This is a genomic window from Acinetobacter sp. ANC_7588 (assembly GCF_056783995.1).
Genome location: NZ_JBWYIU010000009.1, coordinates 115,343 through 156,629, shown reverse-complemented (window position 1 = coordinate 156,629; position 41,287 = coordinate 115,343). Strand labels below are relative to the sequence as shown.

Here is a 41,287-nt window from a genome sequence, read left to right as displayed (position 1 = left end):
ATTCAGGCTGGGTGTATACCGCCTTTATTATTGATGTGTTCTCACGAGCCATTGTTGGATGGAAAGTATCTACACGAATGAATACAGATATAGTGCTCGATGCATTGGAGCAAGCATTACATGATCGAGGCATGCCAAAGCACGTGATTCATCATTCCGATAGAGGTGTGCAATATCTTTCCATTCGCTATACCAATCGTTTAGAAGCAGCAAATTTACGAGCATCAGTTGGTACGACTGGTGATTCATACGATAATGCTTTGGCTGAAACGGTGAATGGCTTATACAAAACAGAAGTGATTGAATATCTAAAAGCAGATTGGCAAGGTTTAGTAGATGTACAACTTGCGACATTAAACTGGGTGGATTGGTTCAATAAAAAGCGTGTACATAGTGCTCTAGGTTATGTATCGCCATTTGAGTTTGAAGCAATGTACTATGATAAGGTTAATCCGTTAGGTCAGGTGGCCTAACTTAAATAAAAATCTCTCCGATAAACCCAGTACGGTTCAGTGGATAATAGAAATGAAAATGAAGTAGAGTTATTACTAGATTTTTATTATTTATCAAGAAAAGAACTAGCAAAGAATAATGTCTTTAAATTTTTAATTTTAGATTTTTTAACGGAATTGGAATTACATTTAATAAAAGAATATTCTCTAAAACTGAATAAACCATTATCTATCATTATATTTCAAGATGATCCTTGGTTTAATAGTGAATTTAATTTAATAGAAAAAAGAAAAATAAAGATTAACAAACATACTTATGAGTTAATTTCTGATGCGACATTAGTTGCAGAAACTCAGGTACGTTGCTTTGAAAAATATTATGCTGAAAGTTCAGGTATTACAATAAGGTTGAACAATTTTATACCAATAGGTTTATCTATTTTACCAATGCTAGATGAAAGTCTGCTTCTGTCTTTTGCAAAAAAGTTTTTTGAATATATAGGTAACAGTGATCAGATTGTAATGGAAAAGGAAGCAGTTATTTTAAATGCAATGAAATTTGGTGATATTCAAGATTTCAATGAGTTAATTGAAGTAATTGGCGTAGCTTTTTTACAAGAGGTTTATTATTTTAATTCTATAAAATTTAATGATAATGAAAAAAAATTCTGGGAAAAATTTCTTGGCTTATGTAGTTGAGCTGAGTGATGCAGAAAAAATAGAGCCATTTGGCTCTATTTTTATGGAATGACATCAGATGTGTCGCCGAATGTCATTGGATGTGTCGTAAATGTCACTGGTTGTGTCATCTAACGTGATCTATTACCAGCTTAACGCACCACCAGTTTGATAGTCTGTTACGCGAGTTTCGAAGAAATTCTTCTCTTTACGTAAGTCCATCATTTCTGACATCCACTGGAATGGATTGTTCACACCAGCGAATTGCTCAGGTAAACCTAATTGAGCTAAACGACGGTTTGCGATGAACTTCAAGTATTCTTCCATCATTGCAGCATTCATACCCAATACACCGCGTGGCATTGTGTCACGTGCATATTCGATTTCAAGCATCGTACCTTCAAGAATCATTTGAATGATTTCTTCTTGGAACTCAGCAGTCCACAAATGTGGGTTCTCAATCTTGATTTGGTTAATCATATCGATACCAAAGTTCAAGTGCATTGACTCATCACGTAAGATGTACTGGAATTGCTCAGCAACACCATTCATCTTGTTACGACGACCCATTGACAAGATTTGAGAGAAACCACAGTAGAAGAAAATACCTTCAAGAACACAGTAGAATGCGATCAAGTTGCGAAGCAAGATTTGATCTGTTTCAGGGGTGCCTGTTTTGAATGTTGGATCACTCAATTCTTGAGTGTACTTCAAGCCCCATGCAGCTTTACGCGCAACTGATGGAACTTCGCGGTACATGTTGAAGACTTCGCCTTCATCCATACCTAAAGATTCGATGCAGTATTGATAAGCATGCGTGTGAATCGCTTCTTCAAATGATTGACGCAAGATGTACTGACGGCATTCAGGGTTAGTAATGTGTCGGTAAATCGCAAGAACCAAATTATTTGCAACCAACGAATCGGCAGTAGAGAAGAAGCCTAAAGAACGCATCACGATGGTACGCTCATCTTCAGTTAAGCCATCCTCTGACTTCCAAAGTGCGATATCGTGGTTCATGTTAACTTCTTGTGGCATCCAGTGGTTTGCACAACCATCGAGATATTTTTGCCAAGCCCATTCGTATTTGAATGGAACAAGTTGGTTCAAGTCAGCGCGACAGTTGATCATTGCTTTATCATCAACTTGAACACGTTGAGCGCCCATTTCTAACTCTTCAAGACCTGGAGCAACGTCCAAATGTTCTAAGGCGTTAGATGCTCTTGCCAACGGATCGGCTGAATTTGTTGTTCCGTTTGAACTGGTTCGAGCGGGTTGTGCAGCTGCCACACGCGTCGGTTCGTTGCGTGCATCAGATACCACTTGTGGATTAGGCGCTTTTTGCGGTTCGATGGGCGCAGACTGCTGTGCTTGTGCAGTTTGTTTCGGTTCATCATCTTCGAAATCGTCCCAACTGAGGATAGACATATCAATTCTCTCTACGTTGCTTATATCTTTTTATTCAGACATCTCAACGTGAGACATCCTACTATACGCTTATATTGTGTAAGCAAAATTAAGTTTTGCCGATGAATGTACTCAATTTGTTCGTTTGAGTAGATTGAATTTCCGCACTACTTATTTTGCTTACGCTTCTGTTGTTTGCGAATGGCTAAAAATGCATAGACCATCGGCGTGTAAAAGAAAATAAAGGCAAAGACCAATACAGCAAGTCCTAACATATAGTTATGCGTCATATGGTGCATGGTGGTTTCCTTCATTTCTAAATAGTGGACTTCCGGAATAATCTAGAAATCCACGTTAAACTCTCAAAATAATTACTTGGTTTTAAGAATTTGTTTAATCGTCGTTTTTGGATGAGCTAAAGCATAAGCTTTAGTCACGAAGCGACCATCAATGGCACTTTTATAAATCACGCGCTTAGACATAGTCTATTCCTCCTTTCTCAAAGAAAATGACTTGTACTGGCTCGAGATAGTTTTCAGTGCTACAATCTATCTCGCATTGCTATGCCAGCCTCTTTGTGACCATTTTGATATCACATCGAGATTGAAAAGCCTTCTACGAGTTTTGATCGGCCTGTAGAGGGCTTTTTTATTGCCTAAATTTTTTTAATCCCCCTAAGTCCCCCTTGTGCAAAGGGGGACTTGCATCCCGCCATTTGCTTCGAGGAATCTCCCTCCTTTATTAAAGGTGAGAAGCAAAGCTTGCAAGGGGGAGGATTTAAAACCTGTCAGATTACTGACAAGCTTCGCAATCAGGATTGTCAATTGAACATGCCATTGGCACTGGCGCTGCTTGCTCGAAGCCTTCTTCTGACGCTGCTGCTTCAGGCTTAGCTTCTTGAGCAACTGCTGCCACTGGCGCTGCAACTGTCGCAGGTTTAACTGCGTTTAATGCACCTGTGTTAATCGTAGATTTCTCAGCAGATGTCGCACCCAATGCACGAAGGTAATAAGTCGTCTTAAGACCACGTAACCATGCCATCTTATACGTGATGTCCAATTTCTTACCATTCGCACCAGAGATGTAAAGGTTAAGAGATTGTGCTTGGTCGATCCATTTTTGACGACGTGATGCAGCATCAACAATCCAGCGTGCTTCAACTTCAAATGCTGTCGCGAAAATTGCTTTTAACTCTTCAGGAATACGCGCAATTTTTTGTACTGAACCTTCGAAATGTTTCAGGTCATTGACCATTACAGAATCCCAAAGACCACGTTCTTTTAATGCACGAACGAGGTAAGGGTTGATGACAGTGAACTCACCAGACAAGTTCGATTTCACATATAAGTTTTGGAATGTTGGCTCAATAGATTGAGATACACCACAAATATTTGAAATGGTTGCAGTTGGTGCAATTGCCATCACGTTCGAGTTACGCATACCATCTTTTTGAACTTTGGCACGTAACGTGTCCCAATCCAAACGTTGTGTGCGATCGACTTCAAACATACGTTCTGGGCGAGATTTCGCAACCAGCTCAAGAGAGTCAATTGGTAAAATACCTTGATCCCACAATGAACCTTTAAATGTTTCATACGTACCACGTTCAACCGCCAAATCGCTTGAAGTTTGAATCGCGTAGTAAGAAATCACTTCCATAGACTCATCTGCAAACTCAACCGCAGCATCAGAACCGTAAGCAATCTTCATTTCGTATAGTGCATCTTGGAAGCCCATGATACCCATACCCACTGGACGGTGTTTCAAGTTTGAATTACGCGCTTGTGGAACTGCATAGTAGTTAATGTCGATGACGTTATCGAGCATACGAACTGCAGTTTTAATCGTGCGAGCAAGTTTCTCACGGTCTAATTGACCACCTTGAACGTGTTGAACAAGGTTGATTGAACCCAAGTTACATACCGCAATTTCATCTTTGCTTGTGTTCAATGTAATTTCAGTACACAAGTTAGAAGAGTGCACCACACCTACGTGTTGTTGCGGTGAACGTAAGTTACATACGTCTTTGAATGTGATCCACGGGTGACCTGTTTCAAATAACATTGATAACATTTTGCGCCATAAGTCTTTCGCACGGACTTTCTTATGAAGCATGTCTGTTTCTTTCGCAATGCTTTCGTAGTAAGCATAACGTTCTGCGAATTCAGCACCCGTTAAATCGTGAAGATCTGGTGTTTCAGACGGGGTGAAGAGTGTCCATTCAGCATCTTCAAATACACGTTGCATGAACAAATCTGGAACCCAGTTTGCAGTGTTCATATCGTGTGTACGACGGCGGTCATCACCCGTGTTTTTACGAAGCTCTAGGAATTCTTCGATATCCAAGTGCCAAGTTTCAAGATATGCACATACCGCACCTTTACGCTTACCACCTTGGTTAACTGCAACGGCTGTATCGTTCGCTACTTTAAGGAATGGAACAACACCTTGCGATTTTCCGTTAGTACCTTTGATGTATGAGTTCAAGGCACGAACTGGTGTCCAGTCATTACCTAAACCGCCTGCCCATTTAGACAACATTGCGTTATCACGCATAGCGCCATAAATATCGAACAAGTCATCATCAATCGTTGTTAAATAACAGCTTGATAACTGAGGACGTAATGTACCTGAGTTAAATAGAGTCGGCGTAGATGCCATGTAATCGAAGCTAGAAAGTAAGTTATAGAATTCGATTGCACGATCTTCACGGTTGTCTTCATTGAGCGACAAGCCCATAGAAACACGCATGAAGAATAATTGTGGTAATTCGAAACGTACGCCATCAGAGTGGATAAAGTAACGATCAAATAATGTTTGAAGACCTAAATATGTAAATTGATTAGAGCGTTCTGGTTTAATCGCAGCCGCTAATTTTACAAGATCAAAATTTAATAATTCTGGAGAAAGAAGCTCTAGCTCAACACCTTTTTTCAAGAAGGTTTCAAGCGCATCATTTTCAAGCGTGTCTTTAGATAGACCAAGAAACTCAAGACCGGTTGCGACTAAGTTGTCACGCAATAAACGTGCAGTGACATACGTATAGTTTGGTTCTTGTTCAATACGTGTACGTGTCGCCATCATCATCGTTGTAGAGATGTCTGATGCTTTAACACCGTTGTATAGGTTTTTTACAGTTTCATCGATGATCGCTTGAACATCAATGCCTTCTAAGCCTTCGCTAGCTTTTTCAATCTTCGCTTGTAAACGACTCAAATCTAATGGTTGGAGCTGACCATTTTGACCTGTGATCTGAAGAGTAGGGTGATGATGAGCACCTAACTCTTTACGCGCTTCAGCACGTTGTTCACGATAGATCACGTATGCACGCGCTACTTTTTGTTCACCTGTGCGCATTAAAGCTAATTCAACTTGATCTTGAATTTCTTCAATATGAATCGTGCCACCAGAAGGTAAACGACGCTTAAATGTATTCATCACCATCTCAGTCAGCTGAGTAATACGATCATGAATTCTGCTCGAATCTGCACTTGGTTGACCTTCAACAGCCAAAAATGCTTTACCAATTGCTACAGAGATTTTATCTGCATCAAAAGTGGCAACATCACCAGTGCGTTTAATCACTTGAAGTTGACCAGGGGTTGTATTAGCGCTCATTTCAGCGTCGCTCCATTCTCATCATTTTTATGCTTATGGACCATTTGAATCGGATACAAACTCAAAAAATGAGCTATCGCGATATTTGAGGGTAAACACAAGACTTAGTGGTTTAATGTAAATTAAGACACAAGATACGGTAAATTTCAGGGTAGATCAATATTGACATTTTGATAATTTTTTTTCTGAGTTTAACACTCAAATTTCCCTATACTTTTTCCACGTTCCGCCATTTTGTTATGTAGTCAGCGTCACAGGGTGCTAAGCATAACAGAGACTTTTTAGAGTGCTTATAGATAAGTTTGTGGATAACTCTGAAAGTGCAAATTGCTTCTCGAAAATAATTTTTTTGAAATATTTTGTTTAAAATATCATCAAATTGATTTGTGTTTGAAAGTTTAAAGTTGATTGAAAAATATTGATCGACTTGGCAAAACTATCTATTTATCAATAGTTAATAAAAAGATAACAAAAGACTACGCTCGTGTATCAGTTTCGTGAACAGGCTCTTGTTTACAATGTAAACGTGTGTATATTGCAAAACATATCGATGTAAATCTGTGAAGTTTAATCAGCAGATATCGTAACAATATAGGGGCATTCTATGAGCCAAGAAGAAAAGTTACCAAAGATTTTGATCGTTGAAGATGACGAGCGTCTTGCGCGTTTAACGCAAGAGTATTTAATTCGTAATGGATTAGAAGTTGGGGTAGAACCAGACGGTAATCGTGCAATCCGTCGTATTATCGCAGAGCAACCGGATATGGTGGTGCTGGATGTTATGCTTCCTGGTGCTGATGGTCTAACTGTTTGTCGTGAGGTTCGTCCACATTATCATCAACCGATTTTAATGTTGACTGCTCGTACTGAAGACATGGATCAAGTATTGGGTCTTGAAATGGGGGCAGACGATTATGTTGCGAAACCAGTTCAGCCACGCGTTCTATTAGCGCGTATTCGTGCTTTGCTTCGTCGTACAGACAAAACACCAGAGGATGAAGTTGCTCAACGTATCGAATTTGATGATTTAGTGATTGATAATGGTGGTCGTTCTGTAACCTTAAACGGTGAGCTTGTAGATTTCACAAGTGCAGAATATGACTTATTATGGTTGTTGGCATCTAATGCTGGTCGTATCCTTTCACGTGAAGACATTTTTGAGCGTCTACGTGGTATTGAATATGATGGTCAAGACCGCTCAATTGATGTTCGTATTTCTCGTATCCGTCCAAAAATTGGTGATGATCCTGAAAATCCTAAACGTATTAAAACCGTGCGTAGTAAAGGATATTTATTCGTTAAAGAAACCAACGGGATGTAATCACATCCCCGCGGTAATGCCCTCACTCCTCAGAAGGTCATACCTTAGTGTCTAAACACAGTATATTCCTGCGTATCTACGCAGGTCTCGTCATTTTGGTGGTGCTGGTTGCCATATTTGGTTATTTGCTTGTGCAAATCATCAACTATCAACGCGCGCAGGAATACCGTGAGTCATTGACTGATGGGATTTCGTACGTCATTAGCGAGGGTGTTTCAAGACAACAAACCATGCAACAAAGAATGGATTGGATATCAGATGCATCTGATTTGCTCGAACTTCCAATCTATTATCTAGAATCTGATAAAGTCGAACTTTCACGCACCGAAAAATATCGTTTAGAAAAGCGCAAAGCAGTGGTGCGGTATGACGCCAAAGAAAGTATTGCTTATGTCATTATTGGTTTAATAGATGACCCTGAGCATTTACTTTATGTGAAAGTGGATAATATTGGTGAGCGTCAAATGAAGGCCTTGCCAATCTTTGTATGGGAATACTTGGTTTATTATCCAGGGCAGGAAAGGGAATATCTTGCAAAAATTAAGCAACACTTTTCTTATGATTTAAGCATTCAAAATCTTTCTGATCTCAATTTAGATTCCGAGCAAATTGGTCGTTTACGTGCGGATCAAGGGGTTATCCTGTATCAGGATAGCGCTAGCATTCGTGGTACTACGATTTCTGTCATTTCTCCAATGACGAATTCGTCTGGTGACGTATTGGTGATGGGACCAGTGCCAATGTTCAATTGGATGCCATTCCAATTGGCGGCAGGGATTACTTTGCTGAGTATGTTTATTTTGTCGCTTGGTGTGTATGGTCTGATTGTCCCAATGCAACGCAAGTTGAAGCAAGTTAACTCAGCCTTAAATGTTATGCAAAAAGGGGATATGTCCGTTCGCGTTCCTGTCGAAGGATATGATGAGTTAGCACATTTGGCAGCCAGCTATAACAGTATGTCAGATCATATACAGCGTTTGATCGAAGCTCAGCGAGAGTTAATGAGAGCTGTATCACATGAGCTGCGAACGCCAGTAGCACGTATTCGCTTTGGTATGGAAATGTTGGTTGATGAAGAGGATTATGAGTATCGTCAGCAACAAGTAGAAATGATTGATAAAGACATTGAGGCTTTAAATACCCTCATTGATGAAATCATGACCTATGCTAAGCTTGAGCAAGGCATGCCTTCTATTGATTTTGAGGAAATTCGACTATACGAAGTGCTTGAGCAAGTCGCTATTGAAACTAAAGCATTAAAAACCAATAAAAATATTCAATTACATTTGCCATCACAAGCTTTGGTGGTGGATGCTGAACGCCGTTATTTACATCGTGTAGTACAAAACTTAGTCGGAAATGCGATCCGATACTGCGATGATACAGTGCTGATCACTGGTGGAATTGATGCTCAGGGAATGGCGTATATTTCAGTTGAAGATGATGGTCCGGGGATTCCAGAAGAGGATCGTAAGCGAGTCTTTGAAGCTTTTGCTCGCTTGGATGATAGTCGTACACGTGCCTCAGGCGGATATGGTTTAGGCTTGTCTATTGTAAGTCGAATCGCTTATTGGTTTGGCGGTTCGATTCAAGTGGATCAAAGTCCTAAAATGGGCGGTGCACGATTTACTATGCAATGGCCAGCTAAAAGATTTAAAAAGAAGAAGATTGTTCAAACCAGTCAAACATCAGAATAAAGCAAGAATTAAAAAAGCGCGATTAAGCGCTTTTTTTATATTTTATATTGCTTTTTATTGGTAATTATTGGCATTCGGTTCAATGATGCGTTTTCCTTGTTTAAGTGCATTTAAGGCATCGGCATTGAAATCGATCAGTAAACTGTTATTGGTTGCATCAATATGATAATTGCTAATCAGTTTTTGATCCCCGTGAATGGTCTTAACTGTATATTCATCTGCGATGTTGAGAATAGCATCAAGATTAGTGGTTGTAGAGGCGAGGTCTTGGCGGAAAATTTGATAAATATCGCGTAAATCAAAAATAGCATTCGTTGCATCAGGATGTTTTTTGATATAGCTGTCTAAATGATGGACGATCAACTGAGCAAATAAAAAATAGTTAGGTTTGTGTGTGAATTCTAGACTCATAGATCTTCTCCTTATTATTTAATTGAGCATATAACGAAAATCAGCACGATTTGTATAAAGTTAATTAAAACATTGTAAGCAATTAAAATTTAAAACTTTTAAAATAGAATAAATCAAAAATAATTGAGCCATATTGGTGCAAAAAAAGCTAACCTAACACGAATGGTAAAACTAAGAAAGTAATAGTGGGTGGATTGAGGCCGCTTGAATTTTTTGAATGATTATTCGGAAAAAATAATCAGTATTATCACCTTGATAACTTTCTGCGATTAAATAAGGTTTTATTGACTTTAATCACCATCAAATCTGGAAAAAGGGCAAAATTCATCCTAAAGACTTAGAGGGATTGGCTAGCAACAGAAATCATAAATCAGGTACAATTGGCGGGATTAATTTTGTGTTTGGTGTATTTGAAGGCCAATACATACATTCTTTGTTAATAAATAGGCCTGCCAGGAGTTATCCCCGCATGAGTGCCATTACTCCATACGATTGGGCAATAATTGCCTTCGTGATCGGCGTTACATTTTTATGCGTCTTTATGCTCACTGTCCCGCTACTCCTAGGGGGTAAATCGTGGGGACGTGCTAAGCAAGAGCAGTTCGAGTCAGGCGTAGTTAGTGCTGGTGGAGCACGAATTCGTCTATCTGCAAAATTCTATTTGGTTGCAATCTTCTTCGTTGTGTTTGACTTAGAAGCGCTCTATCTCTATGCATGGGCTGCGTCAGTTCGTGAAGTGGGTTGGATCGGTTTTGCAGCAGCAGCTGTATTTATTTTAGTTTTACTCGTTGGCTTGATTTATGAGTTGTCTACTGGTGCATTAAATTGGGCGCCATCTGATAAGCGTAAAGCAGCAGGGATTAAACCTAAAATTGGTTCGCCAAATATGGATCTCGCAGAAATTACTCGCTTCAACTCAATTGAGGAGTTGGTGGTTGACCCTACAGGTCAAATTCCAGCGCAATCATCTGGTCGTGTAAAAGCTTCGCCAACGACTACATCATCTGATAAGGAGTAATACGGGATGAAATATACATTAACCCGTGCGAATCCGGATGCTGATCAGTATCCACTTCAAGAGCGTATCGTTGTAGAAGATCCGCTTCTACAAGAAGAAGTGAATAAGAATGTGTTCATGACTCGTTTAGAGGATTTGGCGCATACAGCAGTAAACTGGGGTCGTAAAAACTCAGTTTGGCCGTTCAACTTTGGTACATCTTGCTGCTACGTAGAGTATGCAACGACTTTAACAGGCGTGCATGACTTGTCACGTTTTGGTGCCGAAGTAATTCGTGCTTCACCACGTCAAGCGGACTTGATGATTGTTGCGGGTACATGCTTCGTCAAGATGGCACCTGTAATTCAACGCCTTTATGAGCAAATGTTAGAACCTAAATGGGTGATCTCAATGGGTGCATGCGCAAACTCTGGCGGTATGTATGACATTTACTCGGTTGTACAAGGTGTCGATAAAATCATTCCAGTGGATGTGTATATTCCAGGTTGCCCACCGCGTCCTGAAGCATTAATCCAAGCGTTGATGTTATTGCAAGACCAAATTCAATTAGAGCGTCGTCCGCTTTCTGCGGTGATCGGTGATGATCTTAAGCCAGTTTATAAGCCAAAGATGCAGCCTGAACGTGACCGTAAGAATGCTGAACGTATTGCAGTAAAACACTTACGCTCTATGGATGAAATTAAATAATCTTAACGGCAAATAATATTGATGCACCCGCTTGGGTGTAATTGTCGTTTTGGTTGAATGAATTTGTATTAAATAGGAAGCCAAGCCAATGGCTGAAACTGACATTGCTATGCCAGAATCAACTCCAGTTGATTCACGCCCAGCATTTGCAATTGTAGAAGAGCTCAAAACCAAGTTTGGTGAGAATTTCTACGTGCAAACGACTTTTGAAGACTTTCCAACAGTCTGGGTTGAGCGCTCACGTGTACAAGACGTATTAATGTTCTTGCGTACAGTGTCACGTCCTTACGTGATGTTGTTTGACTTGTCAGCGGTAGATGAGCGTTTACGTACTCACCGCGATGGGTTACCTGCGTCTGACTTCACTGTGTTCTATCACTTGTTGTCACTAGAGCGTAATACGGATATTCGTATTAAAGTTGCGTTGAATGAGTCTGATCTCAATATTCCAACAGCAACCAACATTTGGCCAAATGCCAACTGGTACGAACGTGAAGCTTACGATATGTTCGGCATTAACTTCGAAGGGCATCCAATGCTCCGTCGTATTTTATTGCCAACGTATTGGGAAGGTCATCCGTTGCGTAAAGAATATTCTGCACGTGCGACTGAATACACACCTTATCGTCAGAACCAAGCGAAACAAGATTTCGAACAAGAGCATTTACGTTTTGTACCTGAAGATTGGGGTCTAAAACGCGGTAATGCTGATGAAGACTTCATGTTCTTGAACTTGGGTCCTAACCATCCATCTGCGCATGGTGCATTCCGTGTGATCTTGCAGTTAGATGGCGAAGAAGTGAAAGACTGTGTGCCTGATATCGGTTATCACCACCGTGGTGTGGAAAAGATGGCTGAACGTCAAACTTGGCATTCATTCATTCCGTATACTGACCGTGTTGACTACTTAGGTGGTTGTGCGCAAAACATGCCTTATGTGATGGGTGTGGAGCAGATGGCAGGGATCACTGTGCCAGAACGTGCGCAATGTATTCGTGTCATGATGTCGGAACTATTCCGTATTAATAACCACTTGCTTTATATCGGTACAGCGATTCAGGATGCCGGCGGTATGACCCCAGTATTCTATATGTTCGCCGATCGTCAAAAGATCTATGACGCGATTGAAGCAATCACGGGTTACCGTATGCACCCAGCATGGTTCCGTATCGGTGGTACTGCACACGATCTTCCAAACAACTGGCAACATTTGATCCGTGAAATTTTGGATTGGATGCCTAAACGTTTGAAGGAATATCATACTGCAGCACTTAAAAACTCGGTATTTGAAGGTCGTACCCGTAATGTTGCGCAATACGATGCAAAATCTGCATTGGCATGGGGTGTAACAGGTACAGGTTTACGTGCAACAGGTATTGATTTTGACGTACGTAAATATCGTCCATATAGCGGTTATGAAAATTACGACTTCGAAGTGCCTGTAGAATACGAAGGCGATGCATATGCACGTGTGATCGTTCACTACCGTGAAATCGAACAATCTTTAAAAATCATCAAGCAGTGCTTGGATAACATGCCATCTGGTCCTTATAAAGCGGATCACCCATTGGCTGTTCCACCACCGAAAGATAAGACACTACAAGACATTGAAACTTTGATTACGCACTTCTTAAGCGTGTCATGGGGTCCTGTCATGCCAGCAGGTGAAGCATCTGTTATGGCGGAAGTGGTAAAAGGTGCATCGAACTACTACTTGACTTCAGACAAGTCAACGATGAGTTACCGTACCCGTATTCGTACACCAACCTTCACGCACTTACAGCAAATTCCTTCTGTAATTAACGGCAGTCTTGTATCTGACTTAATCATTTATTTAGCGACGATTGATGTCGTAATGGCTGACGTGGATCGCTAAGGGGTACGCATTATGATGATTTTGACTGATAAAAAGCCACGTGTGAATGTCGAAGGGATTTTAACTGCGGAAGAAATCCACGAAATCGAGCATCACATTGGTCATTACCCATACCCACGTGCGGCATGTTTAGATGCACTTAAATGTGTTCAACGTCGTAATGGTTGGGTGGATGATGCGCAAATGAATGCGATTGCGCAGATGTTGTCAATGAGCCTTGCTGATTTGGAAGGTGTGGCAACATTCTATAACCGTATTTACCGCCAGCCAGTAGGTCGCAACGTAATTTTGCTTTGTGATTCTATTGCTTGCTTCTTGATGGGTGCAGAAACTTTAGCAGAAGCATTCCAACGCGAACTCGGGATTTCATTTGGTCAAACGACTGCTGATGGTCGTTTTACTTTGCTCCCGATTTGCTGTTTAGGAAACTGTGATAAGGGTCCAACCTTGATGATTAATGAAGATACTCACGGCCTAGTAGAAGTTTCTTCAGTGAAACAGTTATTGGAGAAGTATGTATGAATACTGAACCAAAACCGATTTATGGCGACGGTAACCCAGAAACTCACCCATTAACATGGCGTTTGAGCAAGCAAGAATTTGTTCATAGTGTAGAAGACTATGAATCTCTTGAAGGGTATGAGGGTTTCAAGAAAGCACTCACAATGCCGCCTAAAGATGTATTGGAAATCATTAAAGCAGCGACTGTGAAAGGTCGTGGTGGTGCTGGTTTCCCTGCAGGGATTAAATGGTCGCTCATGGCGCCAAATGACAATTCAGGTCCTCGTTACTTGATTTGTAATGCCGATGAGATGGAACCAGGTACATTCAAAGACCGTTTGTTGATGGAAAAGCTTCCTCATCAATTGATCGAAGGGATGTTAATTGCAGGTTATACACTTGAAGCAACCCATGGTTATATTTTTATCCGTGGTGAATACATCGAAGCTGCGAAGTATTTGAACCAAGCTTTAGAGCAAATTCGTGCCAAAGGTTACTTGGGTGAAAACATCCTTGGTTCTGGCTGGAATTTTGAACTACATGTGCACACTGGTGCGGGTCGTTATATCTGTGGTGAAGAAACTGCATTGATCAACTCGCTTGAAGGTCGCCGTGCAAATCCACGTACAAAACCACCATTCCCACAAGTTGCAGGTGCTTGGGGTCGTCCTACGATTGTGAACAACGTAGAGACCTACAATAACTTGCCAGCCATTATGCTGCGTGGTCCTGAGTGGTATATCAATTTATCTGCAGGTAAGTCGAAAGATCCAGGCACTAAAATTTATGGTGCATCAGGTAAAGTGAAATTCCCTGGTCTTTGGGAGCTTCCATTCGGTACAACTGCACGTGAAGTGATTGAAGAACATGCGGGTGGTATGCGTGATGGCTTAAAGCTTAAAGCGTGGTTACCAGGTGGTGCATCAACTGACTTTTTAGCAGCTGAACACATCGATCTTCCAATGGATGCGGAAAGCATCATGAAAGCAGGTTCGCGTTTAGGTACGTGTTTGCTCATGGTGGTTGATGAAACTCAATGTATGGTTTCAGCAACACGTAACTTAGAAGAATTCTTTGCGCGTGAATCATGTGGTTTCTGTACACCATGTCGTGATGGTTTACCTTGGGCGGTGAAAGCGCTTAAAGCACTTGAAGATGGTACAGGCAAGAAAGAAGACATCGATCATTTGCAAGAGCTTACACGTAAGCTTTGGATTGGTAAGACTTTCTGTGCTCACGCTCCTGGTGCTATGGAACCACTCATGGGTGCACTCAAATATTTCCGTGGCGAATTTGAAGCGAAAGTGGTGAATGCCGCTGCTCAAGTTAGCAACGTAGAACAAGCTTAAGGAATTCGACTATGGCTACAATTCATGTCGATGGCAAATCGTATGAAGTCAATGGCTCAGAGAACTTGCTACAAGCATGCTTGTCTTTGGGTATTGATATCCCGTACTTTTGTTGGCATCCATCCTTAGGTTCTGTCGGTTCTTGCCGTCAATGTGCTGTAACTCAATACGCGAATCCAGAAGATACTCGCGGTCGTTTAGTTATGTCATGTATGACACCTGCAGCTGACAATACCTACATCTCGATTGAAGACAAAGAAGCAAAAGATTTCCGTGCGTCTATTGTTGAATTCTTGATGACGAACCACCCACATGACTGTCCAGTCTGTGAGGAAGGTGGTCACTGTCACCTCCAAGATATGACTGTGATGACACAACATGACCGTCGTCGTTACCGTTTCACGAAACGTACGCATTACAACCAAGAACTTGGTTCGTTCATTGCACACGAGATGAACCGTTGTATCGCATGTTACCGTTGTGTTCGTTACTATAAAGACTACGCAGGTGGTACAGACTTCGGTGTGTATGCAAACGCTTCACGTGTTTATTTTGGTCGTCCAGAATCAGGTACTTTAGAGTCTGAGTTCTCGGGTAACTTAACTGAAGTATGTCCGACGGGCGTATTCACAGACAAAACACACTCTGCACGTTATAACCGTAAATGGGACATGCAGTATGCGCCAAGCGTCTGCCAAGGCTGTTCTTCAGGTTGTAACATCTCTCCGGGTGAGCGTTATGGTGAATTACGCCGTGTAGAAAACCGTTTTAACGGTGAAGTCAACCAATACTTCCTGTGCGATAAAGGCCGTTTCGGTACGGGTTATGTGAACCGTGAAGACCGTCCACGTCAACCGCAATTCCGTTCAGGTAGCAATGTAGAGACTGTTTCAGTTGATACAGCGTTAGACACCGTGATTGAGAAAATCCAAGGCAAAAAAGTATTGGGTATTGGTTCTCCACGTGCATCTCTTGAGTCTAACTTTGCGCTTCGTGAATTGGTTGGACAAGCAAACTATTCAACAGGTATGTCTCAAAAAGAGCAAAACTTGGTTGAACTTGCTGCATCAATTATGCAAACCGAGGGTGTATATAACCCAGGTATGCGTGAAATTGAAAGTTACGATGCTGTCTTAATTCTCGGTGAAGATTTAACTCAAACTGCACCACGTATGGCATTGTCTGTACGTCAAGCTGCGAAAAACAAAGCCAAAGAAATGGCTGCAGAACGCCGTACACAAGAATGGTTGGCTGAACCAGTACAACGTATTGCTCAAGACGAAAAATCACCAATTTATATCTTGGCTGCGACTCAAACACGTTTATCTGACGTAGCTACTGGTGAAGTCGTTGCTTCTCCAAATGATATCGCACGTTTAGGTTTTGCTGTTGCTGCGGCGGTGAAAGGTGAAAGTATTACCGGTTTAGAAGAAGATGCAAAAGCATTTGCTCAAACCATTGCTGACACTTTAAAAGCTGCAAAAAAACCATTGATTATCTCTGGTACAAGCTTGCAAGAAGCTGCAATTATGGAAGCTGCTGCACAAGTTGCACAGAATCTGGGTAATGCGGGTCTAACTTTGACTGTTCCTGAAGTGAACTCAATGGGCTTAGCAATCTTTGGCGGTAACAGCCTTGAGCAAGCATTTGCACAAGACTATGACACTGTCGTGATTGTAGAAAACGACCTTTATCGTCGTTTACCTGCAGTGCAAGTAGATGCTGCTTTGTCTGGTAAAGACGTGATCGTGCTTGACCATTCAGAAACTGAAACGGTGAAAAGAGCGAATATCGTTCTTTCTGCAGCGAGCTTTGCTGAAGGTGACGGTACTGTGGTATCTCAAGAAGGCCGTGCACAACGTTTCTATCAAGTGTATGACCCAAGTTACTACAAACCAGAACTTGCGATCAAAGAATCTTGGCGTTGGTTACATGCCATTGAAACTGGCGTGAAAGGCAAAGCAATTTCTTGGACTGTGCTTGATGATGTCATCGAATCAGTTGCCAAGAATGTACCTGCGCTTGAAGCCATTCAAGATGTAGCACCAGATGCAGGATTCCGTGTCCATGGTCTTAAAGTGGCACGTGAACCACGTCGTTACTCTGGTCGTACTTCACTTCGTGCGCCGTTATCTATCCATGAGCCTAAACAACCAACTGATCAAGACTCTGCATTAACATTCTCTATGGAAGGTTATGTCGGGAACCAAACGCCGTCAGCGTTAGTTCCATTTGCATGGTCAGCAGGTTGGAACTCGCCACAAGCTTGGAATAAGTTCCAAGAATCAGTGGGCGGTTCTTTAAAAGGTGGTGATTCAGGTATTCGTTTATTTGATCGCCTTGCGAAATTACCAGCACGCACATACGTTGCACCAGCACCAGTTCTTGTAAATGCTGAGAGTTTCCGCCTTGTTCCAATGCATCATATTTTTGGATCTGGTGAATTCACAGTGAAAACACCTGCAATGGAGTCTCGTATTCCAGAAGCGGTATTTGCAGTGGGTGAACAAGATGCAGCGCGCTTGAATGTGAAAGATGGCCAAAACATTACTGTGAAAGCAGGTGAGGCTTCGATCGTTCTTCCTGTTCAAGTCATTGAATATTTACCTACAGGTTATATTGGTTACCCAATTGGTCTCGCGCCAACGGTATCGTTAGCTGAGCCTGTATCAGTCGCGGTAGGAGCATAATTCATGGAACAAGAATTAATCCGTCAAACGCCGCTTTGGGCTGAGAACTGGCCAATTGCCTACTCTGTAGTTCAAGCGATTGTGATCTTGCTCGTTGTAGTTTTGATTGCTGCGTTGATGTCTTTCATTGAGCGTCGTTTACTTGGCTTATGGCAAGACCGTTACGGTCCAAACCGTGTAGGTCCTGGGGGGATGTTCCAGATTGTTGCCGACATGCTGAAAATCATGTTCAAAGAAGACTGGACACCAAAGTTTGCAGATAAATTGACTTTCCGTTTAGCTCCAGCAGTTGCAATGGCAACTGCGGTGTTATCGTTCATGGTTATCCCTGTATCACCTTATTTAGGTGTTGCAGACATGAGTATCGGTCTATTGTTCTTTATGGCAATGGCGGGTATTGCAGTGTATGCAGTTTTATTTGGTGGTTGGTCATCAAACAACAAATATGCATTACTCGGTGGTCTTCGTTCAGCAGCGCAAACGATTTCTTATGAGGTCTTCTTAGGTATTTCGTTGATGGGTGTGGTTGCAATTGCAGGCTCATTCAACATGCGTGAAATCGTAGAAGCTCAAAAAGATGTATGGTTTGTCATTCCACAATTCTTAGGTTTCCTCATCTTCGTGGTTGCAGGTGTTGCGGTAACGCATCGTCATCCATTTGACCAACCAGAAGCGGAACAAGAATTGGCGGAAGGTTACCATGTCGAATATGGTGGTATGAAGTGGGGGATGTTCTTCGTTGCGGAATACGTCAATGTTGTCCTGATCTCAGCTTTGATCGTAACCTTATTCTTCGGTGGTTGGTTAGCACCATTTGGTCTAGATTTCCTACCTCCAGCATTCTGGTTCATGATTAAAACAGCATTCTTTGTGATGATGTTTGTCTTGGCACGTGGTTCATTAATGCGTCCACGTTATGACCAAGTGATGAACTTTGGTTGGAAGATTTGTTTGCCTTTAGCGTTGGTCAACTTGTTGGTGACTGGTGCTGTGATTTTGATGAATCAGGCCTAGGACAGCAGGGAGAACATTATGTATAAAATTCTAGCTGGGTTTGGGTCAATTGTACGTTCGTTGTGGATGGTATTTAGCCACGCAACACGTAAACGTGACACTATTTTATACCCTGAAGTTAAAGCTGAAGAAATCGTTCCACCACGATTCCGTGGCCGTATCGTATTGACACGTGACCCAGATGGTGAAGAGCGTTGTGTAGCTTGTAACTTGTGTGCTGTAGCTTGCCCTGTTGGCTGTATTTCATTACAGAAAGCTGAAAAAGAAGATGGTCGTTGGTATCCGGAATTTTTCCGTATCAACTTCTCTCGTTGTATTTTCTGCGGTATGTGTGAAGAAGCATGTCCTACAACTGCTATTCAGATGACACCTGATTTCGAACTCAGTGAATACGTTCGTCAAGACTTAGTTTATGAGAAAGAAAACTTGCTCATTTCTGGTCCTGGTAAATATCCAGACTATAACTTCTACCGTGTAACTGGTATGGCTGTAGCTGGTAAAGACAAAGGTCAGGCTCAGCGTGAAAGCGCACCTGTCGATGTACGGAGCTTATTACCATGATGTGGCCATTTTATTTGATGGCACTTGTGGCCATCGTTTCTACGGTTCGTGTTGTGACTAATGCGAATCCAGTACACGCACTTTTAAGCTTAATCGTTTCGTTACTTGCAGTTGCTGGTATGTTCATGATAGTTGGTGCACCATTTGCAGGTGCACTTGAGATTATTGTTTACGCTGGTGCCATTATGGTTCTTTTCGTCTTCGTTGTGATGATGTTGAACCTTGGTTCTCAAACTGTTGAACAAGAACGTAAATGGTTAACATCTGATGCTTGGGCTTACCCTGCATTGATGAGCTTTTTAATGGGTCTAGTTTTAGTTTGGACAATGACTTCAGAGCACAGCATTTCTGGTCCTTTAATGGGTACAGAAGTTGTAGGCCCTAAAGAAGTTGGTCAAGCACTCTTTACACAATATTTATTATTGGTTGAAGTTGCCGCAATGTTATTGCTTGCTGCGTTAGTTGCTGCATTCCACTTAGGCAAACGTGAACCAAGTGCAGAAGAGGAAAAAGAATAATGGGTAATATCCCTTTAGAGCATGGTTTGATTGTTGCAACCATTCTTTTTGCACTCGGTTTCTACGGTGTAATGGTGCGACGCAACCTTCTATTTATGTTAATGAGCCTTGAGATCATGATGAATGCAGCTGCGCTTGCATTTGTCCTTGCTGGTAGTGCATGGGTGCAACCAGATGGTCAGATCATGTTTATCTTGATCTTAACGCTTGCTGCGGCAGAAGCGTGTATCGGGCTTGCGATCGTCCTTCAGTTCTATCATCGCTTCCATCATTTGGATGTAGATGCTGCTAGTGAGATGCGCGGATGAGTTTATTAGCATTAACCATATTATTTCCGCTCATTGGTTTTATCCTTTTAGCGGCAGGGCGTAATAAGCTTCCTGAAATTGTAGCTGCCATTATTGGTGTGGGTTCAGTTGGTCTTTCAGCACTATGTGCATTATTGGCTGGTATGAATTTCATCAACAGCGGTGAAACATCTCAAGTGACTCACCTTTGGACTTGGTTCAGTGTGGGTGGTTTTGAGCCAGGTATTAGCTTGCACTTAGATGGTTTATCTTTACTTATGCTTGGCATGATTACGGGTGTGGGTTTCTTAATTCATATCTTTGCATCATGGTATATGCGTGGTGAAGAAGACTTTGCACGTTTCTTCTCTTACTTCAACTTATTCGTAGCAAGCATGTTATTGCTTGTGTTGGGTGACAACCTTGCGTTGTTATTCTTAGGTTGGGAAGGTGTTGGTCTGTGCTCATACTTGCTGATTGGTTATTACTACCAAAATCCAGCAAATGGTGCTGCTGCAATTAAAGCATTCACCGTGACACGTATTGGTGACGTTTTCTTACTCATCGCATTATTCTTAATTTTCCAACAATTTGGAACATTGAATATTGCTGAAATCGTTGCTGCTGCGCCTGTGGTAATGACACAAAGCTCATCGTTAACCATTTGGACTGCATTAATGTTGTTCTTGGGTGCTGCAGGTAAATCTGCGCAGATCCCATTACAAACATGGTTAGCAGACGCGATGGCGGGTCCTACACCAGTATCTGCATTAATCCATGCTGCAACAATGGTAACAGCAGGTGTTTACCTATGCTGCCGTATGTTCTCTGTATTTGAAATGGCACCAGAAGTCATGGTGTTTATCTCAATCACAGGTGCGGTAACATTATTAGTTGCAGGTTTTGCTGCACTGGTTCAAACAGACATCAAACGTATTCTTGCTTACTCTACAATGAGTCAGCTCGGTTATATGTTTATGGCTGTAGGTGCTGAAGCATACCAAGCAGGCTTGTTCCACATGCTCACTCACGCATTCTTCAAAGCGTTGTTGTTCTTGTCATCAGGTGCGGTGATTCTTGCATACCATCACGAACAAAACATTTTCAAAATGGGTGGTTTGTTCAAGCGTAATAAATTCTTATTTGCTTGTTTCGCGATCGGTGGCGGTGCCTTAGCAGCGATTCCATTCTTAACGATTGGTTTCTTCTCAAAAGATGCAATCTTGGCGGCTGTGTGGACACAAAGTCATATCGCAGGCTTACCTGTATTCAATACATTGTATTGGGTCGGTGTTGCTGGTGCATTCTTAACGTCAATCTACACGTTCCGTTTAATTTGGATTGTGTTCTTTGGCGAAGAGAAAACGCCATATCACGAAATCAAAGGTGCAACTTACTGGGCTCCTTTAGCGATTCTTGCTGTCCTTTCTACAGGTTTGGCAATCGTACTTAAAGCGCCAGTCATGAGTATTCTTGATGCAGCACAAATCCCTGCATTTGTTATTCCTGAAGCGCTAGAAGCTGGTGCGCATGGTGCAGAATATGTCGCTATTGCAATCGCACTTGCTGGTTTAGCGGTTGGTGTTGTCTTATTTGCTTTTGCTTATAAAGCAGTTCAAGGTTTTGCTCGCACTTCATTGGGTGCTGGACTTGCAAATATCTGTCGTAATGCGCTTGGTTTCGATGCGTTATATGACCTCGTGTTTGTAAAACCTTACTTATTTATTGCAAAAATGATTGGTCGTGACCCGATTGATGGCGTATGGCTTGTATTGCCAGCGATTGTTAAAGGTGGTCATAGCTTCACTAGTTCACGTCAAACAGGTTCTTTGCGTGAGTACGCATCGAGCATGGCGTTCGGTATCGTGGTGATTATCATGATTCTGATCGTGACTCAGATCGTGGGGAAATAAGATGGAAAACATCAATAACTGGTATTTACCCGCGCTGATCCTCATTCCGTTCATTGCTGGTTTTATTTGTTGGGTCGTTGATAAATTAGATCAACACCTACCACGTTATATCGCACTTGTGGGTATGCTCATTACTTTGGGCATGACCGTTGCTTTATGGCAATCAGGTACCTACAGCTACCAAATTGGTGAAACTGTACCGACTTGGTCTGCAGAGTTCTATGTACCTTGGATTCAAACCCTTGGCATTAACATCCACTTAGCGGTGGATGGTCTTTCACTTCTAATGGTCGGTTTAACTGCTTTACTAGGTGTATTGGCGGTTGGCTGTTCTTGGGGTGAAATTCAGAAGAACGTTGGTTTCTTCCACTTAAACCTTTTATGGTCTTTAGGTGGCGTGATCGGTGTATTCTTGGCTGTTGATTTGTTCTTGTTCTTCTTCTTCTGGGAGATGATGCTCGTTCCAATCTACTTCTTGATTGCACTCTGGGGCCACAAAGGTGCTTCTGGTAAATCTCGTGTTTACGCTGCGACTAAATTCTTTATTTACACGCAGGTGGCTGGTCTGATCATGTTGATTGGTATCTTAGGTCTTGTGATCTACGGTTTCATGATGACAGATACAATCAGCTTCAGTTATAACCATTTACTCGCTGTTGCGAATACATTGGATGCTAACCCACAAACGTCATCAATTGCCTTTGCATTTATGATTTGTTTGTTTATTGGTTTTGCAGTCAAACTTCCTGTTTTCCCATTGCATGGTTGGTTACCAGACGCGCACGCACAAGCACCTACAGCAGGTTCTGTAGACCTTGCGGGTATCTTAATTAAGACAGCGGCTTACGGTTTACTTCGTTTCGTCATTCCATTCTTCCCAGTTGCTTCAGCGCAGTTTGCTGATGTAGCAATCATTTTCGGTTTAATCGGTATCTTCTACGGTGCTTGGTGTGCTTTCCAGCAAACCGATATGAAACGTTTGTTGGCATATACGTCGATTTCACACATGGGCTTTGTTTTACTTGCAATCTACGCAGGTAACATCCTGACCTTCCAAGGTCTGATGGTCATGATGTTGGCTCACGGTTTATCGTCAGCAGCATTATTCATTATGTGTGGTCAAGTGTATGAGCGTCTTCACACACGTGATTTACGCTTGATGGGTGGTATTCGTGGTCAATTCCAGTATTTACCATTCTTCTTGATGTTCTTTATTGCTGCGCTTGTAGGTATCCCTGGCTTAGGTAACTTCATTGGTGAGTTCCTCATCTTGATGGGTGCATTTGCTCAATTCCCTACATTCACGATTATTGCTGCGATCAGCTTAGTATTTGCGGGTCTATATGGTTTAATCCTGATTCATAAAGCGTTATTTGGTGTGCCAAACGAAGAGCAAAAACAACACTATGCGAACCCATTAAAAGATCTTAATGCGCGTGAGCTTGGTATTTTGTTAATTTGTGCGTTCGGTCTGTTATGGCTTGGTTTGTATCCACAAAGCTTCCTTGATATTTCAGAATCAAGTTTGGCTTGGATTGCGAATAGCTACATTCCAGTACAAGAAGTAGTTGAAGTGGTTGAACAAGCCACAACTCAACTCGAAAATGTGGAGATGCAATAAGTCATGAACTTCACACTATCATTTTCTGAGCTAATGCCATTAGCTCCTGTGATGATTGTTGCTTTAACAGCAATCATCGTAATGATTTTGACTGCAATCAAACGTAATCATAATTTGATTGCGACAGTATCTGTTATCGGTCTTAACCTTGCATTGTTGAATATTCTATTCACGTTGTTTACAGGTTCTCAGATCTCACCAAATGTCATGAACCTATTTATGGTTGATGCTTTTGGTCTGTTCTATCAAGTGATTATTTTGATTGCTGCATTGGCTTGTTGCACACTGTCACATGCATATATCGAAACCTATAAAGATAATCGTGAAGAACTTTATCTATTAATGTTGATCTCTGTTTCAGGGGCAATGTTAATGGTAACAAGTTCACACTTTGCATCATTCTTCATTAGCTTAGAGTTAATGTCGATTCCAGTGTACGGTCTGATTGCTTATACCTACCAACGCGGTAAGTCACTCGAAGCGGGTATTAAATATCTTGTACTTTCAGCAACTGCTTCTGCAATGTTGTTGATGGGTATGGCTTATGTTTACTCAGTTCTAGGGTCATTATCATTTGCGGGTCAAGTGGATGATATGTTCTGGGCGTTAACTAAGTCTCAAGATCCTCAATTGATGATGGCGCTGCAAGCTTATATTCCTCAATTTGGTGAGAAACTTACCACTGTATTTGGAATCTTAGGTCTTGGTTTAATCATCGCAGCTGTTGCATTTAAATTGTCTTTAGCGCCATTCCATAAATGGACGCCAGATGTGTATGCAGGTGCTCCAGCACCAATTGCAACATTCCTTGCTACTGTAGCTAAAGTTGCAATGATTGGTTTATTCGTACGTTACTTACTGTCTTCAGGTGTAATTGGTATCGAATCGATCAAAACGATTTTGATCGTCATTGCAGTGTTATCAATCTTGATTGGTAACATGCTTGCAGTGAAACAAGTGAACTTAAAACGTATTTTGGCATACTCGTCAATTGCGCATTTTGGTTACTTATTCCTTGCTGTTGTTACGACATCTTTCTTAAGCTTAACGTCAGTAAGTTTATATGTATTAACGTATGTATTAACGACGATTGGTGCGTTTGGTGCTGTAGCGTTGATGTCTAGCCCATACAACAACAATGACGAAGCAGAATCACTTGCAGACTACCGTGGTCTATTCTGGCGTCGTCCAGTATTGACGGCAACACTGACTGTGATGATGCTATCTCTTGCAGGTATTCCGTTAACTGCAGGCTTCATCGGTAAATTCATGCTGATCATGACAGTTGTGTCTGAAGCACATTGGTTCTTCGCTGCGATGATCATTGTGGGTTCTGGTATTGGTCTATACTATTACCTACGTGTCATGATCGTCATGTATATGACGCCACCAGACACACCACGTATTGATGCTGATAAACATTGGGGTCAAAAAGTGGGTGGTATTATGGTATTGCTTGCTGCGCTTGCAGTGCTTGTAATCGGTGTATATCCAGATCCAGTCATTGCGATGGCAAATCAAGCACAATTGATCGCGCCATTACATATCGTTCTTCAATAGTTGATCGATTAATCTAAAAAAACTATTGTTGTTAACAAAAAAAGCCCTCATTCATTGAGGGCTTTTCTTATTTCTTATATTAAAAACATTTATAATAGACAGAATTTACATTTATGCTTCAGGTGTTCTCCCGTGCCAATCCAAGAAATTCGTCATCCGCTCATTCGTCATAAATTAGGTTTATTACGCCGTGCAGATATCAGCACGAAGAACTTCCGTGAGTTAGCGCAAGAAGTCACAATGTTACTGACTTATGAAGCAACCAAAGATTTACCTGTTGTAGATCACGAAATTAATGGCTGGAATGGCCCGGTGACAACACAGCGTATTGCAGGTAAAAAAATTACTGTTGTACCAATTTTACGTGCTGGCATTGGTATGCTTGATGGTTTCTTAAATCTTATTCCAAGTGCAAAAGTTTCTGTTCTTGGTTTAGAGCGTGATGAGGAAACATTAGAAGCACGTACATACTATAAGAAATTGGTACCTGACGTACAAAACCGTATAGCGATGATTATTGATCCAATGCTTGCGACTGGATCATCATTGGTTGCTGCTATTGATGTCCTTAAAGCGAGTGGTTGTAAAGATATCCGAGTGATGGTTTTGGTTGCAGCACCAGAAGGCATTAAACGTGTGGAAGAAGCACATCCAGATGTTGTCATTTTTACAGCAGCTGTGGATAACGGTTTAAACGAGAATGGTTATATCGTTCCGGGTCTTGGGGACGCTGGCGATAAAATTTTTGGTTCTGTACAAAAAGATTAAAATTTGATTAAATTATAGAGGAGGCTAAGGCCTCCTTTTTTATTAAGATTTTGATTCAACGATAAATTTAAAAAAACTAATTACTAAGAATCAATCTTTTTTATGCTGGGGAAATAACATGTTTTACAGGGGTGTTTTACATTCGTACGACCCTGCATTGAAAGCAGGAATTATCAAAATCAATGATCATGATTTTGATGTACATTTCGTATTGAATGACATGGCAAATTCCAGTATCGCGCCTCAAATTGGTGAGCGTGTGAAATGTATCGTGGTCGATAAAGACGACCAACGTCATGCAAAATTTATCGTGCGGTTAGACAATAAACATGCACGCGTCGAACAACCCTTGAATCAACTTTTTTATCGTGCGCACGAAGATTTAGAAGGTGAGTCTAAGAAGTTTGAACAAGAGCTAGATGAGCTGATCGAAAAGCGTCTTGCAGATCAGGAAAGTACGCTTGACTCACAAACACAAATCCAAGATTTTGAACTAAATTTTAATACACTGAGTAAAGAATCAATCGTGTTGGATGGTTCTGGTGCTGAACATCATGCAGATCAAGTTTCAGATCCAGTATCTAAAATTTCCTTAGGTGAACCTCTTGAGGAAGAGCAAATTAAAGAAATGCTCGAATCAAAGCCAAGTCGCCGTGTGCCAGTCTTAGATGAGTCAGCTGTCGTACCACTTACGAAAGTTCAACCTTTGAATGAGAGTGCGCCTGAAGAGAACGTAGATGATCATCTACCCGAGCCAACCCATGCAAAAGGGCGCCCACCAAAAGTTGTACGTAAAGAACTCCCTGATGTTAAAACGCATTTTCAATTAAAATTTAATGCGCAAAAATTCATTACGAGTTCGCGTGTTGATGAATTCGGAGCTGATAAAAAATCAAAGAAAAAAGCCAAGAAGATAAAAGATCCAAACAAGCAATTTAATCCATGGATATTTGCAAGTATTGTCCCTATTTTAGTGTTCATTAATCTGGGTGTTTGGGGATTTCAAAAATATGAGCAATACAGAGAAGAGCAAGACGCAAAAGCAAAAATTTATGCGGTAGAACAAGAACACATTATCAAAGAACAAAAGAAAGAAGCTGAGAAATAAAAAAAGCTCCAATGAGGAGCTTTTTTTATTAAGCATCACAGAATTTCATAAAGGCTTTTAAACCAGGTCCCTGATATTTTTGACGGTGTACCAACATAAATAAAGGACGTGTGAGTTGCCAGAACGGCGTTTCTAAAATCACCAGTTGCTCTTTTTCTCTTAATGGTTCAATAGCTAATTTTGAAATACATGACATGCCTAAACCACCAGCAACAATTTTCAAAATAGCTTCATTATGACCCAAAGTTAAACGAATATTGGCATTCGGTAAGTCTTGCAGGATTGCGTTGTCAAAGACTTCACGAGTCCCTGAACCTTCTTCACGTAAAATCCATTCAGCCTGTTTAAAGTCTTCAATGGTCAGAGGGCGGTCTAATTTCGCCAAAGGATGGTCTGGTGAGCAACACACAGCAAGCTCATCATCACGCCAGTGGATCGATTGTAATTGAGGTAAGTGACATGAACCTTCAATAAGGGCTAAATCAAGTTGGAATTGATTAACAGCTTCAATCATTTGACGCGTATTGCCCACTTGAAGTTGCAAATGTGCTTGTGGTTGTAATTGAAGAAAATCAGCCATTAAATCAGGCATCAAATAATCACTAATGGTCAAAGTCGCCCCAATACGGAGATCAATACTTTGAAGCTCGCCTTTTGCCGCTTGTTCAAATGATTCACATCGACCTAAAATTTCAAGCGCCTGTGGAAGTAAAAAACGACCCAAGTCATTCAGTTGTAATCGTTTTCCTAAGCGATCAAATAATGGTGCACCGAGACCATCTTCAAGATCTGCTAACGCCATACTTGCAGCACTTTGTGTGAGTCGTACAGCATCACTTGCTTTAGTTACCGTACCCTCTTGAGCGACAGCTACGAAAACAGCCAGTTGGCGTAATGTCATGCGCATGAATGAAGCCTTAATGTGAAAAAATATTAATAAATTATATTGTCATGCTACCATGAGCGCAGTCTGTCATGCCACGTAGAAATTATGTCAATTGAAAAATTTAGCGTAGAAAAAGTCCTTTCTGTACATCGTTGGACCAACACTTTATTTAGCTTTACCATGACGCGTCCCGCACATTTTAAATTTACCGCAGGGCAGTTCGCGCGTATTGGTTTGAAAGTTGGCGATGATTTAGTGGTACGTGCGTATTCTGTCGTTTCATCGCCTTTTGATGAAACCTTAGAATTCTTTTCAATTGTTGTACCAGATGGTGCTTTTACATCAAATTTACAACATCTCAAAGTTGGTGATGAACTTTATTTGGAAAAGATTCCTTATGGATTTTTGACGTTAGCACGTTACCAGTTACCTATGCCAAATGACCTGTGGTTATTGGCGACAGGCACGGGGCTCGCACCATTTATTTCTATGTTGCAAGACTTTGAAGTATGGCAAAAATATAAAAATATTCATTTGGTTTACAGTGTGAGAACAGCAAGTGAATTGGCTTACGTAGACCGAATTCAGGAAGTCGCGGATACCTTTGGTGAAGGTCATACAGGATTTAAATTTGTGCCAATTATTACACGTGATCCAAATGCACTATTGCATGATCGATTGCCAGTATTGATCGAAAATAGAGCGTTAGAGAAAACCGTTGGTCTCGATTTTAATCCGCAAACGTCACATATCATGCTGTGTGGGAATCCCCAAATGGTTGAAGATACAAAAGAGGCACTGAAAGCCCGTGGCCTGACCATGAATCGCCGTGGTGAAGGAAATATTGCAGTAGAGAACTATTGGTAAGTCCTAATCACCCTCTCTCTTTGGGTGAGGGAATTATGGCAAAAAACCTCCATCTCGGAGGTTTTTTTCTAAATTACATAGGAATACTATGCGACATACTTAATGGACAAACATATCCATAAATTCACGAATCTCTTGAATCGCAGTATCTACATCACTCGTGAGCCAAGTCGGTTCAAATAAACCTGCATAATGTTCCAAACGATCGTGTGGAACCACTAAACGAATTGGGCATTCTTCTTCGAGTAAACGCCAAGGAATAATGGGTACTTCATTATCTAAGAAGCAAGCGATGTTACGAATGTCGATGATCATGCCGTTGACACATTCAGGAAAGGGCATCACCGAAAACTCTTCAGTGCGACGGCGGAAATACTCTAAGTCACCCCACTTCAGCACATAGCTTGGTTTCGTAAACTCAATAATTCCAATCAAATGCCCATCACGGGTATGATGCAAAGAACAGGCATGAGTGACATCTGTGTCTAAATCTAAAGAGACACTTTGTCGGCGATAGGTCATACAGATCGACAATAAAAATGAGGAGGGTGCATATTATACTCTATTTTGCATCACAGCTCATGTGCTTTGATCAGTACGAATTGATAATGTTTTTTCACACAAAACAACATGATAGATTGCTAGTATAAAAAATCATCAAAATACATAAGAGGGGCATCATGGTAGATCAATCCAATCATCCGACCCATAATGATCAAAAGAAGAAAAGTAAGATCCCAGTGTATATTCTGATTATCGTTGGTATTTTTTTAGCAGCCTTCATTTTCTATATGCTCGCTGATCGTGAACCAACACCAGGTCAAATTCCTGCTGATACGAGTATTCCTGCAACTCAAGATAATGCAGATACAGCAACGGCAACAGATTCAGCAGTGGATAATACCGTTACTGCGGTCGCAAACGATCAATAAACCACTACACTTTTCATGTTTAAACCCAGCTTAGGCTGGGTTTTTTCTTGATTTGCAACAATGTGTTGTATTTATGATGCTTTGAGTTGATTAAAAAATATTCGAAATTTATGGTGTGATGACGCGATCGAAAAATGATCTAGGGAAAAGAATTAAATCAATCGTAATTCAGAACACTTAACATAAGAAGAGGCGTAACCAATGAATGATGAATATAACGGCTTCACTCGAAATGGGGGCTTTGATGCAATGTATTATTGGGAGCAATTCCAACCAATTATTGCTGCAGTGGCCATTTTACTCATAGGATGGATCATCGCTTTAATCGTTGCCGCAGGGGTTAAGAAGGTACTTGCAAAATTAAATACCAATCAAAAATTGAGTAACGCGACAGGACATCGCTCAAATATAGAAAATATCATCTCCAGAGTCGTTTTCTGGCTGATCCTCATTATTGCTGTTATCGGTTCACTCAACGTTTTAAACCTGACCAGTGTGAGTGGTCCGTTTAGTAATATGGTTCAACAATTCTTACTATTTATCCCACAATTATTGGCTGCAGTAGCAGTTGGTTTTATTGGATGGATCGTAGCAAATTTGGTCAAAGTTGGATTAACTCGACTACTCAGTCGTACACAATTGGATGAAAAGCTCAGTCAAGACGTTGGTGTGAGCTCATTTAGCCAAAATATCAGTGAAATTGTTTACTGGCTCATTTTATTACTGTTCTTACCGATCGTGCTGTCTATTTTGGGCTTAAATGGTTTGTTATATCCAGTTCAGAATATGGTGACTGAAGCCGTTGCATACTTGCCGAATATCTTTATGGCAGGTGTAATTTTATTTGTTGGTTACATTTTGGCAAAAATTGTACGCGGTATTGTCGAAGGGCTTCTTTCAAGTTTGAATGTCCAACAGCAAGCTGAAAAAATCGGAGTTTTTAAAAATTCCAATCTGCCTAAGCTATTAGGATCATTTGTATTTGCCTTAGTCATCATTACTTCACTGATTATTGCGTTTGAGGCTTTGGGTGTAGACGCGATTTCACAACCAGCAACGGCTATGTTGTATGAAATCATGAATGCAATTCCACATATCATCGCAGCAGGTTTAATCCTGATCATTGCTTATGTGGTCTCACGTTTCGTATCTAATCTTGTGGTTGAAGTGATCGCTGGGACAGGTGTTGATAACATTCCTCAAAAGCTCGATATGCAACGCTTTTTGGGTCAAACCAAAATATCAAAAGTTGTCGGTCATTTGATTGTATTCTTCACCATGCTCTTTGCGGTGTCTGAAGCTGCGAATCGTTTGGGCTTCGATCAAATTAGTGATTTAATTGCGATGTTCATTTACTTCGGAGCGAATGTACTTTTAGGAGCAGTTATCCTCGTCATCGGTTTCTGGTTAGCAAATCTTGTTGCCAATGTGGTGAAACGTGGTGAGACCAACAGCGCACATTGGTTAGCGAATCTTGTCCGTGTACTGATCATTGGTTTAGTTGTGGCAATGGGCTTGCGTGCAATGGGAATCGCTGACTCAATTGTAAACTTAGCCTTTGGATTAACACTTGGAGCGGTTGCTGTCGCTTTTGCGCTTGCTTTTGGTCTCGGTGGTCGCCAACCTGCAGAGCGATTGTTGACTGACTTAATCGATAAAGCGAAATCTGACGCGAATAAGCCAAGACCAAATCAGCCTGAACAAGTCACGCCACCACTTACTGAGCAAATGGATGCTTCAACTGTTGCGGAAGAATATCAAGACGAAGACATTCCACCCACGCAAATTGATGTAGAGGCACCAACTCAACCATTGAATAATCCTTATGGGTCTACAGGGGAGTCAGATCAAAATACGCCGCCTAAAAATGACCCTAAATAACATGTAATTTTGTGTCGGGATCAGTCAGGATGGTTTGGCTGATCCTCATGAAAAAGAGTAAAAATTATGAGTAAGAAATTTAATAAATTATTCGCCCCAATAGTGATTGCGGGTATCACCGTGGGTTTTTTAGCAAGCGCTTACCGCTTTGTTTTTGCAAATTCAAAAGCTAATGAAAACAACAGACTCAATACACCATCTATTGATGATGCAGTAACAGATCCAACCACACAAATGATTGATTCAACTGATACCAACGCCCAAAGACCCTCATAAATTGCTGCATTTAGAAAAGATAAATGAATAATGAAGCATTCAATTGATCAATAGGGATGATAGTCAAAGAGGGCAAAGGATGCCCCCTTTAATGAAAAAATGAACAATACTCGTTGTTAATTAGACATACTCAGATGCAGCATGTGCAGATGACCAAGCCCATTGAAAGTTAAATCCACCTAAATGGCCAGTTACATCGAGTATTTCTCCGACGAAGAAAAGCCCTTTTTGCTTTTTACTTTCCATTGTTTTTGAGGAAACTTCAGCGGTATCAACTCCACCTAAAGTCACCTCAGCCGTACGGTAACCTTCAGTACCAGAAGGCTTAACTTCAAATGCATGAAGACGCTGGGCAATCGCCTCTAGCTTCTCATCACTGATATTCCCGATTGATATTTCAGCTTGATCCATCCAAATCAACTGTTGCAATTCAACTACGACACTCTTGGGTAAGTGTTCAGCGAGTAAGGTGCGGAGTAACACTTTAGGTTGATTTTGTTTTCTAGTTTTAAAAAAATCCAAGAGATCAAGACTCGGTAAAAAGTCGACTTTAAAACTTTGACCCACATCCCAATAGTTTGAGAGCTGTAAAGAACTAGGACCACTTAAACCACGGTGCGTAAACAAGAGCGCTTCTGTAAAGCTATTGAGATGATTGCTTAATGTCGCTTCAACAGCATTGCCACTGAGTCGTGTCGTCACTTCTTTGAAACCATCAGAAAAAGTAAAGGGAACTAGACCTGCACGAGTCGGATAAACATAGTGTCCAAATTGTTTAGCAATCTCATAGCCAATGCCTGAGCCACCAAGTGTCGGAATTGAGAGACCACCAGATGCGACCACGACAGATTCAACTTCAAAATAACCTAAATTGGTTGCCACCTGAAAACCGTGTTCCTCCAGGGCGTTAAGGGCTTTCACCTCGCAACTGGTTTTGATGTCGACTAGAGCAGTTTTATCACACTCAGCAAGTAACATGGCTAAGATTTCTTTCGCGCCGTTGAGGGTAAAGAGCTGACCGTGTTTACGTTCTTCGTATTCAATGCCATATTCGCAGACCAAGCCAATGAAATCCCAATTGGTATAACGAGTGAGTGCTGAGATAACAAAATGCGGGTTATGTGAAATATAGTTATCAGGCTCAACATACAGATTGGTAAAGTTACATTTACCGCCACCTGACATGAGAATTTTTTTCCCCACTTTATTGGCTTTTTCAACCACCACGACACGACGCCCACGCTGAGCAGCCATATATGCGGTCATTAAACCAGATGCACCCGCACCTATTACTAAAACATCGTATTGCTTGGAAGACATGAAAATAATCAAAAAACGAAACAGCGCAATTATAACGGTAAATTAAGATGAACTGAGCATTATCAGATTAATTCAAGCGAACAGAAGCAGAAGCAAGATCAACTAAATCGTTCGACCTTGAAGCCCGCCCGAATGAATGACTAAAACTTTAGCGTTTTTGGGGAAATAGTTTTGTTGTATAAGATCATGAATGCCAAACATCATTTTTCCGGTATAGACTTGTTCAAGTGGAATACGGTATTCATATTCAAACTTTTCAATAAATTGAATCAGTTCAGGTCGGGTTTTGGCATAGCCTCCGAAGCAATAATCATCAGTGATATGCCAGTTGTTTTTACCCGTCAGTAGTTTTACTTCATCATTCAGAAAATTGCCTTTTAATGCAGAAAATCCAATAATTCTTTGACGGTTTAAACTGCGCTCAATCAATCCTGAAATCGTACCGCCTGTCCCGACAGCACAACAAATGAAGTCAAAGGTCTGATCAGCATCTTTTAAAATTTCTTGAGTGCCCTGAATGGCAAGCGAGTTGGTGCCACCTTCTGGAATTAAATAACTTTCAGGAAAGCGTTGCGCTAAGTGAGCTAAAAACTCAGGATCATTTTTGTGTCGATATGCTTCTCGTGAGATAAAATGCAGCGCCATACCAAAACGTTCTGCGGTGGCGAGGGTGTGATTGCGGGCTGAGTTTTTGAGTTCTTCACCACGAATGATCCCAATAGACTGAAAGCCAAATTGATGCGCAGCAAACGCTGTGGCGGCAATATGATTTGAATAAGCCCCACCAAAGGTCATTACTTTTTGAAAGCCTTGACGTTTTGCCTCAATAAAATTGTATTTCAGTTTATAAAACTTATTTCCAGAGATATGTGGATGAATTTGGTCTAAACGGCGTACGGTGATGTTTAAACCATTTAAAGAAATTTCCTGATCTTGAACCTGTTGGGCAATCGTATCAAACATAGTGCGAGCATTTGGTTTTTTAACAGTATAGCGGATTTCGAATCTTAGCTCTTACTTGGAGAAATTGAAAAACAGTGAAAAAATATGTTTAAAAAATAATCAGAAGTGCTAATCTGAAAGAAAACGGAATTTTGGGAGGGTGGCATGAAGCAATCTCTATCCATTTTATTATTGGGTTTGTTTGTTTTAACGGCCTTAGGCTGTGAGCAGGATTTTCTAAACAAACCAAAAACTGAAGCACGAAGTATGATTATTGCTGGCGTACCTGTACAGGAAAGGGACTATCGTCTGTCTCCGCACGAAACTGCATATAATGAAGCACTGTCAGATGATGATTAGCATGACTTGGCTATTTTTATAAAATCAATTGTATTTAATTTATACAGTAAACTAATTCGCTAAAAATAATAAAATAAATAGTGAATAATTTTAATATTTAAAAAAATCACTCAAATAATTAGGGAAATATTCATAAGGTTTCCAAGTAGAATAACGCGATAAATCAATCATCTACTATGGAATTAATGTGGAATCAATTTGGATTTTAGGTTCGATTGCAGCAGCACTTTTACTGGGCGCAATGAGTCCGGGGCCGACTTCAATCTATGTCGCTAAAAATTCAATCGCTATTTCGCGTAAACATGGTTTATTTACTGCACTGGGAACTGGTCTCGGTGCTGCGATTTTTGGTTTATTGGCAGTATTAGGTTTACAGGCATTCTTACTTGCAGTGCCTTCAGCATATTTGGCTTTGAAAATCTGCGGTGGATTATATTTATTGTTTTTGGCTTATAAAATTATCAAACATGCCAAAGATCCAATCGAAGCTGATCATTCTGCATCGCATCCGATGAGTTTACGACGTGCATTTACCACAGGCTTAATTACTCAATTGTCGAATCCTAAAATTGCCATTGTACTTGCCAGTATTTTCACAGCTTTATTACCCAAAGAGATTCCGTTGTATTTTTACTTTGTGTTACCAATGCTGTGCTTTTTTATCGATGCTGGTTGGTGCTCGTTGGTGGCGGTTGCTTTATCAGCAGAAAAGCCACGTGCGGTGTATTTAAAATTTAAGAAAGTATTTGATCGTGGTGCGGGCATTGTGATGTCTGTACTCGGATTGAAGTTGATTTTTGGTGTGAGGTAGATCACATTTTTAATATTGTCTAACAATTTTTATGATCTGACCTGAATTCACATTTGCCAGTCCTGATCAGCTATAAAGAACTGAGGAGAGGTTGTTTAGGGTGTAAACATCTCTCATTGTTTGTGAGTTTGTTATGTATTCTCTCCTCAGTAGTCATTCCAAAAATAAAAGTCTACAACAAAAGTTCTACTATCAATTGGGTCAAATGGCCAAAAACCTTTTGGGTGCAGTAGAGCCAGAAGAACAAGCACTTTTACCGCGCGAATATAATTTAGACGCGCATGTTTTTCATCGTCAATTCGCGAGTACGCATTATGGAATTATGATTCCAGATTTACCTGAGCCTTTTCGATATCTGTCCTATGCTTCTGTCATTGGTGATGTCGGTGCGAAGATAACGCATTTACCCAAGTCGATTTCTGGTCTTAGTCCTGAAAATACCGCTACTTTGGTTCATGGAACAGCCTTATCGACAGATGAAGAAGCCTTTCGCATTTATAACATTCAAGACGACATTGTATTTCATCAAAAGCCATTTAAGGTTGAGTTTGGTCGAGAATCTTTCCTTGCTGAAATTGAAGGGAGTTATCATCTAGTATCTGAACGTGATGATCTGCAAGTTGATCTTTGGTTAACCCCAACGCCTGCCATTACGTGGTTTGCACATAGCATGTTATATCAGCACTTTAGTGTATTGATGCAATATGAAGGTCATCTCACCCAACATGGAAAACGTGTTGAAGTTAAAGGGTTATGTACACTTGAACATTGGAAAGCAGTCTCAAGCTCAATGTTGCCGAGTCCCATTAAACCGACCACAGGATTGGTGCCGTTAGACAGTTTTAGTTATCAAGTCATCAACATAGATGATGAGTCACAATTGGTTTTGGCCTATATCGGTTTTGCAGGTGAACCTACTTATACCGCTGTGTCTTACCGCCATATTGATGGTACCTCCATCCAGTATGATGGTGAGGTTGCTTTTCAAGTGATTGCATTAAAGCCTGATCCGAAAATAACACCTGACGGTTTTGAAATGGAGGTGCCCCAATCTTTTAGATGGATTGCGCATCATCAAGGTGAGAAAGTGTTAGATATTCTTGCGGTGGCAGATACGGAATATTGTTATGGTTTAGCCGCAGGTTATGTGAGTTCTTATCAGTGGAGTGGTTTGCTGAATGGAACTGAACGTAAGGGGCGAGGTTATGTTGAATATATCGACCGAAGACAGAACGTAAATTTAGACACCTAATTTTTGATTTAAATACGCCCGTAAAAAAGCCTCTAAACGTATTAGAGGCTTTTTTAAAATCTTATTTCTTACATTCAGGCTGTGAACGGTCAATTACTTGTGTACCTTCTACACGATAACCAATTTGACCAACAATGAATGCTTGATTCAATTGAGTGATCACCACATCAGAAAGAGCCACAGCGCAACGGTTTTTTTCAATAGCACGATCTACAGCAGTTTTAAAGTTTGGAACCCCTAAAGGGAACAAGACAACTGGGACCTTATCTTCACCTGTTACACGTTCACCTTTCACAAACTGATTTGAGTTGAGATTGTAGTTTTTAGTTGAAGCAACAGTCATATCAGCCATACGAACTGAACACCCTGTCGCCAATACTGAAGTTGCTGCGATAATTGAAATTAATAATTTTTTCATTAGTTTACCCCCGTTTTTAAGCGAGGGAACTTTAAATAATAATACTTGAAATTTCAACTATTACGTGCCTTTAGTTTAATCTTTAAAGTGAACCGGTATCCATTGGTAGCTTTGTCCATCTTTGGAATAAATGTGCCCAAGCCCCGGGAATGGTAAATGCGGTGCCGCAATCAGCTGTCCGTTTTTAGCATATTCAGCAAAGTGTTTTAAGCGTGTTTCTACGGCTGCTTTTGGATCAATATCGAATTCGATAGCAGTTTCGGGTTTGTCGAACTGCAAGGTATGTGAATGTACGATGTCACCAATAAACACCACGTCTTGATTATCAGCTTTCAGTTTAAAACTGTAATGTCCTGGGGTATGACCAAAGGATGGTTTAAATTCGACATCACCAAAGCGTAAAGATTTGTCTGAGAAGACTTTAATCTGTTTGGCTTTTTCATATGGCGCAAGCGCTGCTTTGATTTTTTCAACTGTTCCTAAAAAGCCTGCTTGCTTATCTTTTGGCAGTTTTTTTACGGTGTTTGGACTCAGCCAGTAATCGTATTCAGTTTTGGCAATATGCAGGGTGGCGTTTGGATAATTCGCTACGCCATTGTTTGAAATACCGCAAACATGGTCAGGGTGTAAGTGAGTGAGGAAGATACCATTCACTTGCGTAGGCTGATAACCAGATGCTTTGAGGTTGTTATAGATTGAACCTAAATGTGCGCCAAAGCAGCTAGCAGCTCCGCTGTCGACCATCAGCAGTTGGTTGCCTGTATTGATGAGAAAGGCGTTGACTGAGGTTTGTATGCCTTTGTCGTTCACCGCAGCGTATTTCTTTAGGATTTCAGTTTTATCAAAGTCGCTTAAGCCTTTAAACATAGATGGATTGAGATAGTTTGTACCATCGAGTAGGGCGGTGATTTGGGTGTTTCCGATTTGGTGATGGTAGTAGCCAGCGACTTGTTTTTGAGGTTGTACTGTTGATTCAGTAGCCTGAATACCAGAAGAAATGGTGGATAGAGATAGTGCTAGACAAGTGTATTTTATAAGTTTCATCGCTATTTATAGTCATCAGGTCGATATTTTATTTTTAGCACAATTTTTTATTTTTTTCATTTCAGCTTTTACAGCAATAAATCGCATAGGTGAATTATAAAAAGACTAATCAATGAAACATGATTAGCACACAAGCGAGATCAACTCATGGCTAGATAGAAACACAATTGGTGAAATGAAAATAAGGAAATAAAAATGTCGACGATGCGTGCAGTTGTCTATTATGGTGAAAATGATATTCGTTTTGAAGAGCGTCCAAAACCACAAGTGATTGATCCCACAGATGCTGTAATTAAAATTGTGAAAACCACGATTTGTGGGACAGATCTAGGGATTTGGAAAGGTAAAAACCCTGAAATTGAAGAAACTGCAAAACAAAAAACAGGCAGTTTTAATGGTCGTATTTTAGGGCACGAAGGCATTGGTATTGTTGAAGAGGTAGGCAGTGCTGTAAAAAACTTTAAAAAAGGTGATCGTGTCATTGTGTCTTGTGTCAGTCGTTGTGGTACCTGTGAAAACTGTCAAAAACAACTCTATGCACACTGCCGTAATGATGGCGGTTGGATTATGGGTTATATGATTGACGGGACACATGCCGAATATGTGCGTACACCTTTTGCAGATACCTCACTGTATCCACTGCCTGAAGGCTTAAACGAAGAGGTTGCAGTTTTTCTCTCTGATGTTTTACCGACTGCACATGAAATTGGCGTGCAATACGGTGATGTAAAACCAGGTGATGTGATTGCAATTGTCGGTACAGGTCCAATTGGTATGGGTTGCTTGTTAACCTCACAGTTCTATTCACCTTCGCAAATTATTGCAGTCGATATGGACAATAATCGCCTTGCTTTAGCTAAAGAACTAGGTGCAACGCACACCATTAACTCCGGTAAAGAAGATGCGGTAAAACGCATTTTAGAGTTAACTGATGGTCGTGGTGTGGACTGTGCAATGGAAGCAGTAGGCATTGAGCAGACTTGGAATATTTGTCAAAATATTGTGAAAGAAGGCGGGCATATTGCCAACGTGGGTGTGCATGGTAAGCCAGTGAATTTTGAGCTGAATAAACTGTGGATTAAGAATCTCACCATTACTACAGGTTTAGTGAATGCCAACACCACAGGGATGCTATTAAAGAGCTGTTGTTCGGGTAAGTTGCCTTTAGAAAAGCTTGCAACGCATCATTTTAAATTTGATGATTTTGAAAAAGCGTATGATGTGTTTAAACATGCTGCTGATGAAAATGCCATGAAAGTAATGATTGAAGTGGCTTAATTACTTCTAAAATTTAGTAAAAGGCTTCTTCGGAAGTCTTTTTTATTATTCTAGATGATTGCACAGCTCGCCAAAATCTTATCTATATAAAGTCCTTTTCAGTTATAGCATAAAGATATCTATTACAGTGTCGTTTAATAAGGTTGTTAACCCAATAAATCTTATTAGTATCAGAGGTTTCCTCTATAAAAACTAATTTATTAATTACATTTTCTTCAGGGTAGTTTTCTAATTCTTTTGAAATATAATCTCTTATTTGGTCACTGTAGGAATTTTCTTTGAGTATCAAATAAATATGTGGTGAAATAGGAAAAATACATTCAAACTCCTTATTATTAAAATGATCGAGCTTATAATTTATACATGGATTATCTGAAGTGATAATATTTATTTCTGTACAATTTTTAACTATATGAAGAGTATTTAAATCTTTGAGTAAAGATAAATGTAATTTTTCATTTATGATTAAGGATACATATATAGAAATGGTATACATTTCCTCATATGTTAAATCAGGATGATATTTCTTAAATTCAAAATGAGCCTTATCTAGCACCTTTCGAGTTCTAAGAAATTGTAGTGTCATATAAAATAATAACTCTTGATATTCTTTCTTATCTATATGAAGGTTCTCAGATTGAATAATTTTTGTGATGATAGGTGATGCCTTACTTTCAAAATATGAAAAATATTCTTCGATAATATTTGTTTGAAACTCTTTTATGATTTCATTCGTTTCACCATCTGTTCTAATTTTTTCATTAGGATAAATGTTCTTAACTATCTCCCATTTTAATAAAATCCGATTTATAGATTTAATAACTTTTTTATAAATTGTTGTGTTATGTGCATCTAGTATTTCTACAATATTTTCTAAAGCCCTTATAGCTTCGTAACTTAAAGGTCTAATTCTATAAAAGAATTTACTATAAGCTGTAGCATTAGTTTTGACTAGAAATGGCTTTGATTTCAAATCACAGGCAAAGATTCTATCTTGATCTTTACTCCAAGCCTTTAAATAAAATTGGCTAACATAGTGTTGTTTTTTCTTTAAATTCATAATTTCAAAATTAAAAAGCCCCACTAAAATATAGCAGGGCTCTTTATAAGTATATATATGTTAAGACACTTTATCACCCGGTTTAGCACCAGATTCAGGTGAAATCACCCAAACGCCGTCGCCATTACCCGCAGCGAGTACCATACCGTTAGAAATACCAAAACGCATCTTACGTGGTGCAAGGTTTGCCACCATCACCACCAATTTGCCTTTTAAGTCTTCAGGGTTATAGAACTCACGAATACCGCTAAACACGTTACGTGGTTCAGCTTCACCAACATTTAAAGTGAGTTGTAAAAGTTTATCCGAACCTTCAACGTGAGCTGCTTCTAAAACTTCAGCCACACGTAGGTCAACTTTCATAAAGTCTTCGATACCGATAATTTCAGCTTCACCTACTCTCGACTCAGCTTTCTTCTCTTTGGCTTTCTCTTTTTTCTTTTCAGCTTTTGGTGCTTCCGCAGGTGCAGCTAAAGAATCTTTAGATGCATCGACCATTGCAGCCACAGCTTTTGGATCTACACGTTGCATTAATGGTTGGAACAATGCGATTTCATGTGCAACCAAAACTTGCTTACGAGATTCAAAGTTGAAGCTGTCTAATTGTAAGAATGCTTGAACTTGATCTGCCAAAGTTGGAAGTACAGGTGCAAGGTACACCGCCAATTGACGGAATAGGTTAATACCGACAGAACATACGTCATGAACTTGTTGTTCTTCGCCCTCAATTTTCGCAAGTGCCCAAGGCTTTTTCTCATCGATGTATTGGTTGGCTTTATCCGCAAGCGCCATGATTTCACGGATTGCAGTTGAGAATTCACGTGATTCGTATGCTTGCGCAATTGAATCACCAGCATCAATAAAGCTTTGAACCAACTCAGGCTCTGCACAAGTCGCAGACAATT

General features: G+C 40.6%; 39 protein-coding genes (1 of these 39 only partly in view). 27 read left to right on the top strand and 12 right to left on the bottom strand.

Features of this window, described 5'->3' with window-relative positions; translation table 11 throughout:
* Positions 1 to 473: IS3 family transposase (locus AC1M9J_RS10205; RefSeq protein ID WP_481952260.1), on the top strand; the 473-nt coding region annotated here is incomplete at its 5' end.
* A 39-nt stretch (positions 474 to 512) separates the two neighbouring features.
* Complete coding sequence (locus AC1M9J_RS10200; protein ID WP_481952259.1) at positions 513 to 1,151, top strand: hypothetical protein; 639 nt, start codon at positions 513 to 515, stop codon at positions 1,149 to 1,151.
* Between the two features lie 123 nt (positions 1,152 to 1,274).
* Here the strand turns inward: AC1M9J_RS10200 and AC1M9J_RS10195 are convergent, their stop codons facing one another.
* The 3 genes from AC1M9J_RS10195 to AC1M9J_RS10185 form a co-directional block, all read right to left on the bottom strand.
* Entirely contained in the window at positions 1,275 to 2,558 is a 1,284-nt protein-coding gene (locus AC1M9J_RS10195; protein WP_035267248.1) for a ribonucleotide-diphosphate reductase subunit beta, read from the bottom strand.
* A 146-nt stretch (positions 2,559 to 2,704) separates the two neighbouring features.
* Positions 2,705 to 2,836, bottom strand: coding sequence for a preprotein translocase subunit YajC (locus tag AC1M9J_RS10190; protein ID WP_481587302.1), 132 nt, complete (start codon positions 2,834 to 2,836; stop codon positions 2,705 to 2,707).
* Positions 2,837 to 3,329: 493 nt separating this feature from the next.
* Positions 3,330 to 6,155, bottom strand: a complete 2,826-nt coding sequence (locus AC1M9J_RS10185; protein WP_481589064.1) for a ribonucleoside-diphosphate reductase subunit alpha — start codon at positions 6,153 to 6,155, stop codon at positions 3,330 to 3,332.
* A 604-nt stretch (positions 6,156 to 6,759) separates the two neighbouring features.
* Between AC1M9J_RS10185 and bfmR the strand changes: the two genes are divergently transcribed.
* Both bfmR and bfmS read left to right on the top strand, forming a co-directional pair.
* The gene (gene bfmR, locus AC1M9J_RS10180) at positions 6,760 to 7,476 is read left to right on the top strand and encodes a response regulator transcription factor BfmR (RefSeq protein ID WP_035267251.1); all 717 of its coding nucleotides are present in this window, start codon (positions 6,760 to 6,762) and stop codon (positions 7,474 to 7,476) included.
* Positions 7,477 to 7,523: 47 nt separating this feature from the next.
* Positions 7,524 to 9,173 carry a sensor histidine kinase BfmS gene (bfmS, locus tag AC1M9J_RS10175; RefSeq protein ID WP_092766946.1) on the top strand — a complete coding sequence of 550 codons (1,650 nt, stop codon included), beginning with the start codon at positions 7,524 to 7,526 and terminating at the stop codon, positions 9,171 to 9,173.
* A 54-nt stretch (positions 9,174 to 9,227) separates the two neighbouring features.
* Here the strand turns inward: bfmS and AC1M9J_RS10170 are convergent, their stop codons facing one another.
* Positions 9,228 to 9,584, bottom strand: a complete 357-nt coding sequence (locus AC1M9J_RS10170) for a hypothetical protein (protein ID WP_481952258.1) — start codon at positions 9,582 to 9,584, stop codon at positions 9,228 to 9,230.
* Positions 9,585 to 10,053: 469 nt separating this feature from the next.
* Between AC1M9J_RS10170 and ndhC the strand changes: the two genes are divergently transcribed.
* From ndhC to AC1M9J_RS10095, 15 genes are all read left to right on the top strand, one after another.
* Positions 10,054 to 10,602: an NADH-quinone oxidoreductase subunit A gene (gene ndhC, locus AC1M9J_RS10165; RefSeq protein WP_035267255.1), complete on the top strand. Its 549-nt coding sequence runs from the start codon at positions 10,054 to 10,056 to the stop codon at positions 10,600 to 10,602.
* A 6-nt stretch (positions 10,603 to 10,608) separates the two neighbouring features.
* On the top strand, positions 10,609 to 11,289 hold the full coding sequence (locus AC1M9J_RS10160) for a NuoB/complex I 20 kDa subunit family protein (RefSeq protein ID WP_035267257.1): 681 nt from the start codon (positions 10,609 to 10,611) through the stop codon (positions 11,287 to 11,289).
* A gap of 88 nt (positions 11,290 to 11,377) precedes the next feature.
* Positions 11,378 to 13,165, top strand: coding sequence for an NADH-quinone oxidoreductase subunit C/D (gene nuoC / locus AC1M9J_RS10155; protein WP_035267259.1), 1,788 nt, complete (start codon positions 11,378 to 11,380; stop codon positions 13,163 to 13,165).
* A gap of 12 nt (positions 13,166 to 13,177) precedes the next feature.
* On the top strand, positions 13,178 to 13,687 hold the full coding sequence (gene nuoE, locus AC1M9J_RS10150; RefSeq protein ID WP_035267260.1) for an NADH-quinone oxidoreductase subunit NuoE: 510 nt from the start codon (positions 13,178 to 13,180) through the stop codon (positions 13,685 to 13,687).
* The gene (gene nuoF, locus AC1M9J_RS10145) at positions 13,684 to 15,015 is read left to right on the top strand and encodes an NADH-quinone oxidoreductase subunit NuoF (protein ID WP_035267262.1); all 1,332 of its coding nucleotides are present in this window, start codon (positions 13,684 to 13,686) and stop codon (positions 15,013 to 15,015) included. The genes nuoE and nuoF overlap by 4 nt, the downstream gene beginning before the upstream one ends.
* A gap of 11 nt (positions 15,016 to 15,026) precedes the next feature.
* A complete protein-coding gene (nuoG, locus tag AC1M9J_RS10140) occupies positions 15,027 to 17,705 on the top strand; it encodes an NADH-quinone oxidoreductase subunit NuoG (protein WP_481952257.1) in 2,679 nt (892 codons plus the stop codon).
* 3 nt (positions 17,706 to 17,708) lie between these two features.
* Entirely contained in the window at positions 17,709 to 18,719 is a 1,011-nt protein-coding gene (nuoH, locus tag AC1M9J_RS10135) for an NADH-quinone oxidoreductase subunit NuoH (RefSeq protein ID WP_035267266.1), read from the top strand.
* Positions 18,720 to 18,737: 18 nt separating this feature from the next.
* Positions 18,738 to 19,280, top strand: coding sequence for an NADH-quinone oxidoreductase subunit NuoI (gene nuoI / locus AC1M9J_RS10130; protein WP_035267267.1), 543 nt, complete (start codon positions 18,738 to 18,740; stop codon positions 19,278 to 19,280).
* Positions 19,280 to 19,798, top strand: a complete 519-nt coding sequence (gene nuoJ, locus AC1M9J_RS10125; RefSeq protein WP_171076777.1) for an NADH-quinone oxidoreductase subunit J — start codon at positions 19,280 to 19,282, stop codon at positions 19,796 to 19,798. Before nuoI ends, nuoJ begins: the two co-directional genes overlap by 1 nt.
* Positions 19,798 to 20,106, top strand: coding sequence for an NADH-quinone oxidoreductase subunit NuoK (gene nuoK, locus AC1M9J_RS10120; RefSeq protein WP_004695395.1), 309 nt, complete (start codon positions 19,798 to 19,800; stop codon positions 20,104 to 20,106). Before nuoJ ends, nuoK begins: the two co-directional genes overlap by 1 nt.
* Positions 20,103 to 21,998 (top strand): NADH-quinone oxidoreductase subunit L, encoded by a 1,896-nt coding sequence (gene nuoL / locus AC1M9J_RS10115; protein ID WP_092766949.1) that lies wholly within the window; start codon positions 20,103 to 20,105, stop codon positions 21,996 to 21,998. The genes nuoK and nuoL overlap by 4 nt, the downstream gene beginning before the upstream one ends.
* A 1-nt stretch (position 21,999) precedes the next feature.
* On the top strand, positions 22,000 to 23,619 hold the full coding sequence (gene nuoM / locus AC1M9J_RS10110) for an NADH-quinone oxidoreductase subunit M (protein WP_092766950.1): 1,620 nt from the start codon (positions 22,000 to 22,002) through the stop codon (positions 23,617 to 23,619).
* Between the two features lie 3 nt (positions 23,620 to 23,622).
* Positions 23,623 to 25,179, top strand: a complete 1,557-nt coding sequence (gene nuoN / locus AC1M9J_RS10105) for an NADH-quinone oxidoreductase subunit NuoN (RefSeq protein WP_035267275.1) — start codon at positions 23,623 to 23,625, stop codon at positions 25,177 to 25,179.
* Between the two features lie 132 nt (positions 25,180 to 25,311).
* A complete protein-coding gene (upp, locus tag AC1M9J_RS10100; RefSeq protein ID WP_035267277.1) occupies positions 25,312 to 25,947 on the top strand; it encodes a uracil phosphoribosyltransferase in 636 nt (211 codons plus the stop codon).
* 118 nt (positions 25,948 to 26,065) lie between these two features.
* The gene (locus AC1M9J_RS10095; protein ID WP_481591595.1) at positions 26,066 to 27,055 is read left to right on the top strand and encodes a hypothetical protein; all 990 of its coding nucleotides are present in this window, start codon (positions 26,066 to 26,068) and stop codon (positions 27,053 to 27,055) included.
* Between the two features lie 28 nt (positions 27,056 to 27,083).
* Here the strand turns inward: AC1M9J_RS10095 and gigC are convergent, their stop codons facing one another.
* Positions 27,084 to 27,962 (bottom strand): LysR family transcriptional regulator GigC, encoded by an 879-nt coding sequence (gene gigC / locus AC1M9J_RS10090; protein WP_180028048.1) that lies wholly within the window; start codon positions 27,960 to 27,962, stop codon positions 27,084 to 27,086.
* 84 nt (positions 27,963 to 28,046) lie between these two features.
* On the opposite strand from gigC, the gene AC1M9J_RS10085 reads away from it, so the two are divergent.
* Positions 28,047 to 28,808, top strand: coding sequence for a ferredoxin--NADP reductase (locus AC1M9J_RS10085; protein WP_481952256.1), 762 nt, complete (start codon positions 28,047 to 28,049; stop codon positions 28,806 to 28,808).
* 99 nt (positions 28,809 to 28,907) lie between these two features.
* Here the strand turns inward: AC1M9J_RS10085 and AC1M9J_RS10080 are convergent, their stop codons facing one another.
* Positions 28,908 to 29,330 (bottom strand): hypothetical protein, encoded by a 423-nt coding sequence (locus AC1M9J_RS10080; protein WP_481591597.1) that lies wholly within the window; start codon positions 29,328 to 29,330, stop codon positions 28,908 to 28,910.
* Between the two features lie 158 nt (positions 29,331 to 29,488).
* Here AC1M9J_RS10080 and AC1M9J_RS10075 point away from each other — a divergent pair, with 158 nt between their 5' ends.
* The 3 genes from AC1M9J_RS10075 to AC1M9J_RS10065 all read left to right on the top strand — a co-directional run bounded on the left by AC1M9J_RS10075 (position 29,489) and on the right by AC1M9J_RS10065 (position 31,897).
* Positions 29,489 to 29,740, top strand: coding sequence for a hypothetical protein (locus AC1M9J_RS10075; RefSeq protein ID WP_481596341.1), 252 nt, complete (start codon positions 29,489 to 29,491; stop codon positions 29,738 to 29,740).
* Between the two features lie 201 nt (positions 29,741 to 29,941).
* A complete protein-coding gene (locus AC1M9J_RS10070) occupies positions 29,942 to 31,621 on the top strand; it encodes a mechanosensitive ion channel (RefSeq protein ID WP_481952255.1) in 1,680 nt (559 codons plus the stop codon).
* Between the two features lie 66 nt (positions 31,622 to 31,687).
* On the top strand, positions 31,688 to 31,897 hold the full coding sequence (locus tag AC1M9J_RS10065; protein ID WP_481952254.1) for a hypothetical protein: 210 nt from the start codon (positions 31,688 to 31,690) through the stop codon (positions 31,895 to 31,897).
* Between the two features lie 120 nt (positions 31,898 to 32,017).
* Here AC1M9J_RS10065 and AC1M9J_RS10060 read toward each other — a convergent pair whose 3' ends face one another.
* Both AC1M9J_RS10060 and AC1M9J_RS10055 read right to left on the bottom strand, forming a co-directional pair.
* A complete protein-coding gene (locus tag AC1M9J_RS10060; RefSeq protein WP_481952253.1) occupies positions 32,018 to 33,217 on the bottom strand; it encodes a BaiN/RdsA family NAD(P)/FAD-dependent oxidoreductase in 1,200 nt (399 codons plus the stop codon).
* Positions 33,218 to 33,319: 102 nt separating this feature from the next.
* Complete coding sequence (locus tag AC1M9J_RS10055) at positions 33,320 to 34,180, bottom strand: 1-aminocyclopropane-1-carboxylate deaminase/D-cysteine desulfhydrase (RefSeq protein ID WP_481952252.1); 861 nt, start codon at positions 34,178 to 34,180, stop codon at positions 33,320 to 33,322.
* Positions 34,181 to 34,324: 144 nt separating this feature from the next.
* On the opposite strand from AC1M9J_RS10055, the gene AC1M9J_RS10050 reads away from it, so the two are divergent.
* The 3 genes from AC1M9J_RS10050 (at position 34,325) to AC1M9J_RS10040 (ending at position 36,582) form a co-directional block, all read left to right on the top strand.
* Complete coding sequence (locus AC1M9J_RS10050) at positions 34,325 to 34,519, top strand: NF038215 family lipoprotein (protein ID WP_035267295.1); 195 nt, start codon at positions 34,325 to 34,327, stop codon at positions 34,517 to 34,519.
* Positions 34,520 to 34,706: 187 nt separating this feature from the next.
* Positions 34,707 to 35,330 carry a LysE family translocator gene (locus AC1M9J_RS10045; RefSeq protein WP_481596336.1) on the top strand — a complete coding sequence of 208 codons (624 nt, stop codon included), beginning with the start codon at positions 34,707 to 34,709 and terminating at the stop codon, positions 35,328 to 35,330.
* A 133-nt stretch (positions 35,331 to 35,463) separates the two neighbouring features.
* Complete coding sequence (locus tag AC1M9J_RS10040; protein WP_481952251.1) at positions 35,464 to 36,582, top strand: DUF6670 family protein; 1,119 nt, start codon at positions 35,464 to 35,466, stop codon at positions 36,580 to 36,582.
* A 61-nt stretch (positions 36,583 to 36,643) separates the two neighbouring features.
* Here the strand turns inward: AC1M9J_RS10040 and AC1M9J_RS10035 are convergent, their stop codons facing one another.
* Both AC1M9J_RS10035 and AC1M9J_RS10030 read right to left on the bottom strand, forming a co-directional pair.
* The gene (locus tag AC1M9J_RS10035; RefSeq protein ID WP_035267298.1) at positions 36,644 to 37,000 is read right to left on the bottom strand and encodes a hypothetical protein; all 357 of its coding nucleotides are present in this window, start codon (positions 36,998 to 37,000) and stop codon (positions 36,644 to 36,646) included.
* A 75-nt stretch (positions 37,001 to 37,075) separates the two neighbouring features.
* Positions 37,076 to 38,044: an MBL fold metallo-hydrolase gene (locus AC1M9J_RS10030; RefSeq protein WP_481952250.1), complete on the bottom strand. Its 969-nt coding sequence runs from the start codon at positions 38,042 to 38,044 to the stop codon at positions 37,076 to 37,078.
* A gap of 195 nt (positions 38,045 to 38,239) precedes the next feature.
* Between AC1M9J_RS10030 and AC1M9J_RS10025 the strand changes: the two genes are divergently transcribed.
* A complete protein-coding gene (locus AC1M9J_RS10025; RefSeq protein ID WP_481952249.1) occupies positions 38,240 to 39,322 on the top strand; it encodes a zinc-dependent alcohol dehydrogenase family protein in 1,083 nt (360 codons plus the stop codon).
* A gap of 82 nt (positions 39,323 to 39,404) precedes the next feature.
* On the opposite strand, the gene AC1M9J_RS10020 is transcribed toward AC1M9J_RS10025, so the two are convergent.
* On the bottom strand, positions 39,405 to 40,382 hold the full coding sequence (locus AC1M9J_RS10020) for a DUF4238 domain-containing protein (RefSeq protein ID WP_481591606.1): 978 nt from the start codon (positions 40,380 to 40,382) through the stop codon (positions 39,405 to 39,407).
* A gap of 60 nt (positions 40,383 to 40,442) precedes the next feature.
* On the bottom strand, positions 40,443 to 41,287 hold the 3' end of the coding sequence (metG, locus tag AC1M9J_RS10015; RefSeq protein WP_481952248.1) for a methionine--tRNA ligase. 1,213 nt of this gene lie beyond the right edge of the window; 845 of the gene's 2,058 nt are visible here — the last part of the coding sequence; its start codon lies off the right edge, out of view; it ends in the stop codon at positions 40,443 to 40,445.

Bases quoted from the DNA above. Each gene is read 5' to 3' on its own strand.
- AC1M9J_RS10095 (WP_481591595.1), top strand. From the start codon at position 26,066: ATGTTTTACAGGGGTGTTTTACATTCGTACGACCCTGCATTGAAAGCA.
- AC1M9J_RS10065 (WP_481952254.1), top strand. From the start codon at position 31,688: ATGAGTAAGAAATTTAATAAATTATTCGCCCCAATAGTGATTGCGGGT.
- gigC (WP_180028048.1), bottom strand. From the start codon at position 27,962: ATGCGCATGACATTACGCCAACTGGCTGTTTTCGTAGCTGTCGCTCAA.
- nuoN (WP_035267275.1), top strand. From the start codon at position 23,623: ATGAACTTCACACTATCATTTTCTGAGCTAATGCCATTAGCTCCTGTG.
- AC1M9J_RS10170 (WP_481952258.1), bottom strand. From the start codon at position 9,584: ATGAGTCTAGAATTCACACACAAACCTAACTATTTTTTATTTGCTCAG.
- nuoL (WP_092766949.1), top strand. From the start codon at position 20,103: ATGAGTTTATTAGCATTAACCATATTATTTCCGCTCATTGGTTTTATC.
- nuoJ (WP_171076777.1), top strand. From the start codon at position 19,280: ATGTGGCCATTTTATTTGATGGCACTTGTGGCCATCGTTTCTACGGTT.
- AC1M9J_RS10035 (WP_035267298.1), bottom strand. From the start codon at position 37,000: ATGAAAAAATTATTAATTTCAATTATCGCAGCAACTTCAGTATTGGCG.
- nuoM (WP_092766950.1), top strand. From the start codon at position 22,000: ATGGAAAACATCAATAACTGGTATTTACCCGCGCTGATCCTCATTCCG.
- nuoE (WP_035267260.1), top strand. From the start codon at position 13,178: ATGATGATTTTGACTGATAAAAAGCCACGTGTGAATGTCGAAGGGATT.
- bfmR (WP_035267251.1), top strand. From the start codon at position 6,760: ATGAGCCAAGAAGAAAAGTTACCAAAGATTTTGATCGTTGAAGATGAC.
- AC1M9J_RS10085 (WP_481952256.1), top strand. From the start codon at position 28,047: ATGTCAATTGAAAAATTTAGCGTAGAAAAAGTCCTTTCTGTACATCGT.
- AC1M9J_RS10030 (WP_481952250.1), bottom strand. From the start codon at position 38,044: ATGAAACTTATAAAATACACTTGTCTAGCACTATCTCTATCCACCATT.
- AC1M9J_RS10080 (WP_481591597.1), bottom strand. From the start codon at position 29,330: ATGACCTATCGCCGACAAAGTGTCTCTTTAGATTTAGACACAGATGTC.
- AC1M9J_RS10040 (WP_481952251.1), top strand. From the start codon at position 35,464: ATGTATTCTCTCCTCAGTAGTCATTCCAAAAATAAAAGTCTACAACAA.
- nuoK (WP_004695395.1), top strand. From the start codon at position 19,798: ATGGGTAATATCCCTTTAGAGCATGGTTTGATTGTTGCAACCATTCTT.
- AC1M9J_RS10160 (WP_035267257.1), top strand. From the start codon at position 10,609: ATGAAATATACATTAACCCGTGCGAATCCGGATGCTGATCAGTATCCA.
- nuoI (WP_035267267.1), top strand. From the start codon at position 18,738: ATGTATAAAATTCTAGCTGGGTTTGGGTCAATTGTACGTTCGTTGTGG.
- nuoG (WP_481952257.1), top strand. From the start codon at position 15,027: ATGGCTACAATTCATGTCGATGGCAAATCGTATGAAGTCAATGGCTCA.
- AC1M9J_RS10185 (WP_481589064.1), bottom strand. From the start codon at position 6,155: ATGAGCGCTAATACAACCCCTGGTCAACTTCAAGTGATTAAACGCACT.
- AC1M9J_RS10055 (WP_481952252.1), bottom strand. From the start codon at position 34,180: ATGTTTGATACGATTGCCCAACAGGTTCAAGATCAGGAAATTTCTTTA.
- AC1M9J_RS10190 (WP_481587302.1), bottom strand. From the start codon at position 2,836: ATGCACCATATGACGCATAACTATATGTTAGGACTTGCTGTATTGGTC.
- nuoH (WP_035267266.1), top strand. From the start codon at position 17,709: ATGGAACAAGAATTAATCCGTCAAACGCCGCTTTGGGCTGAGAACTGG.
- nuoF (WP_035267262.1), top strand. From the start codon at position 13,684: ATGAATACTGAACCAAAACCGATTTATGGCGACGGTAACCCAGAAACT.
- ndhC (WP_035267255.1), top strand. From the start codon at position 10,054: ATGAGTGCCATTACTCCATACGATTGGGCAATAATTGCCTTCGTGATC.
- nuoC (WP_035267259.1), top strand. From the start codon at position 11,378: ATGGCTGAAACTGACATTGCTATGCCAGAATCAACTCCAGTTGATTCA.
- AC1M9J_RS10195 (WP_035267248.1), bottom strand. From the start codon at position 2,558: ATGTCTATCCTCAGTTGGGACGATTTCGAAGATGATGAACCGAAACAA.
- AC1M9J_RS10020 (WP_481591606.1), bottom strand. From the start codon at position 40,382: ATGAATTTAAAGAAAAAACAACACTATGTTAGCCAATTTTATTTAAAG.
- AC1M9J_RS10070 (WP_481952255.1), top strand. From the start codon at position 29,942: ATGAATGATGAATATAACGGCTTCACTCGAAATGGGGGCTTTGATGCA.
- AC1M9J_RS10050 (WP_035267295.1), top strand. From the start codon at position 34,325: ATGAAGCAATCTCTATCCATTTTATTATTGGGTTTGTTTGTTTTAACG.
- AC1M9J_RS10075 (WP_481596341.1), top strand. From the start codon at position 29,489: ATGGTAGATCAATCCAATCATCCGACCCATAATGATCAAAAGAAGAAA.
- AC1M9J_RS10025 (WP_481952249.1), top strand. From the start codon at position 38,240: ATGTCGACGATGCGTGCAGTTGTCTATTATGGTGAAAATGATATTCGT.
- AC1M9J_RS10060 (WP_481952253.1), bottom strand. From the start codon at position 33,217: ATGTCTTCCAAGCAATACGATGTTTTAGTAATAGGTGCGGGTGCATCT.